Annotated in this window: 56 protein-coding genes and 1 tRNA gene (1 of these 57 running past the window's edge); 25 read left to right on the top strand and 32 right to left on the bottom strand. The window is 39.2% G+C overall.

What is annotated here, in order from left to right:
• From V7D82_RS00285 to V7D82_RS00275, 3 genes are all read right to left on the bottom strand, one after another.
• Positions 1 to 617 carry the 5' portion of a polysaccharide deacetylase family protein gene (locus tag V7D82_RS00285; protein WP_333598967.1) on the bottom strand. 517 nt of this gene lie to the left of the window's left edge, so the window shows 617 of its 1,134 coding nt (coding positions 1–617); it begins with the start codon at positions 615 to 617; its stop codon lies off the left edge, out of view.
• Positions 617 to 1,816 carry a tetratricopeptide repeat protein gene (locus V7D82_RS00280; RefSeq protein WP_333598966.1) on the bottom strand — a complete coding sequence of 400 codons (1,200 nt, stop codon included), beginning with the start codon at positions 1,814 to 1,816 and terminating at the stop codon, positions 617 to 619. The genes V7D82_RS00285 and V7D82_RS00280 overlap by 1 nt, the downstream gene beginning before the upstream one ends.
• A gap of 80 nt (positions 1,817 to 1,896) precedes the next feature.
• Positions 1,897 to 3,249: a serine hydrolase domain-containing protein gene (locus tag V7D82_RS00275; protein WP_333598965.1), complete on the bottom strand. Its 1,353-nt coding sequence runs from the start codon at positions 3,247 to 3,249 to the stop codon at positions 1,897 to 1,899.
• 124 nt (positions 3,250 to 3,373) lie between these two features.
• Between V7D82_RS00275 and V7D82_RS00270 the strand changes: the two genes are divergently transcribed.
• From V7D82_RS00270 to V7D82_RS00245, 6 genes are all read left to right on the top strand, one after another.
• Entirely contained in the window at positions 3,374 to 4,588 is a 1,215-nt protein-coding gene (locus V7D82_RS00270) for an aminotransferase class V-fold PLP-dependent enzyme (protein ID WP_333598964.1), read from the top strand.
• A 10-nt stretch (positions 4,589 to 4,598) separates the two neighbouring features.
• Complete coding sequence (locus V7D82_RS00265) at positions 4,599 to 5,036, top strand: hypothetical protein (RefSeq protein WP_333598963.1); 438 nt, start codon at positions 4,599 to 4,601, stop codon at positions 5,034 to 5,036.
• Positions 5,033 to 5,452 (top strand): SufE family protein, encoded by a 420-nt coding sequence (locus V7D82_RS00260; RefSeq protein WP_333598962.1) that lies wholly within the window; start codon positions 5,033 to 5,035, stop codon positions 5,450 to 5,452. Before V7D82_RS00265 ends, V7D82_RS00260 begins: the two co-directional genes overlap by 4 nt.
• Positions 5,453 to 5,457: 5 nt before the next feature.
• The gene (locus V7D82_RS00255; RefSeq protein WP_136151040.1) at positions 5,458 to 5,781 is read left to right on the top strand and encodes an SUF system Fe-S cluster assembly protein; all 324 of its coding nucleotides are present in this window, start codon (positions 5,458 to 5,460) and stop codon (positions 5,779 to 5,781) included.
• Positions 5,782 to 5,849: 68 nt separating this feature from the next.
• Entirely contained in the window at positions 5,850 to 6,356 is a 507-nt protein-coding gene (locus V7D82_RS00250) for a DUF2480 family protein (protein WP_333598961.1), read from the top strand.
• Positions 6,357 to 6,414: 58 nt separating this feature from the next.
• On the top strand, positions 6,415 to 7,308 hold the full coding sequence (locus V7D82_RS00245; RefSeq protein ID WP_333598960.1) for a DUF3078 domain-containing protein: 894 nt from the start codon (positions 6,415 to 6,417) through the stop codon (positions 7,306 to 7,308).
• Between the two features lie 69 nt (positions 7,309 to 7,377).
• Here the strand turns inward: V7D82_RS00245 and V7D82_RS00240 are convergent, their stop codons facing one another.
• The 3 genes from V7D82_RS00240 to V7D82_RS00230 all read right to left on the bottom strand — a co-directional run bounded on the left by V7D82_RS00240 (position 7,378) and on the right by V7D82_RS00230 (position 9,593).
• Positions 7,378 to 8,553 (bottom strand): cystathionine gamma-synthase, encoded by a 1,176-nt coding sequence (locus V7D82_RS00240; protein WP_333598959.1) that lies wholly within the window; start codon positions 8,551 to 8,553, stop codon positions 7,378 to 7,380.
• 125 nt (positions 8,554 to 8,678) lie between these two features.
• Positions 8,679 to 9,134, bottom strand: a complete 456-nt coding sequence (locus tag V7D82_RS00235; protein WP_333598958.1) for a DinB family protein — start codon at positions 9,132 to 9,134, stop codon at positions 8,679 to 8,681.
• Between the two features lie 3 nt (positions 9,135 to 9,137).
• Positions 9,138 to 9,593 carry a DinB family protein gene (locus V7D82_RS00230; protein ID WP_333598957.1) on the bottom strand — a complete coding sequence of 152 codons (456 nt, stop codon included), beginning with the start codon at positions 9,591 to 9,593 and terminating at the stop codon, positions 9,138 to 9,140.
• Positions 9,594 to 9,662: 69 nt separating this feature from the next.
• On the opposite strand from V7D82_RS00230, the gene V7D82_RS00225 reads away from it, so the two are divergent.
• The 5 genes from V7D82_RS00225 to nadD all read left to right on the top strand — a co-directional run bounded on the left by V7D82_RS00225 (position 9,663) and on the right by nadD (position 13,019).
• A complete protein-coding gene (locus tag V7D82_RS00225) occupies positions 9,663 to 10,016 on the top strand; it encodes an arsenate reductase family protein (RefSeq protein ID WP_333598956.1) in 354 nt (117 codons plus the stop codon).
• Positions 10,016 to 10,909, top strand: coding sequence for a DMT family transporter (locus V7D82_RS00220; protein WP_333598955.1), 894 nt, complete (start codon positions 10,016 to 10,018; stop codon positions 10,907 to 10,909). The genes V7D82_RS00225 and V7D82_RS00220 overlap by 1 nt, the downstream gene beginning before the upstream one ends.
• A 78-nt stretch (positions 10,910 to 10,987) precedes the next feature.
• Positions 10,988 to 11,848, top strand: coding sequence for a YicC/YloC family endoribonuclease (locus V7D82_RS00215; protein WP_333598954.1), 861 nt, complete (start codon positions 10,988 to 10,990; stop codon positions 11,846 to 11,848).
• A 9-nt stretch (positions 11,849 to 11,857) separates the two neighbouring features.
• Positions 11,858 to 12,430 carry a guanylate kinase gene (gene gmk, locus V7D82_RS00210; RefSeq protein WP_333598953.1) on the top strand — a complete coding sequence of 191 codons (573 nt, stop codon included), beginning with the start codon at positions 11,858 to 11,860 and terminating at the stop codon, positions 12,428 to 12,430.
• 7 nt (positions 12,431 to 12,437) lie between these two features.
• Complete coding sequence (gene nadD / locus V7D82_RS00205) at positions 12,438 to 13,019, top strand: nicotinate (nicotinamide) nucleotide adenylyltransferase (RefSeq protein ID WP_333598952.1); 582 nt, start codon at positions 12,438 to 12,440, stop codon at positions 13,017 to 13,019.
• Here nadD and V7D82_RS00200 read toward each other — a convergent pair whose 3' ends face one another.
• From V7D82_RS00200 to V7D82_RS00190, 3 genes are read right to left on the bottom strand one after another with little or no spacing between them, the layout of a single operon-like run.
• Positions 13,020 to 18,437 carry an AAA domain-containing protein gene (locus tag V7D82_RS00200; RefSeq protein WP_333598951.1) on the bottom strand — a complete coding sequence of 1,806 codons (5,418 nt, stop codon included), beginning with the start codon at positions 18,435 to 18,437 and terminating at the stop codon, positions 13,020 to 13,022.
• A gap of 4 nt (positions 18,438 to 18,441) precedes the next feature.
• Positions 18,442 to 19,641, bottom strand: a complete 1,200-nt coding sequence (locus V7D82_RS00195) for a M48 family metalloprotease (RefSeq protein WP_333598950.1) — start codon at positions 19,639 to 19,641, stop codon at positions 18,442 to 18,444.
• A gap of 10 nt (positions 19,642 to 19,651) precedes the next feature.
• Positions 19,652 to 21,193, bottom strand: a complete 1,542-nt coding sequence (locus V7D82_RS00190; protein ID WP_333598949.1) for a T9SS type A sorting domain-containing protein — start codon at positions 21,191 to 21,193, stop codon at positions 19,652 to 19,654.
• Positions 21,194 to 21,416: 223 nt separating this feature from the next.
• Between V7D82_RS00190 and V7D82_RS00185 the strand changes: the two genes are divergently transcribed.
• On the top strand, positions 21,417 to 22,412 hold the full coding sequence (locus V7D82_RS00185) for an NAD(P)H-dependent glycerol-3-phosphate dehydrogenase (RefSeq protein WP_333598948.1): 996 nt from the start codon (positions 21,417 to 21,419) through the stop codon (positions 22,410 to 22,412).
• A gap of 2 nt (positions 22,413 to 22,414) precedes the next feature.
• Positions 22,415 to 22,636 (top strand): hypothetical protein, encoded by a 222-nt coding sequence (locus tag V7D82_RS00180; RefSeq protein WP_333598947.1) that lies wholly within the window; start codon positions 22,415 to 22,417, stop codon positions 22,634 to 22,636.
• A gap of 1 nt (position 22,637) precedes the next feature.
• On the opposite strand, the gene V7D82_RS00175 is transcribed toward V7D82_RS00180, so the two are convergent.
• From V7D82_RS00175 to V7D82_RS00125, 11 genes are all read right to left on the bottom strand, one after another.
• Positions 22,638 to 23,045, bottom strand: a complete 408-nt coding sequence (locus V7D82_RS00175) for a hypothetical protein (protein WP_333598946.1) — start codon at positions 23,043 to 23,045, stop codon at positions 22,638 to 22,640.
• Between the two features lie 77 nt (positions 23,046 to 23,122).
• Complete coding sequence (gene pheS, locus V7D82_RS00170; protein WP_333598945.1) at positions 23,123 to 24,142, bottom strand: phenylalanine--tRNA ligase subunit alpha; 1,020 nt, start codon at positions 24,140 to 24,142, stop codon at positions 23,123 to 23,125.
• 110 nt (positions 24,143 to 24,252) lie between these two features.
• On the bottom strand, positions 24,253 to 24,609 hold the full coding sequence (locus V7D82_RS00165; protein WP_333598944.1) for a hypothetical protein: 357 nt from the start codon (positions 24,607 to 24,609) through the stop codon (positions 24,253 to 24,255).
• Positions 24,610 to 24,701: 92 nt separating this feature from the next.
• Positions 24,702 to 25,445, bottom strand: a complete 744-nt coding sequence (locus tag V7D82_RS00160) for a tetratricopeptide repeat protein (protein WP_333598943.1) — start codon at positions 25,443 to 25,445, stop codon at positions 24,702 to 24,704.
• Positions 25,446 to 25,453: 8 nt separating this feature from the next.
• Positions 25,454 to 27,220 carry a BatD family protein gene (locus V7D82_RS00155; protein ID WP_333598942.1) on the bottom strand — a complete coding sequence of 589 codons (1,767 nt, stop codon included), beginning with the start codon at positions 27,218 to 27,220 and terminating at the stop codon, positions 25,454 to 25,456.
• Positions 27,221 to 27,246: 26 nt separating this feature from the next.
• A complete protein-coding gene (locus V7D82_RS00150; protein WP_333598941.1) occupies positions 27,247 to 27,996 on the bottom strand; it encodes a tetratricopeptide repeat protein in 750 nt (249 codons plus the stop codon).
• The gene (locus tag V7D82_RS00145) at positions 27,997 to 29,034 is read right to left on the bottom strand and encodes a vWA domain-containing protein (protein ID WP_333598940.1); all 1,038 of its coding nucleotides are present in this window, start codon (positions 29,032 to 29,034) and stop codon (positions 27,997 to 27,999) included. It lies immediately after the preceding gene.
• 5 nt (positions 29,035 to 29,039) lie between these two features.
• A complete protein-coding gene (locus V7D82_RS00140) occupies positions 29,040 to 30,041 on the bottom strand; it encodes a vWA domain-containing protein (RefSeq protein WP_333598939.1) in 1,002 nt (333 codons plus the stop codon).
• On the bottom strand, positions 30,041 to 31,678 hold the full coding sequence (locus V7D82_RS00135; RefSeq protein WP_333598938.1) for a hypothetical protein: 1,638 nt from the start codon (positions 31,676 to 31,678) through the stop codon (positions 30,041 to 30,043). The genes V7D82_RS00140 and V7D82_RS00135 overlap by 1 nt, the downstream gene beginning before the upstream one ends.
• Positions 31,679 to 31,684: 6 nt before the next feature.
• On the bottom strand, positions 31,685 to 32,551 hold the full coding sequence (locus V7D82_RS00130; protein WP_333598937.1) for a DUF58 domain-containing protein: 867 nt from the start codon (positions 32,549 to 32,551) through the stop codon (positions 31,685 to 31,687).
• A gap of 24 nt (positions 32,552 to 32,575) precedes the next feature.
• Positions 32,576 to 33,580 (bottom strand): AAA family ATPase, encoded by a 1,005-nt coding sequence (locus tag V7D82_RS00125; protein ID WP_333598936.1) that lies wholly within the window; start codon positions 33,578 to 33,580, stop codon positions 32,576 to 32,578.
• Positions 33,581 to 33,833: 253 nt separating this feature from the next.
• Here V7D82_RS00125 and V7D82_RS00120 point away from each other — a divergent pair, with 253 nt between their 5' ends.
• From V7D82_RS00120 to V7D82_RS00100, 5 genes are all read left to right on the top strand, one after another.
• The gene (locus V7D82_RS00120; RefSeq protein WP_333598935.1) at positions 33,834 to 34,700 is read left to right on the top strand and encodes an aldo/keto reductase; all 867 of its coding nucleotides are present in this window, start codon (positions 33,834 to 33,836) and stop codon (positions 34,698 to 34,700) included.
• A gap of 81 nt (positions 34,701 to 34,781) precedes the next feature.
• Positions 34,782 to 35,933 (top strand): ATP-binding protein, encoded by a 1,152-nt coding sequence (locus V7D82_RS00115; protein ID WP_333598934.1) that lies wholly within the window; start codon positions 34,782 to 34,784, stop codon positions 35,931 to 35,933.
• Positions 35,926 to 36,663 (top strand): metallophosphoesterase, encoded by a 738-nt coding sequence (locus tag V7D82_RS00110; RefSeq protein ID WP_333598933.1) that lies wholly within the window; start codon positions 35,926 to 35,928, stop codon positions 36,661 to 36,663. The genes V7D82_RS00115 and V7D82_RS00110 overlap by 8 nt, the downstream gene beginning before the upstream one ends.
• A 30-nt stretch (positions 36,664 to 36,693) precedes the next feature.
• A complete protein-coding gene (locus V7D82_RS00105) occupies positions 36,694 to 37,188 on the top strand; it encodes a DUF6646 family protein (protein ID WP_333598932.1) in 495 nt (164 codons plus the stop codon).
• 21 nt (positions 37,189 to 37,209) lie between these two features.
• A complete protein-coding gene (locus tag V7D82_RS00100) occupies positions 37,210 to 37,791 on the top strand; it encodes a PhnA domain-containing protein (protein ID WP_333598931.1) in 582 nt (193 codons plus the stop codon).
• Between the two features lie 65 nt (positions 37,792 to 37,856).
• Here V7D82_RS00100 and amaB read toward each other — a convergent pair whose 3' ends face one another.
• From amaB to V7D82_RS00085, 3 genes are all read right to left on the bottom strand, one after another.
• Positions 37,857 to 39,410 (bottom strand): L-piperidine-6-carboxylate dehydrogenase, encoded by a 1,554-nt coding sequence (amaB, locus tag V7D82_RS00095; protein WP_333598930.1) that lies wholly within the window; start codon positions 39,408 to 39,410, stop codon positions 37,857 to 37,859.
• Between the two features lie 155 nt (positions 39,411 to 39,565).
• A complete protein-coding gene (locus V7D82_RS00090) occupies positions 39,566 to 40,102 on the bottom strand; it encodes a 3-hydroxyanthranilate 3,4-dioxygenase (protein WP_333598929.1) in 537 nt (178 codons plus the stop codon).
• A 63-nt stretch (positions 40,103 to 40,165) separates the two neighbouring features.
• Entirely contained in the window at positions 40,166 to 41,275 is a 1,110-nt protein-coding gene (locus V7D82_RS00085) for an endonuclease/exonuclease/phosphatase family protein (RefSeq protein WP_333598928.1), read from the bottom strand.
• 137 nt (positions 41,276 to 41,412) lie between these two features.
• Between V7D82_RS00085 and V7D82_RS00080 the strand changes: the two genes are divergently transcribed.
• The 4 genes from V7D82_RS00080 to V7D82_RS00065 all read left to right on the top strand — a co-directional run bounded on the left by V7D82_RS00080 (position 41,413) and on the right by V7D82_RS00065 (position 48,263).
• Positions 41,413 to 44,232 (top strand): carboxypeptidase-like regulatory domain-containing protein, encoded by a 2,820-nt coding sequence (locus V7D82_RS00080; RefSeq protein ID WP_333598927.1) that lies wholly within the window; start codon positions 41,413 to 41,415, stop codon positions 44,230 to 44,232.
• A 24-nt stretch (positions 44,233 to 44,256) separates the two neighbouring features.
• Positions 44,257 to 44,856, top strand: coding sequence for a choice-of-anchor J domain-containing protein (locus V7D82_RS00075; RefSeq protein WP_333598926.1), 600 nt, complete (start codon positions 44,257 to 44,259; stop codon positions 44,854 to 44,856).
• Between the two features lie 20 nt (positions 44,857 to 44,876).
• Positions 44,877 to 46,262 carry a DUF5689 domain-containing protein gene (locus V7D82_RS00070; RefSeq protein WP_333598925.1) on the top strand — a complete coding sequence of 462 codons (1,386 nt, stop codon included), beginning with the start codon at positions 44,877 to 44,879 and terminating at the stop codon, positions 46,260 to 46,262.
• 102 nt (positions 46,263 to 46,364) lie between these two features.
• Positions 46,365 to 48,263 carry a S9 family peptidase gene (locus V7D82_RS00065; protein ID WP_333598924.1) on the top strand — a complete coding sequence of 633 codons (1,899 nt, stop codon included), beginning with the start codon at positions 46,365 to 46,367 and terminating at the stop codon, positions 48,261 to 48,263.
• Between the two features lie 46 nt (positions 48,264 to 48,309).
• Here the strand turns inward: V7D82_RS00065 and accC are convergent, their stop codons facing one another.
• The 6 genes from accC to pdxA form a co-directional block, all read right to left on the bottom strand.
• The gene (accC, locus tag V7D82_RS00060; RefSeq protein ID WP_333598923.1) at positions 48,310 to 49,656 is read right to left on the bottom strand and encodes an acetyl-CoA carboxylase biotin carboxylase subunit; all 1,347 of its coding nucleotides are present in this window, start codon (positions 49,654 to 49,656) and stop codon (positions 48,310 to 48,312) included.
• Positions 49,657 to 49,749: 93 nt separating this feature from the next.
• On the bottom strand, positions 49,750 to 50,232 hold the full coding sequence (gene accB, locus V7D82_RS00055; RefSeq protein ID WP_333598922.1) for an acetyl-CoA carboxylase biotin carboxyl carrier protein: 483 nt from the start codon (positions 50,230 to 50,232) through the stop codon (positions 49,750 to 49,752).
• Positions 50,233 to 50,256: 24 nt separating this feature from the next.
• Complete coding sequence (locus V7D82_RS00050; RefSeq protein ID WP_333598921.1) at positions 50,257 to 51,255, bottom strand: beta-ketoacyl-ACP synthase III; 999 nt, start codon at positions 51,253 to 51,255, stop codon at positions 50,257 to 50,259.
• A 158-nt stretch (positions 51,256 to 51,413) separates the two neighbouring features.
• Positions 51,414 to 51,608: a 50S ribosomal protein L32 gene (gene rpmF, locus V7D82_RS00045; protein ID WP_121312109.1), complete on the bottom strand. Its 195-nt coding sequence runs from the start codon at positions 51,606 to 51,608 to the stop codon at positions 51,414 to 51,416.
• Positions 51,609 to 51,617: 9 nt separating this feature from the next.
• Entirely contained in the window at positions 51,618 to 52,160 is a 543-nt protein-coding gene (locus V7D82_RS00040) for a YceD family protein (protein WP_333598920.1), read from the bottom strand.
• Between the two features lie 85 nt (positions 52,161 to 52,245).
• Positions 52,246 to 53,292: a 4-hydroxythreonine-4-phosphate dehydrogenase PdxA gene (gene pdxA, locus V7D82_RS00035; RefSeq protein WP_333598919.1), complete on the bottom strand. Its 1,047-nt coding sequence runs from the start codon at positions 53,290 to 53,292 to the stop codon at positions 52,246 to 52,248.
• Between the two features lie 60 nt (positions 53,293 to 53,352).
• On the opposite strand from pdxA, the gene V7D82_RS00030 reads away from it, so the two are divergent.
• Positions 53,353 to 53,943 carry a riboflavin synthase gene (locus tag V7D82_RS00030; RefSeq protein ID WP_333598918.1) on the top strand — a complete coding sequence of 197 codons (591 nt, stop codon included), beginning with the start codon at positions 53,353 to 53,355 and terminating at the stop codon, positions 53,941 to 53,943.
• A gap of 481 nt (positions 53,944 to 54,424) precedes the next feature.
• On the opposite strand, the gene V7D82_RS00025 is transcribed toward V7D82_RS00030, so the two are convergent.
• Both V7D82_RS00025 and mce read right to left on the bottom strand, forming a co-directional pair.
• Positions 54,425 to 54,498 (bottom strand) — tRNA-Ile (locus V7D82_RS00025).
• Between the two features lie 49 nt (positions 54,499 to 54,547).
• Entirely contained in the window at positions 54,548 to 54,949 is a 402-nt protein-coding gene (mce, locus tag V7D82_RS00020) for a methylmalonyl-CoA epimerase (protein ID WP_333598917.1), read from the bottom strand.
• A 306-nt stretch (positions 54,950 to 55,255) separates the two neighbouring features.
• On the opposite strand from mce, the gene rbfA reads away from it, so the two are divergent.
• Positions 55,256 to 55,648, top strand: coding sequence for a 30S ribosome-binding factor RbfA (gene rbfA, locus V7D82_RS00015; protein WP_333598916.1), 393 nt, complete (start codon positions 55,256 to 55,258; stop codon positions 55,646 to 55,648).
• 6 nt (positions 55,649 to 55,654) lie between these two features.
• The gene (locus tag V7D82_RS00010) at positions 55,655 to 56,857 is read left to right on the top strand and encodes an ABC transporter permease (protein WP_333598915.1); all 1,203 of its coding nucleotides are present in this window, start codon (positions 55,655 to 55,657) and stop codon (positions 56,855 to 56,857) included.
• Here the strand turns inward: V7D82_RS00010 and V7D82_RS00005 are convergent.
• A partial coding sequence (locus tag V7D82_RS00005) for a tRNA dihydrouridine synthase (protein WP_333598914.1) occupies positions 56,854 to 57,671 on the bottom strand: 818 nt, incomplete at its 5' end. The two genes, V7D82_RS00010 and V7D82_RS00005, sit on opposite strands and share 4 nt — an antisense overlap.

Raw genomic sequence — 57,671 nt, 5'->3', positions numbered from 1 at the left:
AATTTATCCGTCGTTCCGTTAGCGGGTGTCGGACCATCATCAAAAGTCAACAGAAACTCTTTGTCGGCATATTCGTTTCCGATAACTTCATTGGGTGAAAGAGTGAGGGCTTCGCTAGTCGTTTTCGGAAATAAGAAAACCAAACGAGCCAGTTCATTGGCGTAACCTCTATTAAAATCAGTGGCATTGGCATACCAGGATTTCAAATTCTCTGGCATTTTTGAATCTAATTCACCAGTAGTTTTAATAACATCTTGCCAGGTACAGTTTTTATTTATGACTACAGTCTTATCAAGAGTGCTTTTGTTTTTAATAGCGTGTAGATTTTGCAGAATAAGTTCCGTTTGTTTCTTTTTCCAGGTTTCAAACGAGGCCAAATTAGCCGATTTGATGTTGTATTTTGCTTTGATTTCATCAACATTGTTGAGCCCTTGAAGTTCAAGAAAACATTTGGCATAAACCAAGATTTCCATTTTTGAAGCATAGTCAAAATTGTCAACAGAATTTAAATCATAAGGCCAAAGGGTTCGGTCAATTTTAGCCACTTTAACCTGACCATTTATGACCGCTAAATTGCACAATAAAAGTGCAATAATAATAACTCTTAGCCTTGTCATTATTGTATTCCCAGTTTTTGTTTCATTCGTTCAATCCCTTTCGTATAAGCAGGGTTTTCTTTGAGCGTCAATGCCTTTTTAAAGTTGTCGAGTGCATCCTGCCATTGTCCTTTGTTTTCATAAATCTTGGCAATATTATAATACGAGCTGGCTTTTATGGTATTTGTGTTTGGTCCATTGGCTAAATCGATGGCCTTTCGGTTGGCCCAAATAGCTTCCGCTTCACGATTTAACTTTTGGAAAGACAATCCCAAATTACTATAGGCTTGTCCGTTGTTTGCGTTTAATTCAATGGCTCTTTGATATAAACTAACCGATTGCTCCAATTGTTTAGCATGATAAGCATCTTCACCTCTTTTGTTCACTTCGTTAGATTCCGCAACATCGGTTTGGCTAGTGGTTGCAACTTCAGTCAGGTCATTTTTTCCTCTAAGGATTTCCAGTTTTGCCTTTACCGCTTGCCACTCATCAGAATCATAAAATTTATTGATATCCTGGAAGGAACCATTTTCATCAATCATAAAGACTACCCAGGTATTTCCAACTTCATTTCGAGGAACGTTATAAGACCGTATGAGTGTATTGCCGATATAAACAAAAACACGGGCATCACTTACCTGTGAAAGGCGGGTTCCGGAATGAACATCTCTATCGCTATAATCATGAACGGCATAAATATATTTTTGACCCGGTTGTTTGCGGTCAATGGTGATGGTTTCCGGGCCATAGCTGTCTACGTCATCTACATCAAGATTGGCCATGCTGCCCGTCTTGTGGTAGAAACAAATGTGATTTCCAGGATAGGATATATGCGAATCAATGTCGTGGGGATCTGCACCCCAGGTAAGCACGATTCGCAGTCCGTCCAATTGCTCCATAACCGGACTTAAGGCATAGGTGAGATTATTAACCGGCCCTTTGGTAACCAACGTAGAGTAGCCTGGTTTTTTTATGATTAAAGTAATGTTGTTGTCGTCAATTCCGTTAAAAACTTTAGGAATGCTGATTCTTCCACCAGCATCAGTTGTTGCCGTTACAGAGGTTTCTCCGTTTTTTTGAAAAATGACTTCTGCCCCTTGGATTTTTTGGTCTTTGACTACAGCACTTAAAACCTGAATCTGGGTTTTTTCTTGTGCAAAAACCGTCGCGGCCGAAAAAAGCAAAGCCACAATTGAAAATTTGAATGCGTTTGATTTCATGTTTTGGTTTTTATTAAAAGTATTACAATAGTAGTAAACAAATTCTATTCCAAATAATTAAATTTTAAAGCGATGCCCGATTATTTTTTTATGGCACCAACCACATCCCTCAAAAACCCATTAAAGTCAAAATCAGGTTCTTCGGTCAAGCCCATCCGCACAATTACTAAATCATGACTTGGAAAAATGGTCACCATTTGCCCTTGATAGCCGCTGCAATAAAACATATCGCGTGGCACATCGGGGAAATAACCACCGGCATTGAGCCAAAATTGCGCACCGTACCGGCCATTGGAAGTGTTCGTTGGCGTGGATACATATTTTACCCAACTTGGATCAAATAATTGTGTTCCGTTCCAATTGCCTTTATGTAAATACAGCAATCCAAATTTCGCCCAATCGCGCGTATTGGCCCAGCCATAAGAAGAACCCACATAATTTCCGGCCATATCCGTTTCGACCAACGCGGAATGCATTCCTATTTTATCTAACAAATCACGATACCAAAAATCCAAATAGTCCTGATGGGTTTTGAATTGTTTTCTCAAAATTCCGGATAACAAATTCGTTGTTCCCGAAGAGTAATTCCAATGCGTATTGGGTTTGTATTGAGCAGGTTTTTCTATTTGAGACTTACTCATATCTTCTGCCTGAAAAAGCATTTTGGTCACATCGGAAATCTTACCATAATCTTCTTCCCATTCCAAACCGGAATTCATGTGCAGCAAATCGTTGATGGTGATGTTTTTACGTTCATCATGTTGCCATTCGGCAATCGGAGCCGGTTTCATAATGTCTATTTTGCCTTGCTTTTGCAGGATTCCGAAACAAGTTGCCGTGATACTTTTGGTCATAGACCAGCCCAGAATTTTAGATTTCTGATTGAAGCCCTCAGCATATTTTTCGGCTATGATTTGGTCTTTGTAAATCACAATGACTGATCGTGTTCTTTTTTTCTTTTCGCCTTTCTTGTCAAAAGCATTTTCAACAGCTCTGTTTAATTTGACATAATCAATAGAAGCGAAAGAGGTGTCAACTTCGCCCGTGTCGCCATACGGGAAAAGATAAGGTTCCGTGCTGGCAGGCATTAACCTATGCGGAACGTCATAGGGTTTAGTCACATCAAAATCATCGTTGATTAAGGTCGCGCCCAACCCTTCGCGGTAAATGGCTTTCCGTTCTTTCAAACCATGAACATTTGAAGTAACCAATTTTTCAGCATCATTAATTGTATTGGTAGCCCAATCTACTTTTGGGATGTCATTATCGCCTTGTTCAATAGTTTCCAAACTTCTATCGTCAATAAAATGTCCGGAAGCCACACTCTTGGCCGAAAAACCCGAAATCAAATCGAGCTGCGGATAAATGGCAAGACGCAAATAAACAAGGACAATCAGGACTAAAACAGCGAAGATTTTGAGAAATTTTTTCATAGCAGCAAAGGAAAAATAGCAGTTTAGTAAATGTAAAAAAATAAAGTAATTATTAACAAGGGTTTGGTAAAATACCAGTTCCAATTTTATTACTTTTGTATTTAGAATTTTTCTAAATAATACAATGTTAGACATCCAAAAAATCAGAGCTGATTTCCCGATACTTTCTCAAAAAGTCAATGGCAAACCACTCGTCTATTTTGATAACGGCGCTACTTCGCAAAAACCCCAAGTGGTTATTGATGCGATTTCGAAATACTATCAGGAAATTAATGCCAACATTCACCGTGGCGTGCATACGTTAAGCCAATTGGCAACAGATGCCTATGAGGTTTCCCGTGCTAAAATCCAAAATCATATCAATGCTAAACACGCTCACGAAGTGATTTTCACCTCGGGAACTACGCATGGTATTAATGCAGTAGCCCATGGTTTTGCTTCGTTGTTGAAAACGGGCGATGAGGTTTTGGTTTCGGCTTTGGAACACCACAGCAATATAGTGCCGTGGCAAATGCTATGCGAAAGAACTGGCGCGACGTTGAAAGTGATTCCGATGAATGAAAAAGGAGAATTGATTCCGTCAGAATACGACAAATTGCTTTCGCCTAAAACAAAAATTGTAACAGTCAATCATATTTCCAACGCGTTGGGAACCATCAATCCGATTAAGGAAATGATTGACAAAGCCCATCAAGTGGGAGCGGCTGTTTTAATTGATGGCGCACAGGCAACCCCACATATAAAACCCGATGTTCAGGCACTGGATTGTGATTTTTATGTGTTTTCGGGACATAAAATTTGTGGCCCAACCGGTATTGGAATTCTTTACGGAAAAGAAGAGTGGCTTAGAAAATTACCGCCGTATCAAGGTGGTGGCGAAATGATTGCTACAGTAACTTTTGAAAAAACTACGTATGCCGATTTGCCACACAAGTTTGAAGCCGGAACACCCAATATTGAAGGAGGAATTGTTCTTGGAACTGCGATTGATTATTTGAACGCAGTTGGTTTTGACAACATTGCACAATACGAACATGAATTGCTGGAATATGCGACTGAAAAGCTATTAGAAATTGAAGGCTTGAGAATTTATGGGACATCAAAACAAAAAACTTCCGTAATTTCGTTTAACATTGACGGCATTCATCCGTATGACATTGGCACGATTATCGATAAATTAGGAATAGCGGTAAGAACAGGCCACCATTGTGCCCAACCGATTATGGATTTCTATCAGATTCCGGGAACGATAAGAGCAAGTTTTGCTTTTTATAATACCAAAGAAGAAATCGATGCGATGGTCGAAGCCGTCAAAAAAGCACAAATGATGTTATCTTAAACTAAAGAATATGAAAGCCATAAGCATGATTTTATTGACCCTTTTCCTGGGAAAAAGTTGCACCAACGAAGCGCAAAACGATATCGTCAACAGCACTTTACAATACACCGCAAACTCCAGAGGTCTTTACGAAAAGATTGTTATAATCAATCAGAAAGCCACGATTTCAAGAGATAGAAATGAAAATACACCACCCGAACAAATAACGATTTCGGATAAAGACTGGAATGAGATGATTGGTTATTTTGAGAAAATCAATCTGGAGAAAATGCAGGAGTTCAAAGATCCAACACAGAAGCGTTTCTTTGACGGCGCTGCCATTGCCAATTTAAAAATCCGTTACCAAGATAAAACGTATGAAACTATGGATTTTGACCACGGTCATCCGCCGGTTGAAATTGAAAAACTGGTCAACAAAATAGTTTCCTTAGCCAAAACAAAAGAATGACAATACAAGAAATACAACACGAAATCGTTGACGAATTTTCGATGTTTGACGATTGGATGCAACGCTACGAATACATCATCGATTTAGGAAAAGGATTGCCCTTAATTGAAGAGCAATACAAAACCGAAGACAACATCATCAAAGGCTGCCAATCCAAAGTTTGGGTGCATGCCGAAGAACAAGGCGATAACATTGTATTCACAGCCGATAGCGATGCGATTTTAACCAAAGGCATTATCGCCATTTTAATCAGAGCTTTTTCCAACCAAAAAGCAACCGATATTTTAGAAGCTAACACTAATTTTATTGACGAAATTGGGTTGAAAGAACACTTATCACCAACGCGTGCCAACGGCTTGGTTTCGATGATAAAACAAATAAAAATGTATGCTTTGGCATTCAATTCAAAAAAATAAAAAAGATGGAAGAATTTAAAGATGATATCAATTTAGGCGAAAATGTGGTGAAAACCTTAAAAGGCATTTACGACCCGGAAATCCCTGTAGATATCTACGAATTAGGATTAATCTACGATGTGATGATTAACGAAGACAACGAAGTAAAAGTGTTGATGACGTTAACTTCACCCAATTGCCCGGTAGCGGAAACGTTGCCACGCGAAGTAGAAGAAAAAATCAAAAAAATTGACACCGTAAAAGCGTGTGAAGTCGAAATTACTTTCGACCCGCCCTGGAGCAAAGATTTGATGAGCGAAGAAGCCAAATTAGAACTCGGAATGCTTTAAAATCAGTATTCAGTAACAGTCGCAGCATTCAGTTCCTGCGATTGTAACTGCGACTGTAAACTATAACAATGGACGAAATCATTAATAGAGTAGCAAACTCCGTGCTCGAAGTGTTTGATTTGGAAGATTATTATCCAAGCGGCATTCGGACACAAATTGACATTTCACAATGGTTGCTGGAAGGTTTTCTGTTAAAAGAAAAAGACTTTCGGGAAGCCTTGAAAAATCACAATTGGGCACAATATCAAAATCATTTAGTGGCGATTCATTGCGCAACAGATGCCATTGTTCCGGCCTGGGCGACGATTTTGGTTACGACTTATCTTTCGCCTTTTGCCCAAAAAATAGTTTCCGGAAACCTTTCTGATTTGGAAACGGCATTGTATCAGGAAATTTTACCCACTTTGGATTACTCGCAATACCAAGACAAGCCGGTCATTATAAAGGGTTGTTCCAAAAAACCCGTTCCCGAAAGCGCTTACATTATGGCAGTGCAAAAACTGCAACCTTTTGCCAAAAGCATCATGTATGGCGAAGCCTGCTCTGCCGTTCCTTTATTTAAAAAAGGAAAATAGTTTTCTATAACTTCAATGGATTAGTATCTTTGCTCTCGAAATTTAAAATTCGAAGGAAATGAAAAAGATTCTATTGGTTATGGCTCTTGGACTTTCAATGAACACCGCTTTTTCTCAGGTTAGCGAAAAAGAATTATTGAAAAAAACTGAAGAAACCGTTGCCAAAATAGCACAGGAAAAACCAAACGGTTGGGAGAAAAAAGGGTTGGCCACTATTTTGTTAAACCAAGCGAGTTTCAATAACTGGCTGGCCGGTGGACAAAGCAGTATCTCAGGAAACGCCGGATTCAAGTATGATTTCAATTATAAAAGTGATACCTGGACCTGGGATAACAAGCTGAACGCAAACTATGGTTTGACCAAAATCAACGGACAGACGCTTCAAAAAACTGACGACCGCTTTGAGTTCAACTCGCTTCTTGGTAAAAAAGCTTCCGGCGAATGGTACTACTCAGCGTTCTTTAATTTTAAAACTCAATTCGATTCGGGTTTTGATCCTGCCGATAACACTGTGAAAATATCGCATTTCTTTTCACCGGCTTATTTCCAGTTTGGTCCCGGGATGATGTGGAAAAAAAGCGATAACCTGAAAGTCAACATTGCGCCAGCCACGTCAAAAGTAATCATGGTGCACAAGCATTTTACCGAGCTGGGACCATCTTTCGGGGTGCGTCAGGGCGAATCTTCGCGCTATGAGTTTGGAGCGGCTGTAAACGGCTATTACAAGTTCAATTTGATGGAAAATGTAACGGCCGAGAACATCCTGAATTTATACACCAATTATTTAGAAGATGCACAGAATGTAGATTTAGATTATACTCTGAATATTGTAATGAAGGTGAATAAATACTTAACCACCAATTTCGCTTTCCAAACCATTTATGACGACAACGCATTCAGCGGATTTCAAACCCGTCAGGTTATTGGAATTGGCGTGAATTACGGATTCTAAATAAATCAACCCATAAAAAAAGTCCCGAATTTCTCGGGACTTTTTTGTTTATTTATGTTTGTTAAAGTATTAAACTTTGGCAGTGGCCAAATGAGCATCTACAAAACTAAAAGCTTGTTCAATATCGGAAATCAAATCTTCGATATCTTCAACCCCAACGCTCAAACGCACTAAGTCATCCGTAATCCCGATTTCTTTTCGTTTGTCTTCCGGAATGGAAGCATGCGTCATCAACGCTGGATGATTCGCCAACGATTCAACACCACCAAGGGATTCGGCCAAAGTGAAAACTTTTAGATTTTCTAAAAATGCAATGGCATCTTCTTTTCTTCCTGATTTGAAAGTAAAAGAAACCATGCCGCCAAAACCATTCATTTGTTTTTTGGCAATATCATGAAACGGATGACTCGGCAATCCAGGATAATATACCGTTTCAATTTTTGGATGATTGGCTAAAAATGCTGCTACTTTCTCCCCGTTTTCGCAATGACGTTGTACACGCAAATGCAAGGTTTTAATTCCTCTTAACACCAAGAAACTATCCATCGGTCCAAGAGTGGCACCGGTGGCGAATTGTTTGAAATGCAACTCATCGCCTAACTCTTTGTCTTTGATAATCAAAGCTCCGGCAATCACATCACTGTGACCACCAAGGTATTTGGTAGCGGAATGCATAACGATATCTGCTCCTAAATCCAGAGGCTTTTGCAAATAAGGCGTAGCAAACGTATTGTCAACAGCAAAAAGAATATTGTGCTTTTTAGTAATCTTCGCGATTTCAGCAATATCAGCCAATTTCATCAACGGATTGGTTGGTGTTTCCACCCAAACCAACTTCGTGTTTTCGTTGATTAACGATTGAAATTTGGCAATATCATTCATATCCACAAAATGGAATTTGATGCCGCTGTCTTTGTAAATGCGCGTAAACATTCGGTACGTTCCGCCGTATAAATCGTCCATCGCGATGATTTCGTCACCGGCTTTGAACATGCGCAATAAACAATCCGTTGCCGCTAATCCCGAAGAAAAAGCTAAACCACGGGCACCGTTTTCAATGCTCGCCAAAGCATCTTCCAAAGCCTGACGCGTTGGATTTGCCGCTCTTGAATATTCGTAATCGCCCACAGGTTTTCCCGGAGAAACCTGAGCATAAGTTGAGGTTTGAAATACCGGTGGCATCACTGCTCCGGTAACTTCTTCATGGTGTTGATTCCCATGTATGACTTTGGTATTGAATTTCATCTTAATTAAATATTTGTTTTTTTATTGGTAAGATGGAACGCAAAGCGTTTCATTTCGATTAAATTTAAAGTACAAATTTACTGTTTATTCTTTGTTTGAAAAGACACTTTTCGATTTTATTAACGCTACACAAATTTTCGAATCTGCATCATGATTCCGGTGTGAACCGCTTCGTGGTAGTTATTGAATTCCATAGCGGCTTTGGCATTCTTAACCGTGAAACCGGACATGGTCGTAAATTCATTATAGGTTTTGAAAATGTCATCAGCGAAATCTTTTTTGGTTTTTTCCAAGGTGGAAAATAACAACGATTTGATTTCATCCACTTCTTGTTGTGTTACGCTGTGTTCGGGTTTAGTGCCTTTTTTGTAACGCTCTACCATGTCAGCAGAAACCATCATGGGCAAGCCCGACAGGTTGTAAACTAACATTTGCTGCACCACAACAATGTGCGTAATATTCCAAATGAGATTATTACTGAACCCTTCCGGAATGGTGTTGAGTTGTTCGAGAGTATAGTTTTCGAGGAATTTTAAAAGTACCGTTCGACTGCTTTGATTGATGTCAAAAGTTGTAGTCATTATTTATATAAATTTTCGAATGTTCATCATAAAACCCATGTGCAATGCTTCGTGATAGTTGTTAAAATTCATGGCTTCCATGGTGGATGCCAAATGAAATCCGGTGCCTGTCGTGTATTCGGTATAGGTAACAAATTTGCCGTTGGCGTAATCTTCTTTGGTTTTGGTTATCAATGAAAAAAGAAGTTCTTTTAATTCATCAATTTCTGCCTGCGTTGTCGTTCCGGTTGGCTTGGTTCCGCTTTTATAGGTGTTGGTTATTGCTTCTGAAACATGGGTTGGCAAGCCCGATAGACGATAGACTAAGCCTTGTTGCGCGACAATGATATGGCCTAAATTCCAGGCCAGATTGTTGCTGAAACCCTCCGGAATTTTGTTCAATTGTTCCAAAGAATAGCTTTCGATAAGTTTGAGGTAGTGTTTTCTGTTGGTTTCCCAAATTTTGAAAGTTGCGTCCATGATTTTAAATTTTTATCAAAAATACAGATTATAAGTTTCAAATGATTTTCCTTTGTAAAAAGAAATTTCATGGTCAATAAAATATACTATCTCGCCTCTTGTGACACTTGTCGCAAAATTATAAAATCGCTTCCCAATGCTGATAGATTGCAGTTTCACGACATTCGTCAAAACCCAATAACCGAACAGGAATTGGAAGAAATGTACCAACTTTCGGGGAGTTACGAAGCGCTTTTCAGCAAAAAAGCACAGTTGTATAAGTCGATGGATTTGAAAAATAAAACCTTGACCGAAGCCGATTTCAAAAAATATCTGCTGGAACATTACACCTTTTTGAGTCGGCCGGTTTTCATCATTGATGACAAAATTTACATTGGCAACGGGCAAAAAAACATCATCGAAGTTATAAAAGCTTTGAGCTAATGTCAAAAAGAGCCTGGGCACTACTGGCGGCCATGATGGTTTCGCTGATTTATGGCGTTTCGTTTACGATTGCCAAAGACGTGATGCCCTTTTATGTCAAACCGTTCGGGTTTATTTTGCTCAGAGTTTTGGGCACAACAATTTTGTTTTGGCTGGTTTCTTTTTTGGGGCCAAAAGAAAAAATTCAACTACAGGATTTTCCGCGAATTGTTGCTGCCGCTTTGTTTGGCGTGGCTATCAACATGCTGACTTTCTTCAAAGGATTGAGTTTTACTTCGCCGATTTCTGCCGCAGTGATTATGGTGACCACTCCGATTATTGTGTTGATTTTGTCGGCCATTATCATGAAAGAAAAAATAAAAGCCCGCAAGATAATCGGGATTTTACTGGGACTTTTTGGCACCGGATTTTTAATTCTGTATGGAAAATCCACAGGAAATGCTAGTAATGCAATGCTCGGCAACTTTCTGGTTTTCATCAACGCAATTTCCTATGGTCTGTATCTGATTGTCGTTAAAAAGCTGATGGACAAATACAACGCGTTTACGTTTGTCAAATGGATTTACACTTTTGGTTTACTGATGGTGATTCCTTTTGGTTGGAGCGAATGTCGGGAAATTCAGTGGCAGGCGATTCCACCATTCATTATGTGGGAAATTGGTTTTGTAGTGGTGTTTACCACCTTTTTGACTTACCTGTTTAACTTAGTTTCCATGCGCGAATTGAAACCAACTACGGTGGCGGTTTTTATTTATCTGCAGCCACTTTTCGCTACCGTTTTTGCGATGAGTTTGGGCAAAGATCATCTGACCTGGGTAAAAATAGCATCGGCGGTTTTGATATTTGTCGGCGTTTATTTGGTTACCAAAAAAAAGAGTTTTCAGTCTCCGTAAACAGTCACAGGAGAAAACTGTAAACTGCGACTGCGACTGCAAACTTTTATTTATCTTTGAGAACATTTTTGACCACTTATGATACAATCGATGACCGGTTTTGGGAAAGCAAGTTTGCAATTACCGACCAAAAAAATTACCGTAGAAATCAAGTCGCTTAACAGCAAAGGATTGGATTTGAACACACGCATGCCTTCTGTTTTCAGGGAAATGGAATTGGGATTGCGCAACCAGCTTTCGCAACGATTAGAGCGCGGGAAGATTGATTTTTCCTTATACGTTGAGGTTACCGGAGAAGAAACGTCATCCAAAATAAATGTGCCGATTGTCAAAGGCTACATCAACCAAATGAAAGTGGTAATTCCGAATGCGGATGAAACCGAATTGATGAAAATGGCCGTTCGTATGCCAGATGCTTTAAAAACCGAGCGCGACGAAATTGATGAAAACGAATGGAAGAAAATCCAAACGGTAATTGACGAAGCCTTGGAAAACATGGTGCAGTTCCGAAAAGACGAGGGCGTGTCGTTAGAAAAAGAATTTTTACACCGAATTGCCAATATCATGACGTTGATGAACAATGCCGTGGCCTATGATGCAGAGCGTGTAGAAACCGTAAAAACCCGATTGAGAACAGCGCTGGATGAATTAAAAGCCAATGTAGATGAAAACCGTTTCGAACAGGAATTGATTTTCTATCTCGAAAAATATGACATCACCGAAGAAAAAGTGCGTTTGGAAAATCATTTAAACTATTTCATCGAAACGCTTGCCGGCACTGAAGCCAACGGAAGAAAGCTTGGTTTTATCACGCAGGAAATGGGAAGGGAAATCAACACCATGGGTTCTAAATCGAACCATTCTGAAATGCAGAAGCTGGTCGTGATGATGAAAGACGAACTGGAGAAAATCAAAGAACAGGTATTGAACGTATTGTAGATTATAACAATGAACAAAGGAAAATTATTAGTATTCTCGGCGCCATCCGGTTCGGGAAAAACCACCATAGTAAGGCATTTATTAGCACAACCCGAGTTGAATCTGGAGTTCTCCATTTCGGCAGCCACACGCGAACCACGAGGCGAAGAAGTCAACGGAAAAGATTACTATTTCATCTCTATAGAAGCATTCAAAAAACACATCAAAGCGGAGGATTTTATCGAATGGGAAGAAGTGTACCGCGATAATTTTTATGGCACACTGAAAAGCGAAGTAGAACGCATTTGGGCCAAAGGAAAAAATGTGATTTTTGATATTGACGTGGCCGGAGGCTTGCGAATCAAGCATAAATTTCCGGAAGAAACCTTAGCTGTTTTTGTAAAACCACCAAGCGTGGATGAATTGAAACGAAGATTAAAAGAACGCTCTACCGAAACCGACGATAAAATCAACATGCGCATCGCCAAAGCACACGTAGAACTAGCTACTGCTCCTCAATTTGACACAATCATTAAAAATTATGATTTAGATGTGGCCAAAGCGGAAGCTTACGAATTGGTAGCAGCATTCATTAAAAGTTAGGAAGCCAATGAAAATCGGATTGTATTTCGGCACCTTCAACCCTATTCACGTGGGGCATTTGATTATTGCCAATCATTTGGCCGAGCACACCGATTTGGAACAAATTTGGATGGTCGTTACACCACACAATCCGCTGAAACAAAAGAATACTTTGCTCGATGATTACCATCGCCTGCATTTAGTGCGATTGGCTACCGAAGACTATCCGAAAATCAAACCGTCTGATATTGAATTTAAATTGCCACAACCGAATTATACGGTAACTACTTTGGCCCATTTAATTGAAAAATACCCGCAACATGAGTTTTCTTTAATCATGGGCGAAGACAATCTGAAGTCTTTTCACAAGTGGAAAAACTACGAGTACATTCTGCAACATCACGACATTTATATTTATCCACGCGTTTCGGAAGAAGCCGAAAACCTGGAGTTTAAAGACCATCCGCGCATTCACATCGTTGACGCACCCATAGTGGAAATCTCTTCTACATTCATTCGGGAGAATATCAAAAACAAAAAAAATATTCGCCCGCTATTGCCGCACAACGTTTGGGAATATGTAGATCACAACAATTTTTATAAAAAGTAATCAGTTCAATTTATAGCCTCGGGCTAATTTTTGTCTGATCAGGCTTTCCATTTCCCGCGTTGCCGTTGCATCGGTATCAAATGATTTTATAAGCTTTTGGCCTTTGGTTCCAATTCGGCCATATTGAATCACCAGTTCAGTACCTACCACAGAAGCTTCCCAAAACTTATTGCTGCCATTTTCGGTATTTGTCAATTGGATTGCATTCGGATTTGAACTTATGCTTTCTGTTATTTCTTCTGATCTATTTTCAACTTCAGGTTCTTCAATTGGGACAGGCGCCGTTTTTTCAATAACTGTTTTTTCGAAAAAAGGTTCGTTATTCAAGGCGCTTTTCAGCATTTTCAAGACTCGGTTTTGATTGTCAATCCAATCTTTGGTATAAATTTGACAGAGCTTCCAGCCGTTGTGTTTTAAGAGTTCAGGCTTTAAAAAGTATTGTTCCAAAACATCGTCATTGCCGTAATGATTGTCGTCATCAATGCTTATTCCCAAAACAAACTCAACATCATCCGCTGATTTTTTAACACCAAGACTGCATTTGAAACTACTTTGTCCGATGTTTTCCGTCACGAAATAACCAAGCTTTTCCAGCTCGATTTTAACCGCAATAGCTGTTGGCGAAGGCGTAACTTCAAGCAAAGCATTCGAAATGCTGTTCAGGACATTGTTAGCCGCTTCCAGGTTTCCAAGACTTACCAATTCGGCGTATTGAAGGTATTTTCTAAAATAATTGGCCCCATCGTTATACTCATTTTTGATGTCGGTATATTTGATGGAACTAACCACGCACATGCTTTTCTTGGCTCTTGAAAACAAAACATTCAAGCGTTTTTCACCGCCTCGTTTGTTTATCGGCCCAAAGTTCATCAGCATTTTTCCTCTCGGATCATAGCCATAACAGGTACTCATGATAATAATATCGCGTTCATCACCCTGCACGTTTTCCAGGTTTTTGACAAATAAGCCAACAAATTGATTGTCTTCAATGCGTTTGTATTCTTCTTCCAATAGATTTTCAAAAACTTTATCGGCCACGCACAAATCCTGAAGTGCCATTTCTATTTCATTCTGTTGCTCCATCGAAAAAGCCACTATGCCGATGCTGTAGCCATTGTTTTCAAAAAGCAATGTCTTTGTTAGCTCCGCAATGTATTTTGCTTCTAAAACGTTGCTACGGGCTTCGTAAACTCCTTTGGCAACATAATGATAGGAAATAGGTTTTTCATAAATGTGCTTGCTGTTGGCAACAGCATTGGTTTCGTTTTCGACTAAAATTTCACCCGATTGGTTTTGGTGGTCTTTTACATCCGGAATGGTTAACAACTGGTTGTTGTAAAACGAAGCATTCGAGAATCCAATTAAGGCTTCATGCTTGCTTCGGTAATGCCAACCCAGCATTATAGACGGAAACTTGCGCGCACCCTGAGTTAAAAAACTGTCGGCATCAATGGTAAACGATTCGTTTTCGGCACCGGCTTCAAACCATAAATCGTCTTCATTTCCGGAAGCGCTGCCAAAGAAATTACTCGGCGGCATCTGCATTTCATCGCCCACAATAATCGTTTGCTTGGCTCTGTAAATAGGCGGCAATCCTTCTTCTAACGTAATTTGACTGGCTTCATCAAAAATCACCACATCAAAGTAATTTTCATCCAAAGGCAAGGTGTCAGAAACGCTCAACGGGCTCATCAGCCAAATCGGTTTTAATTCGCGAATGATTTTCCCCGAATCGGAAGTTGATAATTCCCGAATGGATTTATAGCGCATCGATTTCCCGAATTCATTTTCCAGAATTTTGCGTCCTTCAAAAATGGATTTCTTTTCCAATTTAGCCGCTTCGCCCATTCCGGCCACGGATAAATCTGATTTTTTGAGGATTTCAGCAAAAGCGTTTTGCTGTTTTTGGATGATGTATTTTCCGTTTAGGGCTAAAAGCTCTTTGTTTAATAAGCCAATTTTTTGAATCGTGTGGTGCAGCAAATCCAAATTGAATTTCTGATGATTAAAATGAGCCGCATAATAGTTTTGCAGCGTTTTTTCGGCCAGTAATTTTTGCAGTTTATCCAATGAAACCGGCTCTTTTCTCAGTAAGGAAATAATAGAACCGTTCATTCCTGCCAAACCTTCAAACTGATTAGCATACAACTGGAAATAGTGCTGATTCTCGATTATTTTTTTGATTTTTTCATCCAATTGCAGCAACGACAAATCCTCAAATTGTACCAAGTAGGTTTTTAAGGTTGTGTTCAGTTGCTCTCCCAGCGAATCTATTTTTCTGATTTCATCAAAAACATCTTGATTCTGGTTGTTTAAAAACGATAAAATTTCAGAATCAATAGTCTCGTGCAGGGTTTTTAAATTGATTTTTATAAACGGAATTTCGCCTAAATTGTATTTCTTTTTGATGCGGATTTCCAGCTCATTTTTAGCATTCAACAACTCGTGTTGCTGCAATACATTTTTAATGACCAAGCTCAATTTAGGTTTGATGGTATGTTTGGAAATGTCATACAATCGTATAATTTGAGTTCGGACATTTTTGTAATTTCCGTTTAAAAACTTAAAGAAACTGTCTTCGCTTTTTTCCAGCACCGGCAAGGCATTTTGCGCATCGATTTCTGAAATTTTTTCACTCCAATACGGATATTGTTTTTCCAGTTTGTTTATCTCGGTGGTATATTTTTCCAATTGCTGCAATTCATCGTCCAAGGCAGCAATGGCCGTTTTTTTATCGGTTAAAATGGCTTCCTGATGGTTTTCATAAAACGGAATAGCTTGACGGCATTTGTTCAAAAAGAGCTGTACCTTTTGAAACTCAGAATCTGCATTTACCAAAAACCCGGCAGTATCCAGAATTTCAGTCAAATCGTCTATTTTGTCATTGAGTGCTTGCAAATTGGCCAAAATTTCGGCAACATTGGTAAGCTGACTTAAAGCGGTAACCGAAAAATATTTGAAAGGATGCTGACTTAAATATTCGTTTTTATTAGTCTCTAAATTAATTTGATACAAGGCATTCAACTTTTCGTTGTAAACTTCCCAATCATGATAACCGGCTCTTTCATCAATAGCGATTAGCTCGGCTGGCGAAACGATTTCGGTATTAAACACCAAAATTTCCAGAATGTCTTTAATAGAACTGCCCGAATTGTTGCTTTTGAATTTCATAAACTGATGAAACTCATTCAGGATGCCAATCTCGGTTTCTAAGGCAAGGGCAATGGCATCGCGTTCTTTTTGGGTAGCTTCAAATGTTTTTTTGGCTTTGGAAAAGGTTTCGTAAGTGCCTTTTAAGTTTAAAACAAACTCTTTCTTATCCGATTGCGAATCGTGAATTAAGCAGCACAATTCGTCCAATCCCTGATTTTTTAATCGATAAAAAACAACATCCAAAGCCGCTCTCTTTTCACACACAAACAGCACTTTCTTGCCATTGGCCACAAAATTGGCCACTAAGTTGGCGATAGTTTGCGACTTTCCGGTTCCGGGTGGCCCCTGAATAATATAATTTTCACCGGCTTCCGACAGCAGCACCGCTTTGTTTTGCGTTGGATCAGAAGCCACCACGTTATACGTTTTGGTAAACGCATTGACGCCATTGGTTTCCGATTTGAATTCGCGTTGGGACAGGTCGGCAAATAAATGGTTGAAGACTTGGCTTTTCAATTCGTTTTCAATCACAAAATTATAGTCGCGAACCAAAGACATTTTCTTGTAATTGAAATTGCCAATGACCATGTTGCAAGTATCGAATTCCCAAGTAAACGGGTTGACATTGCCTTCATCTATGGTGTAAAATTCGCGGTCAATGGTTTTGTTTTCGTGGAATTGTTTGGGTTTTAATTTGATGTCGCTATCAATCAAAAACTCAAGACTCGAAGCTTCCTCTTCGACATATTGCTTGAACAATTGCAAACCAAAAGGCTGAAAATCATCCTGCGAATACGAGTACGCTATATTTTTAATATCGGCAACGGCTTTCCGTTTGCTGTTGCGTTTGTTAAACTGATTTAAAGTGCTTTGCGCCTGTGTGTGAATCAGTTTTATTCGGGGTTTATCAATGTTTTCAAGGGTTATGCCCGAATTGTTGCTTTCGATTTGGTGTTTCAAAAGCGCAAAAACATCTGCAATACTGGTTTCCGAAAGCTGAATGGTTTCCGGCAATCGGATGCCATACAATTCCTTTAGCATATTAGACAAGATCGGATTTATTTCGACTTCATCTTCGACAAAATCAATCGTAAATTGGTCTTTTACGCCTTTCTTTTTCGTTAAAGTAATAGGCGTTAAAAGCAACGGCGTTTCAATTTTTTCGGTGGCATTTTCTTTGGTATTGTACCAATTTAAAAAACACAACACCAACTTCAACTGGCTAAAACCATACTCATTGATGTCTTTGTTGGACTCTAATCGTATTTTATCTAAGGTCGGATTGATATAAGGATTGTCCTCAAACCGCAGATATTTGTTAAGCGAAATGGAGCTGTTATTGCTTATTTTTTTGGAGATTTCCTGATTCCAGTAAAACAAAGAATTGGGATCAATATTTTTATAGTTTAGTACCTGCGGCACCGAAGCTATGGTAAGATTCAAAAATTTTAAATTGGGTTTGTAGTACAGCAATCGGTTTCGGCGGCTGTTATCAAATAAGCGGTTTCGCAGCTTTTCGTGAATGAATTGCTGTTTGCTGGTTTTCTTCGATGGAATAATTTTCGAAATATCATACTCCGTTTCCGGATTGTATTCGCGATAGTTTTTGAGCTTTTCGATGATTTCATCTAGGTCTTTCCAACGCTTTTTTCTATCGAGTTCGGTCATTCCAAAGATGATATTGGCAATAGCCGGATGAATTTTCGGATTGACAAAAACCATGCTTTTGCGATGGGCTACAAATTCATTCAAATCGTCAAGATCAGTAAAATCAAGGTTTAACGCCTGACTTGCCAAAATCATTCCCAAAATATAGACATCCGTCAACGGATCATGATGGTTCAATGCCAATTCAAAACAACCGTAATCTTTCAAATACATTGGTTTTGAAACGACTTCAGTAGCTTCATTTTGAACCAGAGAATCATAAAATTCCTCAGTGGTGTTTTCTTCGTCTATCGCCACTTTTTTAAACACTTCCTCACTAATGGTAAAGGTTTTGCTCTGATTTGAAAAGAAATGAGAAAAGCGCGAAGCATTATTTTGGCTTGAAAATCCTTCCGGACTGATGTTTAATTTTTCATCTTCAACAAATAGGGTTTCCAGGTTTTCTAAACTGGCCACTTTGCCCAAATGGTGTATTTTGGCCACCGTTTGCAACAGCGGAAGCATGATGGCCACCACATCGTCGTTGGCAAAAAGGCCTTTGTCAAAATGCGAATCCAGAAAAGTATAAAATGCAGTGTCTTTTATTGGTGTGTTCATAATCTTAATAGCTACTTTCTGATTCCGATTCTAAAATTTGATTCAAGGCGGTGGTGCATTTTTTACAAAAATCTTTCAAGGATTTTTCGGTAAGTTTGAGTTCTTTTTTGAGAATGACTTTTAGAAATGATTCCAGTTCTAACTGCTCGGCAACATCCAAAGCATGGCCAATAGCCGTTTCCTTGATGTCAGCATCACACATGGCAAAATCGAACAACACATAGGCGTAATAATTTTTCAGATTGTCTTTGCTGTTATTGATTTTTGCTTTAAAATCAGCATCTGCCAGCAATTCCCGATTCGGATTGTACTGGGCAAAATATTGTTTGTAGAGCACCAAATTGTGTTCGGATTGCATCCATTTGGGTTTGGTGAAAAGGTCAATCAGGTTTTTGGTTAAGCCGTAAACTTCTTTTTTGCTGAAAATGGTCAGCAACTGCAAATCGAGTTTGCCTTTGACGATTTGTTCTGTTTTGGCTATGTTTTCTTCATTGTAAGTGCTTAAAAGTGCTAACGATTTGGCACGAATAAAAATTTCAGGATGTGATTCGCCCGAAGAACCGGCTTCAATTCTTTCCAAAATTTCATCGGCTTGTTTGAGATAACTTTCCCCGGAAACTTTTTCTAAACCGGTTTCGATTTTTACTAAAGTGGTGATTACGGTTTCCAGGTTTTCAGTAACTTTTAAAGCGCCATAATCACAATACAACTCGGTAAACAATTGAAAAATCCGGGCCGTTTCATGGTAAAACAATTCGCTTTTATAATCGTTGGCAATGGCATTTATGATGCGGTTGGTTATTTCAAAATCGCCGTTTTCAATAGCATTTAAATGAATGTGACTTAATTCATGTCCAAACAAAGCCAAGAGTTCATCAGCGTTCAAAAGTTTTAGGATAGAGCCGGAAAGGATTAAGTGCGCTTCATTTTCAAAAGCCACTATAGCGCCATTATTGTGATCCACTTGTTGCGATTGATACAGCGTAACCGGAAGCGAAAGATTTAGTTTTTCTTTTGCTTTTTCTAAAATAGCATACCATTCGGCCTCGGTTTCCGGGTCAATTCGGTAAGCATTTTTGAGCAAATCGGTTTTAAAACTTTCAATTTGTTCTTTTTGAATATTTTTATCAGAAAACCAGGACCAGGTTTTGGTTTGTTTTTTAAAATAATCTCTTAATTGGTATTGAAATGGAAATGGCTTCAAAATGTAATTTTTATTGTTTTAAAATTGTAACGGTCTTTACTGAATTGCCAACGGTTGTTTTTACCAGATACGAACCTTTTGTTAAATGCGAAAGATTTATATTTTCCTGAGAAGACAGATTGCTTTTTGTGATGATTTCCTGTCCAAGAAGATTCGAGATTTTAATTTCCGCAATAGCTGTCGGAGCTTTAATCGTCAAGATGTCCTTTGCCGGATTGGGATAAACTTCAATAGTGGTTGTGTTGAAATTTGGCAATCCAAGTCCGCTAACGGTAATGTTAATCACGAAGGATCCAGCACCATCCGGATTGCTGGCCGTAACGGTAAAATCGGTGGCCGCCATGGCGGTGGTTGGCGTTCCGCTGATGACTCCGGTGGCCTTATCCAAGGTTAGACCCTCCGGTAAATTCGGAGAAACTGTATAACCGTATTCGTTTATTTTCCGAATTTTGTTGTTGGCATAATCACAAACATAAACAATCTGAGTTCCGTCAACGGCCACGCCGGTTGGTGTATTGAATTCAGCGCTATCAGCCGGGCCATCGGTTGCGCCTGCTGTTCCGGTTCCGGCAAAAGTGGTTACGTTTCCAGCGGTATCAATTTTTCGGATTTTATTGTTTTCTTCGTCCGTTACAAACAAGTTATTGTTGGCATCCACAGCTACAATTGCCGGATAATAGAAACTGGCGTTGGTTCCCAATCCATCTGCGGAACCAATACTACCAGTTCCTGCCCAAGTAGTAACATTGCCCGAAGTATCAATTTTTCTGATTTTATTGTTGTAATAATCGGCCACAAAAACGTTTCCGAAACTGTCTAAACAAACACCGGTCGGTCCATTGAATTGGGCCGTAGCAACATCACCTTCCGCCGAACCCGCTGTGCCGATTCCTGCAAAAGTAGAAACGGTTCCATCGGGCGTGATTTTCCGGATTTTGTTATTACCGTATTCAGCGATGTATAAATTGTCATACGCATCAATGGCCATTCCGGCCGGATAGTAAAAACTTGCGGTGAGTCCCGGACCATTAGCAGAACCAATAGTCCCGGTTCCGGCAAAGGTTGAAACGGTTCCGTCAGGCGCAATTTTCCGAATTTTATGATTGCTTTGATCAGAGATAAACACATTGTTTTGTGAATCACAAACAGCGCCGTCAGGAAAGTGAAAATTTGCCATATACCATGGTCCGTCAGTGGAACCAATAGCACCCGAACCTGCAAAAGTAGTAACATCTCCATTGGGAGTTATTTTCCTGATTTTGTTATTCATTCGGTCTACCACAAAAATATTTCCAAGATGATCTAAGGCAACCACTGTCGGCAGATTAAAACTTGCTGCTGTTCCGTTGCCATTTCCGCCACCGGTAAATCCGGAACCGGCAAAGGACGAAACAATTCTTCCGTAAACGACAGCTCCTCCGCTAGTGGTAGGTGTTAAGTCGGGAATCGCATCTCCCGCATTGAAAACAAGGGGAGTTGTGTAACTAATAGTAGGCGGTTGGGCGTGAACCAAGCTTGCAGTCAGCAAAAGGCAAATCAACGTTTTAGTCATGTCTTTGAAGTATTTACAACAAATGTAAATTAAAAAACAAAACCGCTCAAGAAATTCATCTCAAACGGTTTTATACCACAATTTTTAACCTAACCCAATTTTTATATTTTATTATTAACCAAGATTTATGCCAAAATTTACTTTTGTTCTTTTTATTCTTTCAAAAAGCGAATCATATCTGCTAAAATGAGTATTTTTGAGAGGTAAATAAATTTTTTAATTCATGAATAAATCTCCAAAATTTGCAGTGATTGGTGGCGGAAGTTGGGCCACGGCCATTGCAAAAATGCTTTGCGTTAATCTTTCCGAAATTGCTTGGTATATGCGAAATGAATCGGCGATTGAACATATCAAAGCGCACAAGCACAATCCAAATTATTTGAGTTCTGTTGAGTTTGATACCACTAAATTAAAACTTACCAGCGATATTAATGAAGCTGTGGCTTATGCGGATTATATCATTTTTGCAATTCCGTCGGCTTTCTTAAGTTCGGAATTGGAAAAATTAACCGAAAGCCTGAAAGACAAAGTTATTTTTTCTGCGATAAAAGGAATTGTTCCCGAAACATTCCTGATTGTGGGCGAACATTTTCACAACCAATTTGATATTCCATACGATAATATCGGAGTGATTACCGGTCCGTGTCATGCGGAAGAAGTAGCGTTGGAAAGACTTTCCTATCTTACGATTGCTTGCGGCGATTCGGATAAAGCTAAAATTGTGGCTACTGTTTTGGCCGGAAATTATATCAAAACCAAAATTTCAGACGACATCATCGGAACAGAATATGCGGCGATGCTGAAAAACATTTACGCTATTGCTGCCGGAATTGCGCATGGTTTGGGCTATGGCGACAACTTCCAATCGGTGATTATGAGCAATGCCATCCGCGAGATGAAAAAGTTTATCCGCAAAGTGCATAAAATGAAACGGAACATCAACAATTCGGCTTACCTGGGCGATTTATTGGTAACGGGGTATTCGGTATTTTCAAGAAATCGTATGTTTGGAAACATGATAGGGAAAGGTTATACCGTGAAGTCTGCTATGATGGAGATGAGCATGGTGGCTGAAGGCTATTATGCCGTGAAAAGTGCTTACAAATTAAATCAGGAATACAAAGCCAAAACGCCTATCATTGATGCTGTGTATGAGATTTTGTATGAAGGCAAAGAAGCCAAAAAAGTATTCAAAAAACTAACCGAAAAATTAGATTAAGCATGAGTGAAAGATGGAAATTTCAACTGAAAGTGGGGATCTTTTGGGGACTCTTTATGATAGTCTTTATGACTTTAATGGATTGGAAAGAAAAACCAATCCTAACCGAAGTTACTTTGCCAAAGTTTTATGTAAAATTGGCTATTTACTTGCTGGTCGGGATTTTTGGTTTGGGTTATTTCAATTGGAAAGAAAAGGAAAAACAAGAGAAAAAGAATCAATAGTCTATCTCACAATCACGCCGTCCACAAACAATATCGGTACTTCTTCCACATAATCCGGTGTGATGGATTGGGCTTTGAAGATGAATTTCTTGTCGTATAAAGTGCTTCCGATAAAGTAAGTCACCATAAACTCGTTGTTCAAACGCAAGACGTTGTTTTCAATCATTTCTATTTTCACTACAGAAACCGCCGGCACTTGCAGGAAGGCGTGGCGTAAGAGCGCCGTTTTTTTCATTTCCCCATCCAGAGTGCCAAAAGCATTGGAAACCACCATTACGCCGTCTAAATCATAGTCAGAATCGTTAATGAGATAAACATACCAAACCTTTTCCATAAACTCATCGCTCCATTCCTGAACGGCGGCAAGGAAAACATTTTCTACGGTTGGGATGGTGATATCGGATTTCATGGTTTTAGTAAAAAGAGATTAGAGATAAGGGATAAGAAATTAGCGTTTGACTTTTTCCTTATCCCTTTCAACTTATTTTAAATACTCGACTTGAACTGCTCTAAGAAACGAACGTCGTTTTCGTAAAACATTCGGATGTCGCCGATTTGGTATAATAACATGGCAATACGCTCAATGCCCATTCCAAAAGCGAAACCATTGTATTCTTCGGGATTGATGCCACAGTTTTTCAAAACGTTAGGATCTACCATTCCGCAACCCATGATTTCCAGCCAGCCGGTTCCTTTGGTGATGCGGTAATCGGTTTCCGTTTTCAAGCCCCAGTAAATATCTACCTCAGCACTTGGCTCAGTAAATGGGAAATAACTCGGGCGCAAACGGATTTTAGATTTGCCAAACATTTCTTTGGTGAAATATAATAGGGTTTGCTTTAAGTCGGCAAACGATACATCTTTGTCAATATACAAACCTTCCACTTGGTGGAAAATACAGTGCGAACGCGACGAAACAGCCTCGTTTCTAAAAACTCTTCCCGGAGAAATGGTTCGGATTGGCGGCTTGTTGTTTTCCATGTATCTAACCTGTACCGATGAGGTGTGAGTGCGCAACAATACATCCGGATTGGTTTGGATGAAAAACGTATCCTGCATGTCTCTCGCCGGATGGTATTCCGGAAGGTTTAATGCAGTGAAATTATGCCAGTCGTCTTCTATTTCCGGACCTTCAGACACGTTGAATCCGATGGTAGAGAAGATATCGATGATTTGATTTTTTACTAACGAAATAGGATGACGCGACCCAATAGTTAAAGGCTCGGCAGGACGCGATAAATCGCCGTAAACCCCAACACTTTCCACCTTGCTCTCAAGGGCATCTTGTATGGTTTTTACTTTGTCTTCGCAAGTAGTTTTAAGCGTATTGATGACTTGTCCAAATTCCTTTTTTTGGTCGTTGGGCACGTTTTTGAATTCGGCAAACAAATCTTTTAGCAAGCCTTTGCTTCCTAAATATTTGATACGGAATTGTTCTAAAGTTTCCTTATTGTCGGTTTGAAACGCATCGGCTTCGGCAATATATTCTTTAATCTTATCTATCATCGTTCTTGCAATAAAGGCGCAAATTTAAGGTTTTTTAGTTGAAAGTAGACAGTCTCAGTCTCAGTTTTCAGTAAAAACAAACTGCCTACTGTGACTGCGACTGAAAACTATTAGTCAATCACTTCTCTTTCTATAAAATAATTCACAATCGCTTCTTTCATCAAAACGGATTGTTCTCCGGCTTTCAGCGGCGGTAATTCTTCTTTGACTTTGTAATGCGGCCAGCCCTCTTTATCCACATAATCAAATTCATAGAAACCATAAGGCTCCAACAATCGACAAATGGCGATGTGCATCAGGTTGAGTTTCTCGTCTTTTTTGAAAGTTTGGTGCACTTTTCCCAATTCCTGCACTCCGATTAAATATATGATAGCGTCCAAATCCAGCACATCTCCTTCCGCAAATTGATTGGAAAGAAGGGCAACGACTTTGTCCCAGCGGTTTTTTAATTGTTCGTCTCTTGACACGTAAATTTTAGATTTTAGATTTTAAGTACTAGATGCAATACTCAAATCGTAATTAGGTTGGCAAAGATACTACTTGAAATGCTTAAAGTTTACTATTTAATTTCCTTAATGGCACTTTCTTCAATCCAACCGGTGGTTTCGTCAGTGAGTTCGACTTTTTTCCAGTTGGCAATGCTTTCTAAGATGTACACTTTTGTTCCTTCGTGCAATACAAACGCATCAGCGCTTGTGGCTTTAGGTTCGCTTTTTACCGAAGCGATTTCGGCAAAAACAATGGCCGGTTTTTCGCTATCCATGCGGTTTTTTTCATAAAATCCGGAAGCTGCACTCAGACAAATGCCAAGTATCCAAAGAAACATTCCAAAAAAGAAGATACGTTTCAGCAAGGTTTTATGCGAAAAATAATAGCCCACAAAAAACAACAAAAACAGGAAGGCAAACCCAACGGCAATCCAAGCCCAAGTGTCGTAATAATAGTTCGAAGTAAAGTCGGATAGCAACTTGCTGAAACCTACTTTCGGAATCACTTTGATGTCGTCAATGGCCATTTTTCGGGCAAATTCCAGGTTGGTTTTGATTTCAGTATCATTCGGACTCAACAATAATGCTTTCTCATAATTGTAAACCGCCGGTGCCACTTTGTGTAATTTGTAATAGCAATTGCCCAAATTGAAATACACTTCAGCCGATTGTTTGCCGGAGTTTGTAATGCTTTCAAAACTCGAAATCGCCGCCTGGTAGTTTTCTTTTTGATAGTATTGGTTGCCTTGTTCAAAAGCAGTTTGCGCCCATGAAATTTGCGAAAGGAACAACAATAAAAAAAGTATCTTCTTCATGATTCTCGTTATTTAAGTTGTTTTTCTAATGCTGAAATAATGATTACCGCTTTGTCATAATCCTGCTGAATGACTGTTTCCGAAGCCGGTGCATAACGGGCAAATTCACAGTTTTCTGTCAATTGGATGAATTCCGAAATCGTATTGGTTTCGGCACTTCTGGTGTGGAGAATTTCGGCAATTTTATCTTTGCTCATTTCCGAAGTTTCGATGTGCAATTTGGCTTTCAGGAAATTGTGCAGCGCTTTTTCCAAAGCAATGTAAAACGGTTCTTTGTTGCCCAAATGCTGTTTCGCTTCCGATAAATATTTCTTAGCCAAAGCATTTGATTTTTTGATTTTGTTACCAACGACATCATTGTCTGAAGCCTCTTTTCTTCGTTTCCCGATAATCAATAACGGAATTGCCAAAAATGGCAGCATCACTAAAGAATAGAACAAACCGGAACCTAAGAAATCGTCTTTTTGCATCGGCTGCAGTTTGGTTTCCTGCTTGTTATAAGCAAAAGTTTTGGCCACTTCTATTTTGGTTTTAGCCACCTCATTCGGATTGACTTTTTCTGAACTCGCTACCGTTGGCCCATCCAAAACAGTGATGGTTATCGGCTGGGAAGCAAGGGTTTTATAACTGTTGGAACCCAAATCGAAATACGTAAAACGCAACGGTTTGATTTGATAATTGCCTTTGTATTGCGGAATGATGGTGTATTTGTCGGCAATTTTTCCGGTCATTCCGGTTAAAGGCGTGGTTACATTTTCATCGTGTACCGGATCGTACATTTCTAAAGCTGATGGCAATACCGGTTTTGGCAACGTAAACAATTTTAAGTTTCCGGTTCCGGCTACGCTTACATTTAAATCTAACGATTCGCCGCTTTTCAAAGTAGTTTTGGATGGTGTAACTTTAAAATCAAAACGACCCACAGCTCCCGAAAAATCTTCCGGTTTTCCGGCTTCCGGCAATGGTCTTACGGTGATGACTTTGCTTCCGGCAGAAACGCGTTTGCTGTCTTCGGTCATGAGTGGTTGTCCCCAAAAGTTTCTTCGGCTGGTGGGTACTTGACAGTCAATATCCAGCGAAAGCGGTTCGATTTCCAGTTTCCCTGATTTTTGTGGATAAAGCACTGTTTTTCGCAATACTACATACCGAAAACGCTCGCCTTTGAACATACCGTCTTGTGCCACGAGTTGTTTGATGTCAATATTCTGGCTCCAAAAATCATTGTATTTCGGCTTGTTTAATTCTTTCCAATTCGTAATCCCGATGTTGTAACTGAAATACAATTTATAAACCACCGTAATCGGTTCGTTGAGATAAGGATTGGTTTTTGAAATATCGGCCACTAAGTACAAATTATCGTCAGCGCTGATGGCTGGCATCTCGTTGGGATCTTTCGGAATCTCTACAGCATTCGTCACATTGATTCTAATCGGGGAAGTTTTGTAAACCTGGCCGTTGATTTCAATAGAAGCCTGTTTGATGGTCAGTGCGCCTTTTTGCGTTGGCAATAAAATGTAGATATACGACTTGTTGAACGAGCTTTTGCCGTTAATCCAGGATTGACTTACGGACTGACTCGGGCCGCCAACCACTCTGAAACCAGAGGATTCAAAACTTGGTGGCTGAAAATTATCGCCATCGGCGTTCATGGTAAATTCAATGCGGAGGCGTTCGTTGATCCCCAACGAATTTTTGCTCACTTTGGCTTCAAATTGTACTTGAGCCCAAAGCGAACTTCCGAATGTTAGCAGCAGTAAAACAATTACTTTTTTCATGACTTCATTTTCAAATTGTTTAACAATTACCAATCTTTTTCTGCTTTTTTAGGATTGGTTTGTACTTTTTGTTTGTTGACTTTATCCTGAACTTTTTTCTCCTCATTATTCACGGCATCCAACAAATTCTCTAACCGTTGTTTGGAAATGCCACCCGGTTGTGGTTGTGGTTTTCCCTGATTTGGGTCTTTTTGATCTTTCTGATCTTTATCGTTTTTGCCGTCTTTTTTGTCTTGGTTTTTTTGATCTTTATTCTTGTCCTTGTCTTTGTCTTTCGGATCTTTTTTATCGTCCTTTTTGTTATTGCCTTTGTCTTTGTTCTTGTTGCCGTCCTTTTTTGGCGGATTGTTTTTCAGATACAATTTGGCCAAAGCATAATTATAACGCGTTTCCTCGTCGGACGGATTGTTGCGCAAGGCATTCTTATAAGCTTCTACAGCATTCGAATAATCTTTCTCTTTCATCAAAGCATTTCCTAAATTGTGAAACGCCTGGTGTTTTTCTGCGCGTGTTTTGGCATTTTTCAACGCTTTGACATAATGATAACTCGCTTCTGCCGATTGATTTTGGCGGTAAACGGAATTTCCTAAGTTATACGAAGCAATCGCTTTCTTAGGATGCTTCGATTCCGAAATTCGGTAGTCCGCTTCGGCATCGGTGTATTTTTTTTCGACAAAAGAATCGTTTCCTTTGGGCAAATCTTTATCCTTTTCCTTTTCTTGGGCTTTTGCCAAAAAAGAAATCAGAACCAAACTATATAAAAGCAACTTTTTCATTTATTCTTTTTCGTTAAATAAATTCATCTTTTTCACCCATCTCGTTCTTTTCTCCAACAAGAAAACATCTAAGAACAACAAGAAAAAGCCAAACCCTAAAAACCATTGAAACTGCGATTTGAAGTCAGCCATTTGCGTACTTTCAAATTCGGTTTTCTGAATGTTGTCTAAAGCATTTTTCACATAATCCAACACCGCTTTGGTCGAATCGCCGTCAACATAACCGCCACCGGTGGCTTTGGCAATGTTTTTCAAAACCTCAGCATCTCTTTTCGTGATAACCACTTCGCCGTTATTGTCTCGTTTAAAACTTTCTACCACGCCGTTTTCCTTTAACGGAATGGGACCGCCTTTTTCGGTTCCTACACCAACGGTGATGATTTTGATGCCGGCCTTTTTAGCTTCTTCGGCAGCATCAACCGCTTCATTCGAATGGTCTTCACCATCCGTGATGATGATCAGCAATTTGTTGGTTTTATCTTTTTTGTCCACGAAAGTGGTGGCTAAATTAATCGCTTGGTCAATCGAAGTTCCTTGTGCCGAAATAATTCCGGGATTCATACCTTGCAGGAACATTTTGGCCACACTGTAATCAGTTGTAATCGGCAATACCGGGAAAGCGCTTCCGGAATACGCGATGATTCCGATGCGGTCGTTGCCCAAATTGTTGATGATTTGTGAAACGAGTTGCTTGCTTTTTTCCAAACGACTTGGCGCAACGTCTTCGGCCAGCATACTTTTGGAAACGTCAATGGCAAAAACAATGTCGATGCCTTCGCGTTTTACGGTTTCCATTTTGGTGCCGATTTTCGGATTCACTAGGCCAATGATTAAACAAGTCAGCGCTAACAGTATTACCACCAATTTCAACACCGGTTTAAAAACGGATTTCTCCGGACTTAGTTTTTTGATTAAATCCAAATCACCAAACTCGCGTTGTTTTTTTCTTTTCCAGAATTGAATATACAAGAAAAGTAGCGCCATCACGGGAATGATGCCCAAACAATACAAATACCATTTTTCTTCTAACTCGTACATACTTTTTATATAAAACTTCTGTAAATCGTGTTTCGCAATCCAAATTCTATCAGCACCAAAAGACAGGCAATCCAAACAAACGGTCTGTATTTTTCGTCATAATCATAGAATTTTAGTTCTTGGATTTCGGTGGTTTCCAGCTTGTTGATTTCGCTGTAAATTGCTTCCAGTTTGCTATTACTGTTGGCGCGGAAATATTTACCGCCCGTATTTCGGGCAATAGCCTGTAGCAAAGTCACATCAATTTCCACCGGCATCATTCGGAACAAAAAGCCACCGTTTGGCGCATAAGCGTATGGGAACATCGCATCGCCATTGGTTCCGATACCTATTGTATATACTTTGATTCCGTATTCTTTGGCAATTTGCGAAGCCGTTTCCGGCTCGATAAATCCGGCGTTGTTCACACCATCGGTCATCAAAATGATTACTTTGCTTTTGGCTTTGCTGTCTTTCAAACGATTCACGGCGGTGGTCAATCCCATCCCGATTCCGGTTCCGTCTTGCAATACATTGTCGTATCGGATGCTTCGGATAGCGTCCTGCACAATGGCTTTGTCGCTGGTCACGGGTGTTTTCGTATACGCTTCGGAAGCATAGACTACGATTCCGATTCGGTCATTGGGTCTTCCCTGCACAAAGTTGGTAGCCACTCTTTTCAGGGCTTCCATACGATTGGGTTTCAAATCTTTGGCCAACATACTTCCCGAAACGTCAATTGCCATCACAATGTCGATTCCTTTGGTGGATTTGGTTTGGCTGCTGATGTCTACTTTTCGCGGTCGCGCCATCGCTATAATCAAAGAACTTAAGGCTAATAATCGCAATACAAATAGGAACGGTTTTAATTTGGCTAATAAAGATTTTTGCGCTTTAAAGCCTTTTACCGAACTTATTTTCAAGGTAGCGACTTGCTGTTTTCTTTTCCAGATTTGCCATACAATAGCCGCCGGAAGTAGTAAAAACAACCAGAAAAATTCAGGATTTAAAAAACTCACTTCTTTCATTACTGTGCTGTTGTTTGTAATTCTACCGAGTTCAGCATTCTTTCGGCAATTTGTTGTCCGTATTTGTCGTCTTCTCTATGCAATATCAAGATTGTTTGCAAACCACCATTTTGGCTGAAAAGCAATAACTCGTAATACATTTTGGTCGATTTGCCTTTTATTTTATCGATAACCGTCATCGTTCCATAGGCTTTTTTGCCGGTAATGCCTTTTTGTGTATCAAAATCTTCTGTTTTCACGATGATGTTTTGAGCACCTTGGGCTTCCATGATGTTCAGATAATTTTCGGCAGTTTTATCCAAATCCATTTTCATTTCCTGTTTGTAGGTCACCGTCGAAACCGTGATGTAGAAATCTTCCAGGATGCTTCCGTAGCCAAACATTTGCATGTCTTTAATCAATGCCGCAGCGTCTTTTGGCAACGATTTTGAGGCATCCATTCTTTTCAGCACTTTGGGTGTTTCCACTTTTACGCCCGGATTTCCGTATTCGCTGTACACCCATTCGCCTTCGACTAAATCTTTGGTCGGATGCCCGAGAATATTATCTCTCAAATATTCTGTTCCTTTGAAATAAGCCACGCCTAAAACAAAAATCAGCAACATTCCCACCACGATTCCGATGGTTGTGATGATTCTGACGCGTTTTTGTTTTTTCAGTTTTTGCAAACGGGCCAATTCTTTTTGCTGTTCGTTCCAAAGAGCCAATTCATCGTTTTCTTCGACTACTTCCGGAATTGATTTGTGAATGGTTACGATGGAACTCGAGATACGTTTTTTATCTTCTTCGATTTCAAAATCGAGCGGTTTTACTTTGGCAAATTTCACCAAATCGGCTTGTTTTAAAACCTTTTCCAGATTCTCAACCGTTTCGTTGGAGAGTTTCAGTTTCTTTTGCTTGGCGGCTTTTCGCAATCCTTCAATCAGTTCCGAAGTGGTGCTTTCCATCGCCGGAATGTGAATTTCTTCTTCAATATAATTCCGCGCAATGTCTGTCAATTCCGAATAATAGTTTTTGATTTCGCCTTTTTGCCAAAGCTCTTTGGATTCCAATTGCAACAATAAAGTTGTGGCTTTTTCGATAGGCGATTTGAAAACGATTTCTTCTACTTTGGGCTGGTTCTGTCTTTTTTTGATGAATTTGTAAATGAAAAATCCAAGAACGCCAATCGCCAAAAGAATCAAAAGATAAATCCACCAAGTACCCAGCGGACTTTCGGCTTGTGCAATGTCTTTGATGTCGTACATTTTTTGCTTCAGCGTATCAACTTTCACATCGTTCACCTCCACTTTGATGCTGTCCGAAAAGACCGGTTTGCCATTGATTAAAACCGGAATTCTAGGAATGACATATTTCCCGGAATCGAATTGGGTTAGGCCGTATTTTTTGATTAATTCATAGCGGGCACCATTTTTAACCGTATCAACTTTATAGGATTGAATCACTTCCAAAGCCCCGAAATTCTTGGCTTCCGGGAATTTTACTTTGGATAAGGTATCGACATCCGTTTTCAAAGTCAGTTTGAATTCGGCACCGATTTTGTTTTTAGTCACGTTCACAGAAGTGGTTACCTTTTTCGTTTGAGCGAAAACAGCCATCGACAGTAAGCATAAAAACAGAACAAATTTACTTTTCATGATTTCTTATCTCGATTTAAAATAACCCAATAATTTGGTAACATAACTTTCGTCAACGCGAGTATTCACGGTTCCTGAACCGCATTTGGAAAAGATATCTTTGAAGTAATTTACTTTGTCCTGGTATTGTTTTTCGTAACTCAAACGCGCTTTTTTGGAACCCGTATTGACGACTAAAATTTCGCCGGTTTCAGCATCTTCCATTTCCACCATGCCAATGTTTGGCATTTTGGCTTCGCGGATGTCGTACACGCGGACACCGGTGATGTCGTGTTTCTTTCCGGCAATCTTCAACGTTTTTTCGTAATCGTCTTCCACCATAAAATCAGAAATAACGAAAACAATGGCTTTCTTTTTCTGAGTTCCCGACAGGAATTTCAGGGCTTGCGACAAATCCGTCTTTTTGCTTTTCGGTTGGAATTCAATCAGTTCGCGAATGATGCGCAGCACGTGTGATTTTCCTTTTTTGGGCGGAATGTATAATTCGATTTGGTCGGAGAATAAAATCAAACCAATTTTATCATTGTTTTGTGTGGCCGAAAATGCCATGGTGGCAGCAATCTCGGTAACAATTTCGCTTTTCAGTTGGTTTTGCGTACCAAAATTTTCCGAACCCGAAATATCCACCATCAGCATCATGGTCAGTTCGCGTTCTTCTTCAAAAACTTTGACATACGGTTCGTTGTAGCGCGCAGTCACATTCCAGTCGATGGCACGAATATCATCGCCAAACTGGTACTGACGCACTTCCGAAAAGGTCATCCCACGGCCTTTGAACGACGTGTGGTATTCGCCCGAGAAGATATGATCACTCAATCTTCGGGTTTTGATTTCGATTTTACGAACTTTTTTGAGTAAGTCTTTTGTTTCCATTTCGCAAACAGTTATGAGTTTCTACTAAGGAACTTCGATTTCGTTTACGATTTTGTTGATGATGTCCACCGAGGTGATGTTTTCCGCTTCCGCTTCGTAAGTAACACCGATTCTGTGGCGCAATACATCATGTACTACGGCGCGAACATCTTCCGGAATTACATAACCACGACGTTTGATGAAAGCGTAACATTTGGCAGCAGTAGCCAGATTGATACTTCCACGAGGCGATGCTCCGAAACCGATAAGCGGTTTTAAACTTTCTAATTTATATTTCTCTGGATAACGAGTAGCAAAGATGATATCCAGGATGTATTTCTCGATTTTTTCGTCCATGTACACTTCACGAACGGCTTCTTGTGCTTTTAGAATTTGCTCAACCGTAACTACGGCATTTACTTTTTCATTGGCACCTTTGAGGTTTTGGCGAATTACCAGGCGCTCTTCATCCATTTTCGGATAATCGATAACGGTTTTTAGCATGAAACGATCCACCTGAGCTTCCGGTAAAGGATAAGTTCCTTCCTGTTCAATCGGATTTTGTGTGGCTAAAACCAAAAACGGTCTTTCCAGTTTGAAAGTAGTATCGCCAATGGTCACTTGTTTTTCCTGCATCGCTTCCAGCAAAGCGGATTGTACTTTGGCCGGCGCACGGTTTATCTCATCGGCTAAAACGAAATTGGCGAAAATTGGTCCTTTTTTTATCGAAAACTCGTTAGCCTTAATATTGTAAATCATGGTTCCTACTACATCGGCAGGAAGCAAATCCGGCGTGAACTGAATACGACTGAAACTTCCGTGAACGGCTTGCGACAAGGTGTTTATCGCTAAGGTTTTTGCCAAACCCGGCACTCCTTCCAAAAGAATATGTCCTTGTCCTAAAAGTCCAATTAACAATCGCTCTACCATGTGCTTTTGTCCTACGATGACCTTGTTCATTTCCATGGTCAGTAAGTCAATAAAAGCGCTTTCTCTTTCAATTTTTTCATTAATTGCTCTGATATCTAAAGCAGTACCATTTTCTTCCATAATTATCTTTTTATTCTACTATGTGACAGTTATAATTTTAACATTTCAAAAGTGAAAATTTAATCCCATCCGAGATGTTAATAATGCGTTAAAACTTTACAAAACATCCCAATTTTAAGGATGATTTATGATTTTCTTTTTATAATTTTAAGACCGAATCTGTTTTAGCATTTTTTGGGAAGCAAAATAATAAAATTTTCAAAAAACGCAAAAATCAGAAAACCGACTTTAAACACATCTTAACAATCATAAAATGCAAACAAAACTTTCACCGATTATTGCCGGAACCATGAACTGGGGCATTTGGGATAAAAACCTCAATACATCCGAAATGGAGCATCTGATACATCTTTGTATCGAAAATCAAATCACCACTTTTGACCATGCCGATATTTATGGCGATTACACCACCGAAGCCGCTTTTGGCAAGGCTTTTGGCCAAAGTAACATCGATAGAAAAAGTCTGCAGCTGATTTCGAAATGCGGGATTCAGCATGTGAAAGGAAGGACTAATAAAATCAAGCATTACGATTATTCCAAAGACTATATCATCTGGTCGGTTGAGAATTCGTTGAAAAATCTCCAAACCGATTATCTGGATGTCTTGCTGCTGCACCGTCCGAGTCCTTTGATGGTGGCGGATGAAATTGCGGAAGCGGTGGCTAAATTAAAACAAGAAGGCAAGATTATTGACTTTGGCGTTTCCAATTTTACGGCTTCGCAAACCGAATTGATTCGACAAAAAACGGAAATCAGTTATAACCAGGTGCAGTTTTCGGCCACACATCATGAGGCGATGCTCGACGGCAGTTTTGATTACATGCAATTGCATGGCATTCGTCCTATGAGCTGGAATCCGCTGGGAACCGTTTTCAGAGAAGACATTGAACAAACGAGAAGGCTGAAAAAATTATTGGCACAATTGGTAGATAAATATCATTTGGGCGCCGACACTATTTTGTTAGCGTGGATTTTAAAACATCCGGCTCAAGTGATTCCGGTGGCAGGTACGGTAAATATTGCCCGAATTCAAGCCTTACAGAAAGCCGCAGCATTACAACTGGAACAAGAAGACTGGTTTGCGATTTGGACCGAAAGCATGGGGAATAAAGTGCCATAAAAAGCTCACAGTCTCGGTCACAGTTTACAGTTGTTATACAGCTCAAAACTGCGACTGCGACTGCGACTGAAAACTTAAACTATGATCAACAAACGGCTTCTCATAAAAAACCTATTAGCTCACAATGATGAGAGCAGTTTTTATGATAAGAAGCGGCAGTTAAATTTGCATACCAAGGAAGGGAAAGCCAAGTTTTTGAAGCATATTTGCGCGTTGTCCAACTCCAATCCTTCGAATAATTCCTATATCGTTGTGGGTGTGGAAGATCAGGATAATGAAATTCTGGGCGATGACTTTTTTGACGACAGCCGGATTCAGAATTTAGTGAATGCCTATCTGGAGAATCCGCCCAAAATTCAATATGAAAATGTGCCGTTCCCCAATTTGCCCAAAGACCGGGTGGTGGGTTTGGTTACGATAAAACCGAAACACAAAACGTCTTTTTTTAAGAAGAACATCCACACTATTTTGGCCAATACGGTTTTTGTCAGAGTGGGAAGCAATTCGATGCCGACGGAAGAAAAAATTCCGTATTCGAAACAAAATATTGAGACCGTCATCAGCATTGAAAACAGCTCGCGCAACAGCATTGCGTATACGCTTGATGGTGTGATCGACTTTATGAATAACCGGCACAAAGACATGACGCCCAAGTATAAAGTTTTCAAAGAATTGTTTGTAATTTGTTGGGCCGGGATTCCGAAAAAAATCAGAGATACCACTTATCTCTCGCGGGTAGATATTGAATTGATTAATGAACAGGTAAAGTTGTTTTATTCGGCACTCGATGTGGTTACGATTAGCTATGACCGACAAAGTTTTACCATAGTAGAGCATGTGGCTTTGGGACTGAATGATAAAACGAGTTATTATCCATTGGAACAAGTGACGATTCATTTTTTTGACAATGGCTATTACAAAATGGAAACCCAGATGTTATTTGAACCACCGGCTTTCAACAAAAAAATGCTGCATCATATCTACAATTCCAATGTGTCGTTGTTGCATAAATTACAAAAGGGATTGTCTATTACTGAAAGAGAGGAAAAAGATTTGGAGAATTTACCCTCTACCTTTATGATTTGTTATTTGAACGGATTTGATGATGCCAAACAGAAATTAATTGAGGCCAAACCGTTGTTGAAAGCGCAGGCCAATGCCACCGTTTATTTGAGTTTTAAAGAAGCGATGCGCATTTTAAGAAAAATGAAATACGATAAAAAGGATGAATAGAAAACTAGTAATCGGCGACATACACGGTGGCTTGCGGGCGCTGCATCAGATTATGGAACGAGCCAAAGTCACTACAGATGACACGCTTGTTTTCCTGGGGGATTATGTGGACGGTTGGAGTGAATCGCCACAAGTAATTGATTATTTAATTGCTTTAGCCAAAAAGGTAAACTGCATTTTCATTCGCGGGAATCATGACGAATTACTTTTGGATTGGCTAACGGGAAACACTAAAAATTTTGACGAATTGATGTGGTACAAACACGGAGGAGAAGCCACGGTTTTGGCTTATAAATCGGTTCCAAGAGAAACCAAAAACAAGCATATTAAATTCTTAAAAGAGCTGAAGAATTATTACCACGACAGCAGAAACCGATTGTTCATTCACGCCGGATTTACCAATATGAACGGCATACACTATGAATATTTTCCCAAGCTGTTTTATTGGGACAGAACCCTTTGGGAAACCGCTTTGAGCTTGAATCCGACCATTTCGAAAGACAGCATACTCTATCCCAGAAGACTGACGCTTTATGATGAGGTTTATATAGGACACACTCCGGTAACCCGGATTGGAGAGACCGTTCCGATTCAGAGAGCCTGCGTTTGGAATGTAGATACCGGAGCCGCTTTTCAAGGACCGTTGACCATTATGGATGTGAATACCAAAGAATTTTGGCAAAGCGAACCGTTGAACGTTTTGTACTTTAACGAGAAAGGGAGAAATTAATTTATATACTTTTGCAGCAAAATAAATAATATGAAAAAAGCAATCACAATACTAGCAATAGCTATCGTAAGTTTGGCCCATGCTCAAGCTTACAAAGGAAAAGGTGACATCAAAGGACAAGTAGGGGTGAATATTCAAGACCATGGAACCGGAATCAACACTTCGGCAGATTTTGGCATTGGCGAAAACATGTCGTATGGTTTTGTAGCATCCTATTTGCTTTCAGTGGATGAAGTGGCCGGATACAAACCCAAGTTTGAAGACAGAGCCGATTTTAAAGTGCGTTTCAATGCCAATTTGGGCAATGTTTTTGGCTTAGATAAAAAAATGGATATCTATCCGGGATTGAGTTTAGGAACCCGAAACTTCGGTGGCCATTTAGGGTTTCGTTATTTCTTCACCAGCGGTTTCGGAATTTATGCCGAAGGCGGAGCACCCATAGCCAAATATGATACTAATACAGAAGGTTTCGAACATTACAACAATCAGTTTGTGTTTAATATCGGCGCTTCATTCAACTTATAAATAAAGTAAAACAAACCCAGCATGAGTGTTATCGAAAAAAGATTAAACGACAGAAGCGGTTCCCAATGTGAATTGTGTGGAGCCACCGATGACTTAAGAATACATTTAACAAAGGAAGAAGCCATATCCGTAGACAACTCGGTATTGGTCTGTACCACTTGCAAAAACCAAATAGAAAACACCACCCCAACCGATCCCAATCATTGGAGATGTCTTAGCGACAGCATGTGGAATGAAAACAAACCCGTTCAGGTAGTAGCATGGCGAATGCTCAACCGATTGCGCGCTGAAGGATGGCCACAGGATTTGTTAGACATGATGTACTTGGATGACGAGACCTTGGTTTGGGCTTCGGCTACTGGAGAAGGAGAAGATGAGGATGGTAAAATTGTTCACAAAGATGGAAATGGCAACATTTTGTTCGACGGTGATTCTGTGGTTTTGATTAAAGATTTGGATGTAAAAGGGGCCAACTTCACTGCCAAAAGAGGAGCAGCCGTTCACAATATCAAATTAGTTTGGGACAATGCCGAACAAATTGAAGGCAGAGTCGAAGGACAACACATTGTGATTTTAACCCAATATGTAAAGAAAACGAAGTAATTCAATTTTACTATAAACAAAAAAGCGTCCCAATTTGGGACGCTTTTTTATGAATTTTAGTTTGATTACAAGTCAAACTTGATCCCTTGTGCCAAGGGTAAACTAGTTGTGTAATTGATGGTATTGGTTTGTCTTCTCATATACACTTTCCAAGCGTCAGAACCTGATTCGCGGCCACCGCCGGTTTCTTTTTCACCACCAAAAGCGCCACCAATTTCAGCACCGGAAGTTCCGATGTTTACGTTAGCAATTCCGCAATCTGAACCGGCTACCGATAAGAAAGCTTCAGCTTCACGAAGATTGTTGGTCATAATGGCTGAAGATAACCCTTGCGCTACGCCGTTTTGAATTTCAAGCGCGTTCATTACATCGCCTGAATATTTTAGTAAATATAACACTGGTGCAAACGTTTCGTGTTGTACGATTCCGAATGAATTGTCGGCTTCGGCAATGGCTGGTTTTACGTAGCAACCGCTTTCGTAACCTTCACCGGAAAGTACGCCACCTTCTACAAGAATTTTTCCGCCTTCAGCAACCACTTGGGTTAAGGCTTTGTTGTACATTTCTACAGCATGCGTATCGATAAGTGGTCCCACGTGATTGTTTTGGTCTAATGGGTTTCCGATTCTAAGTTGTTTGTAAGCTGAAGTTACGGCATCTTTCACTTTGTCATAAATACTTTCGTGGATGATTAAACGACGGGTTGAAGTACAACGTTGACCGGCCGTTCCAACAGCACCAAATACAGCACCAATTACGGTCATTTTGATATCGGCATCCGGAGTTACGATGATAGCATTGTTTCCGCCTAATTCTAAAAGTGAATTTCCTAAACGAGCGGCACAAGCCTGCGCTACGATTTTACCCATACGAGTAGAACCTGTAGCTGAAACCAAAGGAACTCTTTTGTCATGCGTCATTAGTTCCCCTACTTTGTAATCTCCGTTAATCAAACAAGAGATTCCTTCCGGAAGGTTGTTTTCTTTTAATACTTCGGCGATGATATTTTGACAAGCGATACCACAAAGAGGTGTTTTTTCAGATGGTTTCCAAACACACACGTCTCCACAAATCCAGGCTAAAGCGGTATTCCAAGACCAAACAGCTACCGGGAAGTTGAACGCCGAAATGATTCCAACGATTCCCAGCGGATGGTATTGCTCATACATACGGTGTCCAGGACGTTCGGAGTGCATGGTTAACCCGTGCAATTGTCTTGATAAACCAACAGCAAAGTCGCAAATGTCAATCATTTCCTGAACTTCTCCGTACCCTTCCTGCAATGATTTCCCCATTTCGTAGGAAACTAATTTCCCTAGAGGTTCTTTGTATTTTCTTAGTTTTTCACCAAACTGACGTACGATTTCGCCACGTTTGGGTGCCGGCATTAAGCGGAACGTTTTGAATGCTTCGCTGGCCGTTTGCATTACTTTTTCGTAATCGGCAGCGGTAGTGGTTTTTACTTTTCCGATTAATTGGCCGTCTACCGGTGAGTAACTTTCCAGGATATCTCCGTTGGAGAAATGATTGTTTCCGGTTGAGGTTCCTTCATTGATGGCTTTTACACCCAGTATTTCTAAGGCTTCGGTCATGCCGAATTGTTGTGCAATTGTTGACATTGTATTATCTATTTGTTTGTTTTTTATAAATGTGACTGCAAAAGTAAAGGTTTATTTTTAATTATGGATAACTAGCCCGGATAGGAACGGCATCCTTTTTAGGATTGTCAAATCCTAAAAAGATAGAGTGGATAGCCGGAAATAGCTTCTAATTTTTATTTAGCAGTAAATCTGGGATCCGTTTCCATAACAGTACCACAGTTTTTGCAGGTAAGCAAGTCTTTAGAATTGTAGAAATGTTCAAAATGATGCAGAAAATCTTTTTCAATATCGGTGAGTGGAAAATAAACTTCATATAATTTGTGATTGCACGTATCGCAGAACCATAACAATCCGTCTTTCGCATTTAATTCAGCACGCTTTCTTTCAATGACCAAACCGATGGAACCTTCTGTTCTGTTAGGGGAATGCGGTACTTTGGCAGGATGCAAATACATGTCGCCGGCACCAAGCGTCATGGCTTTCTTTTGGCCATTATCCTGAACGTAAACTGTGATTTCGCCTTCGAGCTGGTAGAACAATTCCTCCGTTTCGTTATAATGGTAATCTTTGCGTGCATTGGGACCGGCTACAATCATTACGATATAATCATCAGAGTCAATATAGAGATTTTTATTGCCAACGGGTGGTTTTAAAAGGTGGCGGTTTTCGGCTATCCAGTTATGGAGGTTGAACGGTTTTGCTATAGACATGGCTGTAATTTTGAGTAAAGTTATAAAATAAAAAAGTCCCGATATCATCGGGACTTTAAAATATTATTTCACTTCTTTTATCAGATAAATATAAGGTGGGAAGTGGTCACTGAATCCGACACCGGTCATGGAATGTCGCAGCGGATAGCCTTTATACTGTCCGGTAGTTTGAATCATAAACGGTTTGTTCCAGATACCGGCTTTCCAGTAGCGGAACGAAGAATAGTCTTTTTGAATGAAGGTTTCAGACACCATGATTTGGTCAAAAATATCTCCGGCATCTCTATAGAATAAAGTAGCGTTTCCTTTGTAGAACATTTCTTCAAACGGATTGTATACGCCAAATTGTTTTACTTCTTCTTGTTTGCGTTTGGCGCCCACACCTTCTTTTACACTTTTGTTATAGGTTCCGTCATTCAAATCACCCATGTTGATGATTTTGGCATTAGGGTTGATTTTGTAGATAGAATCCATTATTTTTCGGTCTAATCTACCGGCAGCTTCACGGAAAGGAGAGCTTTTCTTTTCTCCACCGGAACGCGATGGCCAGTGATTTACCATAACGTTGATTTCCTCACCATCAAGAAAACCGGTTACTAGCAATACATCACGCGTGTATACTCTATCTAAATTTTTATCAATCTCTGATTTATCATCGGAAGCATCATCCTTATCGCTTTTTTCTTTGGCTGAAGCGTTTAATTGATTTTTATAGATTAACAGCGGAATATTTTTGTAGCTGGTAGGTTTGAAATGCTTTTTTTGGTACAACAATGCCACATCAATTCCTCTTTTATCAGGAGAATCAAAATGAACAATACCATAATCATTCACCAACATTTCAGGTTGTTTGATTAAGTCCTCTAATACGCCTCTATTTTCAATTTCGGCACCGCCTATTAATACCGGTGCTTCTTTTTGTTGCTCGTTAGTTCCTATTTGAGATAATACTACTGCTAGGTTGTGCAGTTTTTGGTGGTATTTTTTAGAAGTCCAGTTTTGCACTCCGTTTGGCAGCCATTCTTCGTCGTTGTTTGGCCCGTTGATGGTGTCAAACAAGTTTTCCAAATTGTAAAATGCTACCGTATGCACGATGTATTTTTTTGCTTGTGCATTTGCCCCAGATATTGCGAAAAAAACAAAGAAAAGAGCTATTAATTTTCTAATTCTCATAAAAGGTATATTAATTTTTTATTAAGTTATAACAAACTTTGCGCCAAAAGTATATAATATTATTAAAAGATGTACATTTGTCGGCTGTTAAGTTTTCAACCCGACTTAACATAATGGAAAATTAATTTAATTTATTTATGAAAAAACTTGTTATTAGTACTTTATTTGTAATGCAGGTATTTTTTGTTTTTGCTCAAAACAATACTGGATTTACTGGTAAAGTGTTAGATTCGAAGACACAAAAACCATTACAAAATGTAGTTGCTACTATTCAAAACACCACCTTAACAACCGTAACCGATGCTAGTGGTGTTTTTACATTTAATGATGTAGCCGTAGGTAGCCAATTATTGCAAATTAGAACAGCTGGCTATAAAGATCAGTTGCTTTCTGTTGACGTAGTCGCAGGAAAAATTTTAGATTTAGGTGTTATTGTTCTGGAAGAGGATATTACTCAGGAGCAGCAAGCCAGCCTAATTACCATCACCGATAATGATTTGAGTGATGATAACAGCGGTTCTGAAAGTACTTCAGGATTGTTGCAAGCCTCGAGAGATGCGTTTCAACAAGCAGCAGCTTTTAACTGGGGTCAAGCTCGTTTTAGAGTTAGAGGATTGGATAACGAGTATGGAAGAATAATGATTAGTGGAATTACCATGAACAAGTTGTATGATGGAAGACCACAATTCAGCAACTGGGGTGGATTGAATGATGCTACCAGAAATCAGGAGTTTACTTCGGGTTCAGCACCCTCTGATTATACTTTTGGTGGAATTCTTGGAACACAGGAAATCAACACCAGAGCTTCAGTTTACAGAAAAGGATCAAGAGTGTCTTTCTCTGGAACTAATACAAACTATAGCTGGAGAGCCATGGGAACTCACGCTTCCGGTATGAGTACTGATGGTTGGGCTTTTGTGATTTCAGCTTCAAGAAGATGGGCAGAAGAAGGCTATTTTGAAGGAACTGACTACAGTGCCAATTCCCTATTTGCCAGTGTTGAAAAAAGAATTAACGACAAGCATTCCTTAAACTTTACTTCTATTTGGGCACAAAACAAAAGAGGAAAAAATTCTCCAAACACGGATGAGGTAACTCGTATCGCCGGAGAAAAATACAACTCTTACTGGGGCTACCAAAACGGAGAGAAAAGAAATTCAAGAGTTAAATCGGTAGATGAGCCTATTAACATCTTGACACATTATTGGAAACTTACTGAAAAAACGAACTTGAACACAAGTGTAGCATATCAATTAGGTTCTATAAGAAACAGCAGATTAGATTACCACAATGTGGATAACCCGGATCCGACGTATTACAGAAAGTTACCAAGTTATTATACTTCAACTTATGTGAATGATGTTTACACAGGAGATAGCCCACAGAATATCTTTAATGCAGCAAACGCTATCTTTTTAAATAACAGACAATTGGATTGGGATGGTATCATTACTTCTAATGCTAATCCAAATAACTTGCAACCAGGATTAAGTCATATAGTATTGTATGAAGACAGAGTTGATGACAGACAGTTCTCTGCCAGTTCAATTTTGGATTCTCAATTAGCTGATAATATTGTGCTTAATGCCGGAATCGGATTTAAAAAATTAAAATCACACAACTATAAATATTTAGTAGATTTATTGGGAGGAACTTATTTTGATGATACAGATCCTTTTGGAACTAACGCGCAACAAAATGTTACCGATTTAAACAATCCAAACAGAAATGTTGTAGCAGGTGATACATACGGATACAACTATAATTTATTTGCTACTGAATTTAATGGTTTTGCTCAATTTAAATTTACATATAAAAAAGTAGATTTCTATTTAGGACAAACATTCTCTCGTTCAGAATACAGCAGAGAAGGATTATACAAAAATGGATATTATCCAACTAATTCATTAGGAAAAAGCAAAAGCATTGTTTTTGAAAACTTTGGTTTCAAAGGTGGTTTAACGTATAAAATTACTGGAAAACAATTCTTAAACTTCAATGGAGCTTATATGACACAAGCACCAACATTGAAAAATACGTTTCCAAATGTTCGTATCAACAACAACATTGTAAAAGACATACAAAGCGAAAACATCAGCAGTTTTGATGCTAGTTACATTATCAAAGCGCCAAAATTCAAAACAAGATTAACGGCTTATTTCTCTAAAATCCAAAACGCAACCGAAACGTCATTCTTCTTTGCGGATGGTGTATCAGTAGATGATGGAGATCCAACCACTGAAGACCCTTCTAATGCTTTTGTTGCTGAAACAGTAACTAATATTGACAAAAGACAAATGGGATTGGAGTTTGGTGCTGAATATCAAATTACATCAACAATTAAGGCAACACTTACTGCCGGTTATGGTGAATTTATCTATGCTAACAATCCAAACGTATCTGTAAATATTGATGCTTTAGCTTCAGCAACTAATACTTACCCAGAAGTAAGTTATGGTACGGCTAGTTTGAAAAACTACAAACAACCAGGTATGCCTCAAACTGCGGCTTCTTTTGGTTTAGAGTATAGAGATCCAAAATTCTGGTGGGTAGGTGCTAATGTCAACTATTTAGCTAACAACTATATAGATGTTGCTCCAATTACAAGAACAACACACTTCATTTATGACTCTCAAGATCCATGGGGATTGCCTTTCTCTGGAGAAACTCCGGAAAGAGTTAGAGAGCTTTTGAAACAAGAAAAGTTTGATGATTTCTACTTGCTTAACTTAACAGGTGGAAAATCCTGGAAAGTCGGGAAAGAAACTTTTGGTTTCTTTGCTAGTGTAAATAACGTTTTAGATGTTACATATAAAACAGGTGGTTTTGAACAGGCAAGAAATTCTACCTTTAAAGAAATGAATCAGGATGTCTCAAGTGGTACTCCCGCTTTTGCACCAAAATATTTTTATGGATACGGAAGAACTTACTTCCTAAATCTTTATGTTAACTTTTAATAGTAAATAGTTATGAGAAAAAATATGTTTAAAGTTACTCTATTGACGGCAGTATTGGCATTTGCTTTTACCGGCTGTACGAAAGATGATGATTATGAAGTGAAATCTTTTAATCCTTTGGTTTTTGCTGAAGACTTTACAGGTGTTGGTGACAATACAGTATTAAATATTGCTAATTGGACCAATTATGCGGAAGTGGGAACTACCAAGTGGAAACAACAAATCTATAGTGGTAATGGCTATGCAGAATTTTCAAGCTACCAATCTGGTAATTTAACAGATATTGCTTGGTTAATTTCTCCAGCTATTAATATGGATGCTCATGAAGGGGAAAAATTAGTTTTCCAATCTTCACAAGCTTATGTTTCTTCTTCAGCTAACAGTCTTCAGGTTTTAATCTCAACTGATTTTGACGGAACGAATGTTACTGCTGCGACTTGGACTCCGCTTAACGCGACACTTCCAACCACTAGTGCTACCTATTTTGAATTTATTAAATCAGGAGAAATCGATTTATCAGGTTATACTGGAAATATTTATTTAGCATTCAAATGTAAAGGTTCCGGAACAAATACAGCTTTGGATGGTTCATACCAAATAGATAACATCAGAATTTTTTATTAAAATAAATTTATAAAATAGTTATGAAATCATTATTATCAAAATCAGCACTCATAATTGCTTTATCGGCTGGGATGTTATTTTCTAGCTGTGTAAATGACAGTTATACTAATCCTACAACAGGATTTACTACGTATGAGTTGACGCCAAACAAAACGGTACAACAAATTTTGACAGCGACAACTCCAACAGTTACGCAGTACACTACAGATGATATTATTGAAGCCTACGTTACTTCAAGTGACGAAACAGGAAACTTCTATAATTCAATCTCATTTCAAACGATTCCAACGGACGGTTCTCAACCTATTGGGTTCAGTGTTCCTGTTAATTTAAGATCGTTTGCCAAAGGATTTACACCAGGAAGAAAAGTGTATATCAAACTTAACGGTTTATACAGAGCGATTGTTGACGGGTCTATGCAAATAGGAACGTTGTATCAACCAAATCCAACGGATACACCTAAAATCGGAAGACTTTCTGAATTAGAATGGCAAAACTATTTATTCATTTCGGGAACAGAAGTTGCTCAAAGCTCTTTTGTGAGAACCGTAACTTTGGCTCAGGCAGCTACTGATGCTAATTTGAATACTTTAGTTGAAATTAGCAATGTACAGTTTGCTGATGCCGATTTAAACAGAACGTACTATGATGTTGATTCAGGTGGTGGAGCTACCAACCACAATATGATTGATGTGGCAACCGGAACTACAAAATATTTCAGAGTAAGCAGCTATGCTTCTTTTGCACACCATGATGTTCCTTCAGGAAGTGGAAGAATCAGAGGGGTGATGACAAAATACTCAACAGATTATCAGTTTTTAGCCAGAGTTGAAAGCGATGTGATGTTGGATGGTCCAAGATTAGACTCAGCGCCACCAATCGGAGGAACAGCTTTAGTTTACGCAGGAACATTATCAGAGCCATTTACATCTTATACTACAAACGCATCTGTTTTCCCTAAATACATCAATGATGCTGTAGTAGGAAGCAGATATTGGCAAGTAAAAACTTTTGGAGGAAATAAATACATCCAAATGAGCTCATTTGGTGGTACTCCTGAAGTAAACAAAACAGCCTTTATTGTACCGGTTGATTTTACAGCGGCAAACACTATGTCGTTCAAAACCGTTTCAGGATACGATAATGGTTCGCCATTGAAAGTATATTATACTACAAATTATGTCCCTGGTGGAAATTTAGCTGATGCTACTTTGGTTGACATCACCGCTAGTTTCAACATTCCAAACGGCCCATCCACAGGTTATGCTACTACATTCACAAGTAGTGGAGCTTATGCCATTCCGGTAGGAGTTACAGGTCAGGGATTCTTTGTTTTCCAATACAACGGTAATGGTAACGGAGGCGTTACAACTACTATGGAAGTAGATGATATTACTATAAACTAGTATCACTCTATCCGCAAGAATATAAAAGCCACACGTTTAGTGTGGCTTTTTTTATGAATATAATTTACTACTTTTAGCCTTTCAATAAAACCATTAACACCAATGAAGAAAATACTTTTTATAATCGTTAGTACCATGAGTATAACCGCATCAGCACAAGAAGTACTCACTCCTGAGACGCTATGGAAATTAGGCAGAGTGACGGCTTTGGGCATTTCAAAAGACAAGAAATCAATTGTCTATAAAGTGGCCACTCCAGCTATGGAAGAGAACAAATTAAACAGTAAATTTTACACCATTCCACTAGCAGGAGGAATGACAACCGAAGTAAAAGACACTAAAGAGATTTTGGCCGATAAGAACGTTTCCGCTGATGGGAAATACATCTTATCTACACAAGAAGTAAAAACTGAAAATGTGCTGGGAAAAGATGTGCATCCCGATTTACAAAAAGCCGATGCCCAAATCTACAACGGTTTGGATTACCGTCATTGGGACACCTGGAACAATGGTTCACACAACCATGTTTTCTATGCTGAAAACAAAGACAAAGCCGCGCCAATTGATATCATGAAAGATGAGCCGTATGATAGCCCGCAAAAACCATTTGGAGGCGATGAGGACTATGTTTGGTCGCCCAACGGGAAAAGCATCATCTACGTGTCAAAAAAGAAATTCGGAACGGCTTATGCGCTTACCACGAATACCGATTTATACGAATACAATCTGGATACCAAAACCACCAAAAACCTAACGGAAACTAATCCGGGTTACGATACCAATCCGGCTTTTTCTCCAAATGGCGATTTAACCTGGTTGCAAATGAAACGCGATGGTTATGAAGCCGATAAAAACGACATTATTGTTCGTTTCAAAGGATTAGATATCAACCTGACTGGCGGCTGGGATGGTTCGGTAGAAAGCTTCAAATGGAGTGTTGATGGCAAGAAAGTGTATTTCTTAGCAGCGGTTGATGGAACCCAACAAGTATTTGAAGTTAACTTTCCGGGGTTAACCAAAATTGCGGTAACTGTAAAACAAGTTACTGCAGGTGATTTTGATGTACACGACATCGTGGATGTTTCAGGCGAAAATTTCATTCTAACCAGAAATGATATGAACCATGCTTTGGAAATCTATTCCTATAACACTAAGAAAAAAACTTGGTTGCAGTTAACCAAAACCAATGAAGATATCTATGCCAAATTGGCCATGCCAAAATTCGAAAGACGTTATGTAACTACGACTGACAATAAAAAAATGTTGGTGTGGGTAATCCTTCCTCCAAATTTTGATAAAACCAAAAAATACCCAACGTTATTATATTGCCAAGGCGGACCACAATCTCCGTTGACACAATTTTATTCTTTCCGTTGGAATTTCTCTTTAATGGCTTCGCAAGGCTACGTTGTTGTAGCACCTAATCGTCGCGGAATGTATGGCCACGGCAGGGAATGGAATGAGAAAATCTCGGGAGACTGGGGCGGACAAGTAATGGATGATTACCTTTCAGCCATTGATGATGTGTCTAAAGAAAGTTATGTTGACAAGTCACGTTTAGGGTGTGTTGGAGCCAGTTATGGTGGCTATTCCGTGTATTATTTGGCTGGAATTCACAACAACCGTTTCAAAACTTTTATCGCCCATGATGGTGTTTTCAACTTGGTAAGCATGTATGGCACTACTGAAGAATTATTCTTTGACAATTGGGAACATGGCGGAGCGTATTGGGAGAAAAATGAAATTGCTAAAAAAACCTATAACCAATTCAATCCAATCAATTTTATTGACAAATGGAATACGCCAATTCTTGTTATTCAAGGTGGAATTGACTTCCGTGTGCCAATCGGACAAGGCCAGGAAGCTTTTCAGGCGGCTCAGTTAAAAGGAATAAAAAGCCGATTCCTGTATTTCCCCGAAGAAAACCACTGGGTGTTGAAACCTCAAAATGGTTTAGTATGGCAACGTGAATTTTACAAATGGTTAAAGGAGACTTTATAAGAACAAAAAACCCAACTTGAAGAAGTTGGGTTTTTTTATTTTTGGTTTATTCCGGATCGTTCATTTTAAAACTTTCCATAAACTTCGTAGTATAATTTCCGGCTACATAATCCGGTTCATCCATCAACTGACGGTGGAACGGGATGGTAGTTTTCACGCCTTCGATATAAAACTCGTCCAAAGCACGCTTCATCTTGTTGATCGCTTCTTCTCTGGTTTGTGCCGTCGTAATCAACTTGGCAATCATCGAGTCATAATTTGGTGGAATGGTATACCCAGCGTAAACGTGCGTATCCAAACGGACTCCGTGGCCTCCCGGCGCGTGTAAAACGGTAATTTTACCTGGCGAAGGGCGGAAGTCATTATAAGGATCTTCAGCGTTGATACGGCATTCTATAGAGTGCAATTGTGGTAAATAGTTTTTACCCGAAATCGGCACACCGGCAGCCACTAATATTTGCTCACGAATCAGGTCATAATCAATAACCTGTTCGGTAATTGGATGCTCTACCTGGATACGCGTATTCATCTCCATAAAATAGAAATTTCTATGCTTATCCACTAAGAACTCAACCGTTCCGGCACCTTCGTATTTAATGAACTCAGCCGCTTTTACAGCTGCTTCCCCCATCTTGTGACGCAATTCATCAGTCATAAAAGGTGACGGAGTTTCCTCCGTCAGTTTTTGATGGCGACGTTGTACCGAACAATCTCTTTCCGATAAGTGACAGGCTTTTCCATAGGAATCACCAACCACCTGAATCTCGATATGACGTGGTTCTTCAATTAATTTTTCCAAATACATTCCGTCATTGCCAAAAGCGGCAGCCGACTCTTGACGAGCGCCTTCCCAAGCTTTTAGTAAATCTTCTTCTTTCCAAACGGCACGCATCCCTTTTCCACCACCACCGGCAGTAGCTTTCAACATCACGGGATAGCCCATTTCTTTAGATAATTTTTTGGCTTGCTCAAATGATTCTAACAGTCCGTCAGAACCAGGTACACAAGGAACTCCGGCAGCTTTCATAGTCGCTTTGGCCGAAGCTTTATCTCCCATACGGTCAATCATTTCAGGAGAAGCTCCAATAAATTTGATACCGTGTTCCTGGCAAATTTTAGAAAACTTAGCATTTTCCGAAAGGAAACCATAACCGGGATGAATCGCATCAGCATTGGTAATCTCTGCTGCTGCAATGATATTGGACATTTTTAAGTAGGATAAATTACTTGGAGGAGGGCCAATACAAACCGCTTCGTCAGCAAACTTTACGTGTAAACTTTCCGCATCTGCAGTAGAGTAAACCGCTACTGTTTTGATGCCCATCTCCTTACAGGTTCTGATGACACGAAGCGCAATTTCGCCTCTATTGGCAATTAATATTTTTTTAAACATTTTTCTTAATTTGAAAATTAAACAATTTGAGAATTTGAGAATTGGTGAAGTGTGATAATCATTTTCAAATTATTACATCTTCAAATCTTCAAATTAAGATGGATCAACTAAGAATAAAGGTTGGTCAAATTCAACTGGAGACATATCATCCACAAGAATCTTAACGATTTTACCTGTGATTTCGGCTTCGATTTCGTTGAATAATTTCATCGCTTCCACCACACAAAGTACATCGCCTTTCGAAATAGTGCTTCCTACTTCAACAAAAACCGGTTTGTCCGGAGAAGGTTTGCGGTAGAAAGTTCCAATCATTGGCGACTTTATAGTAACATACTTTGAATTATCATCAGAAGCAGCAGCAACCGGAGCAGCAGGTGCAACGGCAGCAGGTGCAGCAGCCACCGGAGCAGCAATAGCTTGTTGCATTGGCGCTTGCTGTACATAAGTTATATCAGGAGTGTTTCCTTCTAAGGTCGTTCTGATTGTAATTTTTATATCACCTGTCTCTAACTTTACTTCGGCAACACCAGAATTGGATACAAATTTGATTAGGTTTTGAATTTCTTTTAAATCCATAATTAGTTAGTTTTAGAATTAGTTTTATTGTTTGTTGTATGCCCATTTTAGGTAGATGGAACCCCAAGTGAATCCACCACCAAATGCTGCAAAAATTAAATTATCTCCTTTTTTTAGTTTGTCTTCAAAATCACTCAAAAGCAACGGTAAGGTAGCAGAAGTGGTATTACCATATCGGTGGATATTGACCAATACTTTATCTTCATCTAATCCCATTCTGCTGGCTGTAGCATCTATGATTCGTTTGTTGGCTTGGTGTGCAATCAACCAGTTGACATCGTCTTTGGTTAAGTTGTTGCGCTCCATGATTTTTTCGCTAACATCAGCCATGCCGGAAACGGCATATTTGAAAACGGTTTTACCATCCTGAAAAACAAAATGTTGGCCATTGGCAACTGTCTCAGCTGACGGAGGAAGTATTGAACCACCGGCATCAATTTTAAGATAGTCTCTTCCGATACCGTCGCTTTTCAAAAACTCATCCTGAAGGCCTAAACCTTCATAATTCGGTTCAAACAAAACGGCTCCGGCGCCATCACCAAAGATGATACATGTAGCTCTATCGGTATAGTCAATGATAGAAGACATTTTATCGGCACCAATTAAGAGCACTTTTTTGTATCTGCCGGATTGAATGTAGGCAGCAGCACTCGACATTCCGAAAAGGAAACTCGAACATGCGGCTTGTAAATCATAAGCAAAAGCATTTACAGCACCAATCTGACTGGCCACAAAAACTCCGGTTGAAGCTACAGGCATATCAGGTGTTGTGGTTGCCATGATGACTAAGTCTATGTCGGCAGGATTGATATTGGCTTTAGAAATTAAATCTTGAGCGGCTTTGATGGCCATGAACGAAGTGCCTTTTCCTTTTTCTTTTAAAAGTCTTCTTTCTTTGATTCCGGTACGAGTGGTAATCCATTCGTCATTGGTATCAACCATGGTTTCCAGTACTTGATTTGAGAGTACAAATTCCGGAACATAAGCTCCAACTGCGGTAATTGCGGCTGTTATTGTAGTCATAAAAATGGTATTTTTCCTGACGATTTTTTGAAATCGAAAAGTTGTGGAAATTACAAAAAAAAATTATACCGAACCCAAATAGGATTGGATATTTCTTAAAATTAAGTAAAACAAAAAACTCCCACAAAGTGAGAGTTTGTTTTGTAAAAAAAACTTACTTAAGCAACAGCTACTGATTTATCAATAACTACTTGTCCTCTGTAATACATTTTACCTTCATGCCAGTAAGCTCTGTGGTATAAATGTGCTTCACCTGTTACAGGACAAGTTGCGATTTGAGCAACAGTTGCTTTATAATGAGTTCTTCTTTTATCTCTTCTTGTTTTGGAGATTTTTCTCTTAGGATGTGCCATTGTACTATATTATTTATCCGTTAATAGTTGTTTTAATTTGTCCCAACGTGGGTCAATATCATCTTCTTTTTTTGCTTCTTCTTTTATTTCTTTGACTTGTAATTCGTTTAGTTTTTGCAATGCTTCGGTTTGTAACGTTCCGTCTTTTACTCCTGGATGTATCCTTTTGTGCGGAACCGACAATACAATCATTTCATAAATGTATTGTGATAAATCAATCTGATGTTCGCCGTGTGGCAATATCAGCAATTCATCATTGTCATTGTTGAATTCGTCTCCAAACTGAACCACCAATTTAATTTTTCCTTTAATAGGTAAATCAAATGGCTCTCCGGTTAAATCACAGGGAACATTAACGGTTCCTTTGTGTTTGAAATTGATTTCCAGCATGGTAGCTTTTTTTTCTAACACTACATCTGCTTTTATATCACAACTTTCGAATTCATCAAAACTAAATTCGTCAAAGAACTTTTTGTTTATTGTAAACTCAAACTGATGCTTTCCTATTTTTAATCCTATAAAAGGAATTAAATATTCATTTGTACTTTTCATCTAAACAACAATTTGACCCGAAGTTTCGGGAGTGCAAAGATATAAAATTATTGCAATTCCAATAACCTTATGAACATTTTTTTGTTTATAACTGTTTTTCCTTTGTTTTCAAGGGATTTTTACTGATTTCCTGATGCTGATTTCTCGAATTATAGATATCAATAGCAGTATAAACCGCTTCTTTGAATGAATTATAATCTGCTACTCCTTTTCCGGCGATTTCATAAGCGGTGCCGTGATCGGGTGACGTTCTTATTTTATTCAAACCAGCCGTGTAGTTTACACCATTCCCAAACGACAATGTTTTAAACGGAATTAATCCTTGGTCGTGATAGGTTGCAATAACGGCGTCGTATTTTTCATATTGATTACTGCCAAAAAAACCATCCGCAGCATAAGGACCAAAAACCAACGTTCCTTTTTCAAACAATTTCTTCAGTGCTGGTTTTATAATTTCATCATCTTCTTTGCCAATAACACCATTGTCTCCGGCATGCGGATTCAAAGCCAATACGGCAATTTTAGGTTTGTTAATGCCAAAATCCTGAATCAATGATTGTTTAACGGTTTCTATTTTTTGATGGATTAACTTTTCTGTTAAATGTTTAGCTACTTCATTTACCGGAATATGATCGGTAAGTAAGCCCACTCTCAGAGTGTCCTGAACCATCAGCATCAATGCGTTGCCCTCCAATTCCTGCCCTAAATAATCAGTATGCCCAGGAAACTTAAATTCTTCGGATTGGATGTTGTACTTATTAATTGGTGCCGTTACCAGAACGTCGATTTGATTTTCTTTCAAGGCTTTGGTGGCGGCAACAAATGATTTTATAGCATATTTTCCAATATTTTCATCATTGGTTCCAAAATTCAAATCAACGCCTTCTCTCCAAATGTTTAACACATTTATTTTTCCAACCACCAGTTGCTCTATTTTATCAATGCCATGCAACGGAGCGGTAAGCTCTAATGTTTTTTTGATAAACGATAAAACCTTTACATTAGCAAAAATAACCGGCGTGCAAAGCTCCAGCATTCTGGAATCTTCAAAAGTCTTAAGGATTACTTCGCTTCCAATACCGTTTAAATCTCCAATGGATATTCCAACGATGATATTTTCTGCTTTTTTCATAAGAAGTGCTTGTTATTTATTGCTAATTTTGAAGTGCAAATTTAGTAAAATAAAACTATAATGTTTACAGGAATAATTGAAACCCTTGGAATAATAAAAGAAATCCAAAAAGACAACGACAATCTTCATGTTACGGTTTCTTCAGCCATAACCCACGAATTAAAAATAGACCAAAGTGTGGCGCACAACGGAGTTTGCCTGACGGTCGTTGCCATAAACAATGATGAATATACAGTAACTGCTATCAGAGAGACTATTGAGAAAACAAATCTGGGAGCATGGAAAGTTGGAGATTTAATCAATATGGAACGCGCCATGAAACTGGGTGATCGCCTTGACGGGCACATCGTTCAAGGTCATGTAGATCAAACGGCTGTTTGCACCGCTGTGGAAGAAGCTAACGGGAGTTGGTATTTTACTTTTGAATATGATAGTAAATTAAATAACATTACTATCGAAAAAGGCTCTATAACGGTAAACGGAGTAAGTTTGACTGTGGTCAATTCTAAAGCTAATTCATTTAGCGTGGCTATTATTCCGTATACCTATGAACACACCAATTTTAAAACCTTTAAAAAAGGGACAAAAATAAATCTGGAGTTTGATGTTGTGGGAAAATACGTGGCGAGATTGTACGCTTTAAAGCAATAAAGGCAATTCCTTTTCCTTAAAACTAAAAAAAGCTTCCAAATTAATTGGAAGCTTTTTTGTTGTTTATCTGTACTATTTTGTATAACCCATAGGTTAAAGATATTAATGCTAATAACACGATACCCCCATCCAAAGGCAAGCCTGGCGGCGGCGGCGGTGATGATGGTGGCGGTGGATCGGAAGGCGCAGCGTAGGAAGCTAGGCACACCAAAAACACAGCCAAAGAAGTAAAAATTCTATTCGGGACAATTTTCATAGTGCGTAAAAGTAAAAAAAAATTCTATTCACCAAAATAAATTACTTTCTAAATTCAATTAATTAATTGAAACATAAGCTAGCAATAGCATTGATTTTAAAGCTAATTCAACTTTCAATTAACATAATTCTTCAAAATCTCACTCTTTATTAACGAGATTTTTCAGGGCTCGGTTTTTCTGTCTTCCTGAAAAAATAAAAGCCTCAATTTGAGGCCTTTATTTTGTGGTCCCACTTGGGCTCGAACCAAGGACCACCTGATTATGAGTCAGGTGCTCTAACCAACTGAGCTATAGGACCGGAATTGAGGTTGCAATATTAGCACTATTTTTTATTCAGTGCAACATTTTTACTGGATTTCTTGGCAAAGTTCAATCAATACACCATTGGTTCCTTTGGGATGTAAAAACGCGACTAACTTATTATCGGCTCCTTTTTTAGGTGTTTCATTTAAAACGACAAACCCTTCCTTTTTTAAACGCTCGATTTCAGCAACAATATCAGCAACATCAAAAGCGATGTGGTGAATGCCTTCGCCTTTCTTTTCCAGAAATTTAGCGATGGGACTTTCCGGATTTGTGGCTTCCAGTAGTTCAATTTTGTTAGGACCATTCATAAAGAAAGAAGTTTTCACGCCTTCGCTGGCCACCTCTTCTTGTTTGTAAGGAGGATTGCCGAATAGTTTTTCGAAAAGCAGGTTGGAGGTTTCCAAATGGGCTACGGCTATTCCGATATGTTCTATTTTTCTCATAAGTTTTAATTGAAAGACAAAGGTAACAAAAATTCAAAAGGTTTCTTCTCTAGCCCTGATGGGAGCGGCACCGAAGTAAAGCGGACAGCGGATTTGATAGTAAGAGGAGGACTGCCAGTGGCAGTCAGGTATTTTCAATTGTCCTAAAAAAGCTAAACGCGAATTCTAGCCCCGATTGCAGCAAACTACCAAGTAGTGCGGAAAGCGGGACAGCATTTCCTAAACAAGACAAAAGTTATGCTACTAAAAAACTCAGCAACTCAGCAACTCAGCAACTTTCTAACTTAAAAGTTGTATTTTTGCAGCATGGAAACGAACAGACAGAAAAAAATTGGCAGTGTATTGCAAAAGGATTTGGTGGATATTCTTCAGGGGGAAGTGCGTAAAAACGGACTGACGAACTTGGTGATATCGGTTTCAAAAGTGAGCGTTACTACCGATTTGGGCGTGGCTCGCGTGTATTTGAGCGTTTTTCCGCAAGACAGAGCTCCGGAAATTTTGGCCGCTGTGAAGTCGAATATGCCTTTGATTAAGCATGATTTGTCGCAACGGGTAAAACTGCAATTGCGCAAAGTGCCGAATCTGGCGTTCTATATTGACGATTCGTTGGATTATATTGAAAAGATTGACAATGCTTTGGCCGGCAAAGAAAATCCGATTGAAAACCGTGACCTTTTAGACAAACGCAAGAAATTTTAATTTCATTTGAACTTCCCGCTTTACATAGCCAAACGCTACCTTTTTAGCAAAAGCAATAACAATGCTATTAATATTATTACGGGTATTGCTTCGGTGGGAATTATAGTGGGAGCGATGGCGCTTTTTGTGGTGCTTTCGGTATTTAGCGGTTTGCGCGATTTTAGTTTGTCGTTCTCCAATGACTTTGATCCCGATTTAAAAGTCAATCCCATCTCCGGAAAGACTTTTTTTATTTCTCCCTATCAGGAAAACCAGCTTACCCATGTTGACGGCATTGCTTCCTATAGTAAAGTAGTGGAAGAGCGCGTGCTTTTCTTTTTTAAAGGAAAAGAAATGGTAACCTATTTAAAAGGTGTGGATGTCAATTTTACCAAAACGAATATCCTCTCTAAAAACAATATTTTTAACGGACAATGGTTGAAGCCCAATACCTATCAGGTGGTTGTGGGTTATGGTATTTCGGAAAAATTATCGTTGGGCCTTTTTGATTTCAATAATCCGTTTGAAGTTTATGTGCCGCGGAAAGGTAAAGGTGTTATTGAAAGTGAAGACGAGGCTTTTACCAAAACCAGTTTAATTCCGGTGGGTATTTATGCGGTTAGCGAAGATTTAGACAGTAAATATGTGTTTTGTGATTTGGCTTTGGCACAGGAATTATTGGAATTAAAATCCAATCAGCTTTCGGGCATTGAAATTAAATTGAAACCCAATGCCGACGAAGCAGCGGTAATCGAAGAAATAAATACCATTTTCCCCAAAAAAACGGAAGTTAAAAACCGGGCACAACTCAATGCTACGCTTTATAAAATGCTGAATACCGAGAATATTGCAGTATATCTTATTTTTACTTTAGTGATTATCATTGCGCTTTTCAATTTAATTGGCGCGTTGATTATGATGGTTTTGGATAAGAAAAGCAACTTGAAAACGCTTTTTAATTTGGGTTCCGAAATCAAAGATTTGAAGAAGATATTCTTGTTGCAAGGTAGCTTGTTGAGTGTTTTGGGAGGAATTGTTGGTTTGATTTTAGGGATAATTATTGTTGTAATTCAGCAACAGTTCAAACTAGTCATGATTACCGATTCTTTAGCCTATCCGGTGGTTTTCAGTATACAGAATGTGTTGATTGTTTTCGCAACGATAGTGTCGCTTGGTATTATTTCCAGTTGGATTGCGAGTAGTCGCGTTAGCAAAAAGTTGCTGGATTAAACAAACTGGTAATTAGCATACACTTCTTCGATTTCATTCAAAATCCTGAACAATCCTTCAGCATCATCCGTAGTTACCAAGCGTTGTTTGTATTCTTTAAACGAATGTACGTTTTTGAAGTAATTGGTGTAATGACGGCGCATCTCTACAATCCCAACGCGTTCGCCTTTCCAGTCCATTGACCAAGTTAGATGGTTTCTAGCGGCTTCCACACGGTCAATCATAGTAGGTTGTGGCAAATGTTCTCCGGTTTTGAAGTAATGTTTAATCTCGTTAAAAATCCACGGGTATCCAATGGCCGCGCGGCCAATCATCATACCGTCTAAGCCGTATTTGTTTTTGTATTCCAATGCTTTTTCGGGTGAATCAATATCACCGTTTCCGAAAATCGGCATGGTAATTCTCGGATTGTTTTTTACCCGGGCAATGTGCGACCAATCCGAATGGCCTTTATACATTTGGGCACGAGTTCTGGCGTGAACAGTTAAAGCTTGTACACCAATATCCTGCAAGCGTTCGGCCACTTCATCAATATTGATGGAATTTTCGTCCCAGCCTAAACGCGTTTTTACCGTTACCGGAAGATTCGTTCCTTTGATAACCGCTTTGGTTAAACGCACCATCAAATCCACATCTTTCAAAACTCCGGCACCAGCGCCTTTGCAGACTACTTTTTTTACAGGACAACCAAAATTAATATCGACCAAATCAGGCTGAACGGTATCTACAATTTTAGCGGACATTTCCATCGCTTCCTCATCTCCACCAAAAATCTGAATGCCGACCGGTCTTTCATAATCGAAAATATCCAGCT

The organism is Flavobacterium sp., from assembly GCF_036741995.1.
In the GTDB taxonomy this organism is placed as follows: domain Bacteria; phylum Bacteroidota; class Bacteroidia; order Flavobacteriales; family Flavobacteriaceae; genus Flavobacterium.
The sequence above is the reverse complement of the archived record's forward strand: the minus strand, read 5'-3'. Positions and strand labels throughout refer to the sequence as shown.

What these genes read in the sequence shown, in the direction of transcription:
- V7D82_RS00270 (WP_333598964.1), top strand. Translation starts at nt 3,374, where the DNA reads ATGTTAGACATCCAAAAAATCAGAGCTGATTTCCCGATACTTTCTCAA.
- V7D82_RS00190 (WP_333598949.1), bottom strand. Translation starts at nt 21,193, where the DNA reads ATGACTAAAACGTTGATTTGCCTTTTGCTGACTGCAAGCTTGGTTCAC.
- V7D82_RS00250 (WP_333598961.1), top strand. Translation starts at nt 5,850, where the DNA reads ATGGACGAAATCATTAATAGAGTAGCAAACTCCGTGCTCGAAGTGTTT.
- V7D82_RS00150 (WP_333598941.1), bottom strand. Translation starts at nt 27,996, where the DNA reads ATGAAAAAGTTGCTTTTATATAGTTTGGTTCTGATTTCTTTTTTGGCA.
- V7D82_RS00135 (WP_333598938.1), bottom strand. Translation starts at nt 31,678, where the DNA reads ATGAAAAGTAAATTTGTTCTGTTTTTATGCTTACTGTCGATGGCTGTT.
- V7D82_RS00275 (WP_333598965.1), bottom strand. Translation starts at nt 3,249, where the DNA reads ATGAAAAAATTTCTCAAAATCTTCGCTGTTTTAGTCCTGATTGTCCTT.
- V7D82_RS00075 (WP_333598926.1), top strand. Translation starts at nt 44,257, where the DNA reads ATGTTTAAAGTTACTCTATTGACGGCAGTATTGGCATTTGCTTTTACC.
- V7D82_RS00185 (WP_333598948.1), top strand. Translation starts at nt 21,417, where the DNA reads ATGAATAAATCTCCAAAATTTGCAGTGATTGGTGGCGGAAGTTGGGCC.
- V7D82_RS00065 (WP_333598924.1), top strand. Translation starts at nt 46,365, where the DNA reads ATGAAGAAAATACTTTTTATAATCGTTAGTACCATGAGTATAACCGCA.
- V7D82_RS00245 (WP_333598960.1), top strand. Translation starts at nt 6,415, where the DNA reads ATGAAAAAGATTCTATTGGTTATGGCTCTTGGACTTTCAATGAACACC.
- V7D82_RS00160 (WP_333598943.1), bottom strand. Translation starts at nt 25,445, where the DNA reads ATGAAGAAGATACTTTTTTTATTGTTGTTCCTTTCGCAAATTTCATGG.
- V7D82_RS00280 (WP_333598966.1), bottom strand. Translation starts at nt 1,816, where the DNA reads ATGAAATCAAACGCATTCAAATTTTCAATTGTGGCTTTGCTTTTTTCG.
- V7D82_RS00040 (WP_333598920.1), bottom strand. Translation starts at nt 52,160, where the DNA reads ATGAAAAGTACAAATGAATATTTAATTCCTTTTATAGGATTAAAAATA.
- accB (WP_333598922.1), bottom strand. Translation starts at nt 50,232, where the DNA reads ATGGATTTAAAAGAAATTCAAAACCTAATCAAATTTGTATCCAATTCT.
- V7D82_RS00125 (WP_333598936.1), bottom strand. Translation starts at nt 33,580, where the DNA reads ATGGAAGAAAATGGTACTGCTTTAGATATCAGAGCAATTAATGAAAAA.
- V7D82_RS00050 (WP_333598921.1), bottom strand. Translation starts at nt 51,255, where the DNA reads ATGACTACAATAACAGCCGCAATTACCGCAGTTGGAGCTTATGTTCCG.
- V7D82_RS00070 (WP_333598925.1), top strand. Translation starts at nt 44,877, where the DNA reads ATGAAATCATTATTATCAAAATCAGCACTCATAATTGCTTTATCGGCT.
- V7D82_RS00180 (WP_333598947.1), top strand. Translation starts at nt 22,415, where the DNA reads ATGAGTGAAAGATGGAAATTTCAACTGAAAGTGGGGATCTTTTGGGGA.
- amaB (WP_333598930.1), bottom strand. Translation starts at nt 39,410, where the DNA reads ATGTCAACAATTGCACAACAATTCGGCATGACCGAAGCCTTAGAAATA.
- rbfA (WP_333598916.1), top strand. Translation starts at nt 55,256, where the DNA reads ATGGAAACGAACAGACAGAAAAAAATTGGCAGTGTATTGCAAAAGGAT.
- pdxA (WP_333598919.1), bottom strand. Translation starts at nt 53,292, where the DNA reads ATGAAAAAAGCAGAAAATATCATCGTTGGAATATCCATTGGAGATTTA.
- V7D82_RS00080 (WP_333598927.1), top strand. Translation starts at nt 41,413, where the DNA reads ATGAAAAAACTTGTTATTAGTACTTTATTTGTAATGCAGGTATTTTTT.
- V7D82_RS00230 (WP_333598957.1), bottom strand. Translation starts at nt 9,593, where the DNA reads ATGGACGCAACTTTCAAAATTTGGGAAACCAACAGAAAACACTACCTC.
- V7D82_RS00235 (WP_333598958.1), bottom strand. Translation starts at nt 9,134, where the DNA reads ATGACTACAACTTTTGACATCAATCAAAGCAGTCGAACGGTACTTTTA.
- gmk (WP_333598953.1), top strand. Translation starts at nt 11,858, where the DNA reads ATGAACAAAGGAAAATTATTAGTATTCTCGGCGCCATCCGGTTCGGGA.
- V7D82_RS00260 (WP_333598962.1), top strand. Translation starts at nt 5,033, where the DNA reads ATGACAATACAAGAAATACAACACGAAATCGTTGACGAATTTTCGATG.
- V7D82_RS00085 (WP_333598928.1), bottom strand. Translation starts at nt 41,275, where the DNA reads ATGAGAATTAGAAAATTAATAGCTCTTTTCTTTGTTTTTTTCGCAATA.
- V7D82_RS00155 (WP_333598942.1), bottom strand. Translation starts at nt 27,220, where the DNA reads ATGAAAAAAGTAATTGTTTTACTGCTGCTAACATTCGGAAGTTCGCTT.
- mce (WP_333598917.1), bottom strand. Translation starts at nt 54,949, where the DNA reads ATGAGAAAAATAGAACATATCGGAATAGCCGTAGCCCATTTGGAAACC.
- V7D82_RS00140 (WP_333598939.1), bottom strand. Translation starts at nt 30,041, where the DNA reads ATGAAAGAAGTGAGTTTTTTAAATCCTGAATTTTTCTGGTTGTTTTTA.
- V7D82_RS00130 (WP_333598937.1), bottom strand. Translation starts at nt 32,551, where the DNA reads ATGGAAACAAAAGACTTACTCAAAAAAGTTCGTAAAATCGAAATCAAA.
- V7D82_RS00215 (WP_333598954.1), top strand. Translation starts at nt 10,988, where the DNA reads ATGATACAATCGATGACCGGTTTTGGGAAAGCAAGTTTGCAATTACCG.
- V7D82_RS00030 (WP_333598918.1), top strand. Translation starts at nt 53,353, where the DNA reads ATGTTTACAGGAATAATTGAAACCCTTGGAATAATAAAAGAAATCCAA.
- rpmF (WP_121312109.1), bottom strand. Translation starts at nt 51,608, where the DNA reads ATGGCACATCCTAAGAGAAAAATCTCCAAAACAAGAAGAGATAAAAGA.
- accC (WP_333598923.1), bottom strand. Translation starts at nt 49,656, where the DNA reads ATGTTTAAAAAAATATTAATTGCCAATAGAGGCGAAATTGCGCTTCGT.
- V7D82_RS00175 (WP_333598946.1), bottom strand. Translation starts at nt 23,045, where the DNA reads ATGAAATCCGATATCACCATCCCAACCGTAGAAAATGTTTTCCTTGCC.
- pheS (WP_333598945.1), bottom strand. Translation starts at nt 24,142, where the DNA reads ATGATAGATAAGATTAAAGAATATATTGCCGAAGCCGATGCGTTTCAA.
- nadD (WP_333598952.1), top strand. Translation starts at nt 12,438, where the DNA reads ATGAAAATCGGATTGTATTTCGGCACCTTCAACCCTATTCACGTGGGG.
- V7D82_RS00240 (WP_333598959.1), bottom strand. Translation starts at nt 8,553, where the DNA reads ATGAAATTCAATACCAAAGTCATACATGGGAATCAACACCATGAAGAA.
- V7D82_RS00115 (WP_333598934.1), top strand. Translation starts at nt 34,782, where the DNA reads ATGATCAACAAACGGCTTCTCATAAAAAACCTATTAGCTCACAATGAT.
- V7D82_RS00255 (WP_136151040.1), top strand. Translation starts at nt 5,458, where the DNA reads ATGGAAGAATTTAAAGATGATATCAATTTAGGCGAAAATGTGGTGAAA.
- V7D82_RS00145 (WP_333598940.1), bottom strand. Translation starts at nt 29,034, where the DNA reads ATGTACGAGTTAGAAGAAAAATGGTATTTGTATTGTTTGGGCATCATT.
- V7D82_RS00200 (WP_333598951.1), bottom strand. Translation starts at nt 18,437, where the DNA reads ATGAACACACCAATAAAAGACACTGCATTTTATACTTTTCTGGATTCG.
- V7D82_RS00110 (WP_333598933.1), top strand. Translation starts at nt 35,926, where the DNA reads ATGAATAGAAAACTAGTAATCGGCGACATACACGGTGGCTTGCGGGCG.
- V7D82_RS00220 (WP_333598955.1), top strand. Translation starts at nt 10,016, where the DNA reads ATGTCAAAAAGAGCCTGGGCACTACTGGCGGCCATGATGGTTTCGCTG.
- V7D82_RS00120 (WP_333598935.1), top strand. Translation starts at nt 33,834, where the DNA reads ATGCAAACAAAACTTTCACCGATTATTGCCGGAACCATGAACTGGGGC.
- V7D82_RS00105 (WP_333598932.1), top strand. Translation starts at nt 36,694, where the DNA reads ATGAAAAAAGCAATCACAATACTAGCAATAGCTATCGTAAGTTTGGCC.
- V7D82_RS00265 (WP_333598963.1), top strand. Translation starts at nt 4,599, where the DNA reads ATGAAAGCCATAAGCATGATTTTATTGACCCTTTTCCTGGGAAAAAGT.
- V7D82_RS00090 (WP_333598929.1), bottom strand. Translation starts at nt 40,102, where the DNA reads ATGTCTATAGCAAAACCGTTCAACCTCCATAACTGGATAGCCGAAAAC.
- V7D82_RS00100 (WP_333598931.1), top strand. Translation starts at nt 37,210, where the DNA reads ATGAGTGTTATCGAAAAAAGATTAAACGACAGAAGCGGTTCCCAATGT.
- V7D82_RS00225 (WP_333598956.1), top strand. Translation starts at nt 9,663, where the DNA reads ATGGTCAATAAAATATACTATCTCGCCTCTTGTGACACTTGTCGCAAA.